The sequence below is a fragment of the Candidatus Thiodictyon syntrophicum genome (genome assembly GCF_002813775.1).
GTDB lineage: Bacteria > Pseudomonadota > Gammaproteobacteria > Chromatiales > Chromatiaceae > Thiodictyon > Thiodictyon syntrophicum.
On record NZ_CP020370.1, the window covers coordinates 3,722,182 to 3,778,740 of the forward strand.

General features: G+C 67.2%; 55 protein-coding genes, 1 tRNA gene and 1 other RNA gene (2 of these 57 cut by a window edge). 18 read left to right on the forward strand and 39 right to left on the reverse strand.

All coding sequences use genetic code 11. The annotated features are described in order from the left end of the window. From THSYN_RS37325 to THSYN_RS37330, 4 genes are all read left to right on the forward strand, one after another. Positions 1–530 carry the 3' portion of an eCIS core domain-containing protein gene (locus THSYN_RS37325; RefSeq protein WP_418219942.1) on the forward strand. Its footprint begins 451 nt before the window's first position, so the window shows 530 of its 981 coding nt (coding positions 452–981); its start codon lies beyond the left edge, outside the window; its stop codon occupies positions 528–530. A 458-nt stretch (positions 531–988) separates the two neighbouring features. Continuing rightward, positions 989–1,981, forward strand: coding sequence for a hypothetical protein (locus THSYN_RS15540; protein ID WP_100919944.1), 993 nt, complete (start codon positions 989–991; stop codon positions 1,979–1,981). A gap of 229 nt (positions 1,982–2,210) precedes the next feature. Next, positions 2,211–5,765, forward strand: coding sequence for an SUMF1/EgtB/PvdO family nonheme iron enzyme (locus THSYN_RS15545; protein WP_100919945.1), 3,555 nt, complete (start codon positions 2,211–2,213; stop codon positions 5,763–5,765). 128 nt (positions 5,766–5,893) lie between these two features. Next, positions 5,894–6,382, forward strand: coding sequence for a helix-turn-helix domain-containing protein (locus THSYN_RS37330; RefSeq protein ID WP_100919946.1), 489 nt, complete (start codon positions 5,894–5,896; stop codon positions 6,380–6,382). Between the two features lie 509 nt (positions 6,383–6,891). Here THSYN_RS37330 and THSYN_RS34940 read toward each other — a convergent pair. Further along, positions 6,892–7,434, reverse strand: a complete 543-nt coding sequence (locus THSYN_RS34940; RefSeq protein WP_236848577.1) for an SUMF1/EgtB/PvdO family nonheme iron enzyme — start codon at positions 7,432–7,434, stop codon at positions 6,892–6,894. Positions 7,435–7,467: 33 nt separating this feature from the next. On the opposite strand from THSYN_RS34940, the gene THSYN_RS15560 reads away from it, so the two are divergent. Beyond that, positions 7,468–7,923: a hypothetical protein gene (locus tag THSYN_RS15560; protein WP_216644822.1), complete on the forward strand. Its 456-nt coding sequence runs from the start codon at positions 7,468–7,470 to the stop codon at positions 7,921–7,923. Between the two features lie 572 nt (positions 7,924–8,495). On the opposite strand, the gene THSYN_RS15565 is transcribed toward THSYN_RS15560, so the two are convergent. The 4 genes from THSYN_RS15565 to THSYN_RS15580 all read right to left on the reverse strand — a co-directional run bounded on the left by THSYN_RS15565 (position 8,496) and on the right by THSYN_RS15580 (position 11,802). Further along, positions 8,496–9,035 (reverse strand): hypothetical protein, encoded by a 540-nt coding sequence (locus THSYN_RS15565; protein ID WP_216644540.1) that lies wholly within the window; start codon positions 9,033–9,035, stop codon positions 8,496–8,498. Continuing rightward, positions 9,020–9,541, reverse strand: coding sequence for a chlororespiratory reduction 6 domain-containing protein (locus THSYN_RS15570; protein ID WP_100919947.1), 522 nt, complete (start codon positions 9,539–9,541; stop codon positions 9,020–9,022). Before THSYN_RS15570 ends, THSYN_RS15565 begins: the two co-directional genes overlap by 16 nt. Before the next feature lie 225 nt (positions 9,542–9,766). Further along, positions 9,767–11,149 carry a sigma 54-interacting transcriptional regulator gene (locus THSYN_RS15575; RefSeq protein ID WP_216644541.1) on the reverse strand — a complete coding sequence of 461 codons (1,383 nt, stop codon included), beginning with the start codon at positions 11,147–11,149 and terminating at the stop codon, positions 9,767–9,769. 446 nt (positions 11,150–11,595) lie between these two features. After that, the gene (locus THSYN_RS15580; RefSeq protein ID WP_100919948.1) at positions 11,596–11,802 is read right to left on the reverse strand and encodes a hypothetical protein; all 207 of its coding nucleotides are present in this window, start codon (positions 11,800–11,802) and stop codon (positions 11,596–11,598) included. A gap of 131 nt (positions 11,803–11,933) precedes the next feature. On the opposite strand from THSYN_RS15580, the gene THSYN_RS33960 reads away from it, so the two are divergent. After that, the gene (locus THSYN_RS33960; protein ID WP_157817713.1) at positions 11,934–12,110 is read left to right on the forward strand and encodes a CCDC90 family protein; all 177 of its coding nucleotides are present in this window, start codon (positions 11,934–11,936) and stop codon (positions 12,108–12,110) included. Further along, positions 12,086–12,223, forward strand: coding sequence for a hypothetical protein (locus THSYN_RS15585; RefSeq protein ID WP_216644542.1), 138 nt, complete (start codon positions 12,086–12,088; stop codon positions 12,221–12,223). Before THSYN_RS33960 ends, THSYN_RS15585 begins: the two co-directional genes overlap by 25 nt. Here the strand turns inward: THSYN_RS15585 and THSYN_RS15590 are convergent. The 3 genes from THSYN_RS15590 to THSYN_RS15600 all read right to left on the reverse strand — a co-directional run bounded on the left by THSYN_RS15590 (position 12,215) and on the right by THSYN_RS15600 (position 12,959). Continuing rightward, positions 12,215–12,538 (reverse strand): CCDC90 family protein, encoded by a 324-nt coding sequence (locus THSYN_RS15590; protein WP_100919949.1) that lies wholly within the window; start codon positions 12,536–12,538, stop codon positions 12,215–12,217. The two genes, THSYN_RS15585 and THSYN_RS15590, sit on opposite strands and share 9 nt — an antisense overlap. A 124-nt stretch (positions 12,539–12,662) precedes the next feature. Further along, positions 12,663–12,737 (reverse strand) — tRNA-Val (locus THSYN_RS15595). A gap of 66 nt (positions 12,738–12,803) precedes the next feature. Beyond that, positions 12,804–12,959, reverse strand: a complete 156-nt coding sequence (locus THSYN_RS15600; protein ID WP_157817714.1) for a hypothetical protein — start codon at positions 12,957–12,959, stop codon at positions 12,804–12,806. Between the two features lie 116 nt (positions 12,960–13,075). Between THSYN_RS15600 and THSYN_RS15605 the strand changes: the two genes are divergently transcribed. Genes THSYN_RS15605 through THSYN_RS15625 form a run of 5 tightly spaced genes read left to right on the forward strand, consistent with a single transcriptional unit; the run spans position 13,076 to position 16,539 of the window. Beyond that, positions 13,076–13,669 carry a hypothetical protein gene (locus THSYN_RS15605; protein ID WP_157817715.1) on the forward strand — a complete coding sequence of 198 codons (594 nt, stop codon included), beginning with the start codon at positions 13,076–13,078 and terminating at the stop codon, positions 13,667–13,669. Then, positions 13,666–13,857: a hypothetical protein gene (locus tag THSYN_RS15610; protein ID WP_100919952.1), complete on the forward strand. Its 192-nt coding sequence runs from the start codon at positions 13,666–13,668 to the stop codon at positions 13,855–13,857. Before THSYN_RS15605 ends, THSYN_RS15610 begins: the two co-directional genes overlap by 4 nt. Positions 13,858–13,917: 60 nt before the next feature. Beyond that, positions 13,918–15,204: an ISKra4 family transposase gene (locus tag THSYN_RS15615; RefSeq protein ID WP_100917720.1), complete on the forward strand. Its 1,287-nt coding sequence runs from the start codon at positions 13,918–13,920 to the stop codon at positions 15,202–15,204. A 37-nt stretch (positions 15,205–15,241) separates the two neighbouring features. Next, on the forward strand, positions 15,242–16,117 hold the full coding sequence (locus THSYN_RS15620) for a metallopeptidase domain-containing protein (protein WP_100919953.1): 876 nt from the start codon (positions 15,242–15,244) through the stop codon (positions 16,115–16,117). A 41-nt stretch (positions 16,118–16,158) separates the two neighbouring features. Further along, the gene (locus THSYN_RS15625) at positions 16,159–16,539 is read left to right on the forward strand and encodes a hypothetical protein (RefSeq protein WP_157817716.1); all 381 of its coding nucleotides are present in this window, start codon (positions 16,159–16,161) and stop codon (positions 16,537–16,539) included. 242 nt (positions 16,540–16,781) lie between these two features. On the opposite strand, the gene THSYN_RS15630 is transcribed toward THSYN_RS15625, so the two are convergent. The 8 genes from THSYN_RS15630 to THSYN_RS15665 all read right to left on the reverse strand — a co-directional run bounded on the left by THSYN_RS15630 (position 16,782) and on the right by THSYN_RS15665 (position 25,982). After that, positions 16,782–17,114, reverse strand: coding sequence for an SET domain-containing protein (locus THSYN_RS15630; protein WP_100919955.1), 333 nt, complete (start codon positions 17,112–17,114; stop codon positions 16,782–16,784). 5 nt (positions 17,115–17,119) lie between these two features. Then, on the reverse strand, positions 17,120–18,091 hold the full coding sequence (locus THSYN_RS15635; protein ID WP_100919956.1) for an SPFH domain-containing protein: 972 nt from the start codon (positions 18,089–18,091) through the stop codon (positions 17,120–17,122). Positions 18,092–18,103: 12 nt separating this feature from the next. Continuing rightward, complete coding sequence (locus tag THSYN_RS15640; RefSeq protein ID WP_100919957.1) at positions 18,104–19,135, reverse strand: SPFH domain-containing protein; 1,032 nt, start codon at positions 19,133–19,135, stop codon at positions 18,104–18,106. 387 nt (positions 19,136–19,522) lie between these two features. Beyond that, the gene (locus tag THSYN_RS15645) at positions 19,523–21,211 is read right to left on the reverse strand and encodes an alpha-keto acid decarboxylase family protein (protein ID WP_100919958.1); all 1,689 of its coding nucleotides are present in this window, start codon (positions 21,209–21,211) and stop codon (positions 19,523–19,525) included. A 63-nt stretch (positions 21,212–21,274) separates the two neighbouring features. Continuing rightward, positions 21,275–23,020 carry an amidohydrolase gene (locus tag THSYN_RS15650; RefSeq protein WP_100919959.1) on the reverse strand — a complete coding sequence of 582 codons (1,746 nt, stop codon included), beginning with the start codon at positions 23,018–23,020 and terminating at the stop codon, positions 21,275–21,277. A 116-nt stretch (positions 23,021–23,136) separates the two neighbouring features. Then, complete coding sequence (locus tag THSYN_RS15655; protein ID WP_100919960.1) at positions 23,137–23,988, reverse strand: linear amide C-N hydrolase; 852 nt, start codon at positions 23,986–23,988, stop codon at positions 23,137–23,139. A 144-nt stretch (positions 23,989–24,132) separates the two neighbouring features. Then, entirely contained in the window at positions 24,133–25,482 is a 1,350-nt protein-coding gene (locus tag THSYN_RS15660) for an IS701 family transposase (RefSeq protein WP_157817463.1), read from the reverse strand. Between the two features lie 170 nt (positions 25,483–25,652). Further along, positions 25,653–25,982, reverse strand: a complete 330-nt coding sequence (locus tag THSYN_RS15665) for a linear amide C-N hydrolase (RefSeq protein ID WP_100919961.1) — start codon at positions 25,980–25,982, stop codon at positions 25,653–25,655. A gap of 400 nt (positions 25,983–26,382) precedes the next feature. Here THSYN_RS15665 and THSYN_RS15675 point away from each other — a divergent pair, with 400 nt between their 5' ends. Beyond that, positions 26,383–27,729, forward strand: a complete 1,347-nt coding sequence (locus THSYN_RS15675; RefSeq protein WP_100922257.1) for an IS1380 family transposase — start codon at positions 26,383–26,385, stop codon at positions 27,727–27,729. A gap of 220 nt (positions 27,730–27,949) precedes the next feature. Here the strand turns inward: THSYN_RS15675 and THSYN_RS15680 are convergent, their stop codons facing one another. From THSYN_RS15680 to THSYN_RS15705, 6 genes are all read right to left on the reverse strand, one after another. Further along, positions 27,950–28,960 (reverse strand): linear amide C-N hydrolase, encoded by a 1,011-nt coding sequence (locus THSYN_RS15680; protein ID WP_100919963.1) that lies wholly within the window; start codon positions 28,958–28,960, stop codon positions 27,950–27,952. 138 nt (positions 28,961–29,098) lie between these two features. Further along, positions 29,099–31,819: a hypothetical protein gene (locus THSYN_RS15685; RefSeq protein ID WP_100919964.1), complete on the reverse strand. Its 2,721-nt coding sequence runs from the start codon at positions 31,817–31,819 to the stop codon at positions 29,099–29,101. Position 31,820: 1 nt separating this feature from the next. Beyond that, positions 31,821–32,939 carry a hypothetical protein gene (locus THSYN_RS15690; protein ID WP_100919965.1) on the reverse strand — a complete coding sequence of 373 codons (1,119 nt, stop codon included), beginning with the start codon at positions 32,937–32,939 and terminating at the stop codon, positions 31,821–31,823. Positions 32,940–33,197: 258 nt separating this feature from the next. Continuing rightward, a complete protein-coding gene (locus THSYN_RS15695) occupies positions 33,198–33,806 on the reverse strand; it encodes a PEP-CTERM sorting domain-containing protein (protein ID WP_100919966.1) in 609 nt (202 codons plus the stop codon). A 158-nt stretch (positions 33,807–33,964) separates the two neighbouring features. Continuing rightward, on the reverse strand, positions 33,965–34,750 hold the full coding sequence (locus THSYN_RS15700) for a response regulator transcription factor (protein ID WP_100919967.1): 786 nt from the start codon (positions 34,748–34,750) through the stop codon (positions 33,965–33,967). A gap of 8 nt (positions 34,751–34,758) precedes the next feature. Beyond that, positions 34,759–36,678 (reverse strand): ATP-binding protein, encoded by a 1,920-nt coding sequence (locus THSYN_RS15705; RefSeq protein ID WP_157817717.1) that lies wholly within the window; start codon positions 36,676–36,678, stop codon positions 34,759–34,761. A gap of 334 nt (positions 36,679–37,012) precedes the next feature. On the opposite strand from THSYN_RS15705, the gene THSYN_RS33965 reads away from it, so the two are divergent. After that, positions 37,013–37,315 carry a hypothetical protein gene (locus THSYN_RS33965; protein ID WP_157817718.1) on the forward strand — a complete coding sequence of 101 codons (303 nt, stop codon included), beginning with the start codon at positions 37,013–37,015 and terminating at the stop codon, positions 37,313–37,315. A 612-nt stretch (positions 37,316–37,927) separates the two neighbouring features. After that, entirely contained in the window at positions 37,928–39,451 is a 1,524-nt protein-coding gene (locus THSYN_RS15715; protein WP_157817719.1) for a vWA domain-containing protein, read from the forward strand. On the opposite strand, the gene THSYN_RS37000 is transcribed toward THSYN_RS15715, so the two are convergent. The 9 genes from THSYN_RS37000 to ffs form a co-directional block, all read right to left on the reverse strand. Next, positions 39,448–39,591: a hypothetical protein gene (locus THSYN_RS37000; RefSeq protein ID WP_172965204.1), complete on the reverse strand. Its 144-nt coding sequence runs from the start codon at positions 39,589–39,591 to the stop codon at positions 39,448–39,450. The genes THSYN_RS15715 and THSYN_RS37000 overlap by 4 nt on opposite strands. Before the next feature lie 133 nt (positions 39,592–39,724). Further along, on the reverse strand, positions 39,725–39,994 hold the full coding sequence (gene minE / locus THSYN_RS15725; protein WP_100919972.1) for a cell division topological specificity factor MinE: 270 nt from the start codon (positions 39,992–39,994) through the stop codon (positions 39,725–39,727). A gap of 3 nt (positions 39,995–39,997) precedes the next feature. Further along, positions 39,998–40,807, reverse strand: a complete 810-nt coding sequence (gene minD / locus THSYN_RS15730; protein ID WP_100919973.1) for a septum site-determining protein MinD — start codon at positions 40,805–40,807, stop codon at positions 39,998–40,000. 63 nt (positions 40,808–40,870) lie between these two features. Then, positions 40,871–41,614, reverse strand: coding sequence for a septum site-determining protein MinC (gene minC, locus THSYN_RS15735; RefSeq protein ID WP_100919974.1), 744 nt, complete (start codon positions 41,612–41,614; stop codon positions 40,871–40,873). A gap of 372 nt (positions 41,615–41,986) precedes the next feature. Then, positions 41,987–42,331, reverse strand: a complete 345-nt coding sequence (locus THSYN_RS15740) for a histidine triad nucleotide-binding protein (protein ID WP_100919975.1) — start codon at positions 42,329–42,331, stop codon at positions 41,987–41,989. A gap of 57 nt (positions 42,332–42,388) precedes the next feature. Then, positions 42,389–42,985, reverse strand: a complete 597-nt coding sequence (gene recR / locus THSYN_RS15745) for a recombination mediator RecR (RefSeq protein ID WP_100919976.1) — start codon at positions 42,983–42,985, stop codon at positions 42,389–42,391. A 27-nt stretch (positions 42,986–43,012) separates the two neighbouring features. Then, positions 43,013–43,336: a YbaB/EbfC family nucleoid-associated protein gene (locus THSYN_RS15750; protein WP_100919977.1), complete on the reverse strand. Its 324-nt coding sequence runs from the start codon at positions 43,334–43,336 to the stop codon at positions 43,013–43,015. Positions 43,337–43,406: 70 nt separating this feature from the next. Continuing rightward, positions 43,407–45,107 (reverse strand): DNA polymerase III subunit gamma/tau, encoded by a 1,701-nt coding sequence (gene dnaX, locus THSYN_RS15755; RefSeq protein WP_100919978.1) that lies wholly within the window; start codon positions 45,105–45,107, stop codon positions 43,407–43,409. 193 nt (positions 45,108–45,300) lie between these two features. Beyond that, positions 45,301–45,397, reverse strand: an RNA gene (ffs, locus tag THSYN_RS15760) — signal recognition particle sRNA small type. 362 nt (positions 45,398–45,759) lie between these two features. On the opposite strand from ffs, the gene THSYN_RS15765 reads away from it, so the two are divergent. The 3 genes from THSYN_RS15765 (at position 45,760) to THSYN_RS15770 (ending at position 48,562) form a co-directional block, all read left to right on the forward strand. Next, complete coding sequence (locus tag THSYN_RS15765) at positions 45,760–47,931, forward strand: malate synthase G (RefSeq protein WP_100919979.1); 2,172 nt, start codon at positions 45,760–45,762, stop codon at positions 47,929–47,931. 144 nt (positions 47,932–48,075) lie between these two features. Next, positions 48,076–48,282: a hypothetical protein gene (locus THSYN_RS33970; protein ID WP_157817720.1), complete on the forward strand. Its 207-nt coding sequence runs from the start codon at positions 48,076–48,078 to the stop codon at positions 48,280–48,282. Next, positions 48,269–48,562, forward strand: coding sequence for a type II toxin-antitoxin system RelE/ParE family toxin (locus tag THSYN_RS15770; protein WP_100919980.1), 294 nt, complete (start codon positions 48,269–48,271; stop codon positions 48,560–48,562). Before THSYN_RS33970 ends, THSYN_RS15770 begins: the two co-directional genes overlap by 14 nt. Positions 48,563–48,773: 211 nt before the next feature. Here the strand turns inward: THSYN_RS15770 and hflC are convergent, their stop codons facing one another. The 8 genes from hflC to THSYN_RS15810 form a co-directional block, all read right to left on the reverse strand. Next, a complete protein-coding gene (gene hflC, locus THSYN_RS15775; RefSeq protein ID WP_100919981.1) occupies positions 48,774–49,661 on the reverse strand; it encodes a protease modulator HflC in 888 nt (295 codons plus the stop codon). After that, a complete protein-coding gene (hflK, locus tag THSYN_RS15780; RefSeq protein ID WP_100919982.1) occupies positions 49,661–50,827 on the reverse strand; it encodes an FtsH protease activity modulator HflK in 1,167 nt (388 codons plus the stop codon). The genes hflC and hflK overlap by 1 nt, the downstream gene beginning before the upstream one ends. Before the next feature lie 228 nt (positions 50,828–51,055). Next, a complete protein-coding gene (gene hflX, locus THSYN_RS15785; RefSeq protein WP_100919983.1) occupies positions 51,056–52,381 on the reverse strand; it encodes a ribosome rescue GTPase HflX in 1,326 nt (441 codons plus the stop codon). Between the two features lie 15 nt (positions 52,382–52,396). Beyond that, entirely contained in the window at positions 52,397–52,648 is a 252-nt protein-coding gene (gene hfq / locus THSYN_RS15790; protein ID WP_100919984.1) for an RNA chaperone Hfq, read from the reverse strand. A gap of 468 nt (positions 52,649–53,116) precedes the next feature. Further along, positions 53,117–54,079, reverse strand: a complete 963-nt coding sequence (miaA, locus tag THSYN_RS15795; protein ID WP_100919985.1) for a tRNA (adenosine(37)-N6)-dimethylallyltransferase MiaA — start codon at positions 54,077–54,079, stop codon at positions 53,117–53,119. A 263-nt stretch (positions 54,080–54,342) separates the two neighbouring features. Beyond that, a complete protein-coding gene (locus tag THSYN_RS15800) occupies positions 54,343–55,260 on the reverse strand; it encodes an ABC transporter ATP-binding protein (RefSeq protein ID WP_100919986.1) in 918 nt (305 codons plus the stop codon). Beyond that, positions 55,257–56,078, reverse strand: coding sequence for an ABC transporter permease subunit (locus tag THSYN_RS15805; RefSeq protein ID WP_172965295.1), 822 nt, complete (start codon positions 56,076–56,078; stop codon positions 55,257–55,259). The genes THSYN_RS15800 and THSYN_RS15805 overlap by 4 nt, the downstream gene beginning before the upstream one ends. A 415-nt stretch (positions 56,079–56,493) precedes the next feature. Further along, positions 56,494–56,559, reverse strand: partial view of a type II CAAX endopeptidase family protein gene (locus THSYN_RS15810; RefSeq protein ID WP_100919987.1) — the end only. Its footprint extends 756 nt past the window's final position; 66 of the gene's 822 nt are visible here — the last part of the coding sequence; the start codon falls outside the window, past its right edge — the gene reads right to left on this strand; the stop codon is at positions 56,494–56,496.

The window sequence follows — 56,559 nt, forward strand, 5'->3', positions numbered from 1 at the left end:
CACCAGCGACCCAGCCGGCGACGGTCCCGACCCCGGGGCCGACGGACTGTCGGTGCGCGCAGTGTGGAGGTCCTGGTCGGCGCCGCGGCACCGAGCACGGTGAACTGTGCGGCCACCAATGGGCTGGGCGCCCTGGTCAACCCGCCCACCCAGCCCTGCCCGACGATGGACCCGGCCACCGAGACCGCCTTCCAGGATGGGCTCACGGTCGCCAAGGACGCCATGGCCCGTATCGAGACGGCCGTCACCGGCACGCCGAACGCCACCGATGCCCCCGTCATCGACCGCTTTTTCGGCAACCATTCGGCCGCGACCCTGACCACCCTGCGCACCAACATCGGCAACCTCAAGGCCCATGTCGACGGCCTCGCGGCCGTGACCCAGTGCGGGGGCCAGTGCGACGTCGGCGGCTGTGCAGAAGGTCCCATCGCCTACAACTCGGGGGTTGGTCTGGCCGCCCCCATGACCCTGTGCGTCCCGGTCTTCCGCGGGCTGCACCTCAACGACCGCGCCCGCAACCTGATCCATGAGAGCGCCCACGGCACCTCCCCCCTGGGCGGTGCCGCCGGGACCGGGACCCGCGACCTGGCCTACCGCCATGAGCGCATGCTCTTTCACCTGTCGACCGCGGACCGCCTGCGTAACTCCGACAACTATGCCCTCTTCGCCCTGTTCCTGCGGGAGGTCCAGACCAGCGGCAATGCGGCGGCGGTGCCCGCCGGTATCTCCACGCCGGCCACCGATACCCTCACCGGCTTCTCCGCCACCGAGCGACCCGTCCTGGAGTTGGCCCTGGCCAAGCTGGAAAAGCGGCTCACCTGGGCCAACGACTGGGTCGGGCAGCTCTATGGCGAGGCCCAGGGGGTACGCAGCGGCACCACCACTTGGGCCGCCTCCTGGGCCGAGGACCTGATGAAGGTGGCCGCCAAGGGCTTCCCGCTGACCGCTCCGCCCGCGGCGCCGACCCTGACCGACCAGGCCAAAACCCATGAGTACCCTGGCACCGCTCGCCATGCACGCCGTCCTGGCGTCCGCGACCCCCTGGCTGGTCCCGGCCGGGGTCATTCCACTCCCCGCGGCCGTGGAGAGTGCCGCGTTCACGGTGGCGGACCCAGAGGATCTGCGCGTGTTCATCAATCGGCCGGGGACGGGGCGCACCCTCCAGTTGCGTATCGGGTCCGACCGGTTGCCGCGGGAGTTGCCGAGCCTGCCGCTGGTGGCCGCGGGGGCGACGACCTGCGGGCCCCTGGTGCTGGTGACCGGCGCCGACCCCGCCGGCGCCCCGTTGGCGGTGGCGCTGGATGCGCAGGGGGCCATCGCCTGGCAAACCCCCATCAGCGGTCCGCCGCCCAGCCGCTGGCCGTTGCCGGGCTGCCTGGACGGGCCCATGGCGCTCTGGCAGACGCGGCCCGGCACGCTGGAGGTCGCCGACCTGGGACCCGCGGGCCTGACCGGACAACGGTCCTTCCCGGTCGGCGGACCGCCCCTGGAGCTGGCCGTCGGGGGGGGCGCCGCCTGGGCGCTCTGGACCGCTTCCGGGGCCCCGCACGGGCTCGCCGTGCGGGGTGCCCAGGCGGCGCCCTTCGCCCTGCCGGTCGGCCGCGCCGATTCAGTGGCGATCGGGGCCTGGACCGGGGGGGCGGCGGTGGCCTGGGTCCTGGGGTCCACCGCCGCCCTGGCACCGCTGGACCCGGCGACCGGCCGGGTGGGGGCGGTCGAGGAGACCGACCTGGGCGATACGGCCGGGGGCACCCTCGCGCTGGTACCCGGTCCGCGACCCCTGCTGTGGGCCCAGCGGCGGCGGGGGGACGAGGGCGAGGCGGTATCCTGGACCTCCCGCCTGAGCGGCCCGGCGGGCAGGACCATCACCATCGACGGCCTGGTGTACGACATCACCTGGTGGGAGGACCTCCTGGCGGTGCTGGGGACCAGCGAGCTGTGGCTGCTCCGAGCGGCCGGGGGCGGCGGCAGCAGTCCCTAGTACCACATCATCGCCCTGTTCAAGGAGAACGAGCAGTTTCGCCAGACCCGTGGCCTGATCGAACGCGTCGCACAACACGAATCAAACCAAGTAAACGTCAAGCCTGACGGGGCTGTCACGCCGAGAGCGCAAAGGTGTGATCACGGTCAGGTCCATGCAATGCCGAAACTACCGGCATCTTTCGCCCTGGTGTACCCTGACCATCCCGCGTTTGCCGGGACCGCACCGGATGCCAAGCCCTGACACCGACCGCCCCATCCGCCTGTTGCACCTGTCGGATATCCACTTCCGTGCCGGTCAGGCGTGGGACTCAGACCCCGTCTTGCGCGCCTTGGTGCGGTTCATCGGCGAGGAAGTCCAAGGCGGGCTCAGTCCTGACTTGGTGGTCATCACCGGTGACCTAGCCTTCGCCGGCAAGGCCGATGAGTACCAACTCGCGCGTACCTGGCTGTTGGATCGGCTGTGGCCCGCCCTGTCGCCGGCCGCACCCCGAGCACTGCCGCGGGACGCGTTGCTGTTGGTACCCGGCAACCATGACGTGGACCGCGGCGAGGTCGATGATGTGGCCAGCATGGTTCAGGAGGGTCTACTGACCAAGGCTGATCAGAACCGAATCGCCGCCGTCCTCAGCCACCCTGGCCAGCGCGCGGCCCTGACCAAGCGCCACGTCCCCTTTCTGGCCTTCTATGGGGACTGGCTCGGCGAGGCACCGCCCCTACCCTGGTGGCAGCGTAGCATCTCGATTAACGGCCAGCGACTACACATCGCCGGGCTCGATTCCGCTTGGATAGCTTGCGGCGATCATGACCGCGGTAACCTCCTGCTCGGTAGCTACCAGCTCAGTCAGACGGTGCTTCACCCGGACGCCGACGGCGCCGACTGGCGCCTCGCCCTGCTGCACCACCCCTGGGACTACCTGGCGGAGTTCGACTGCGCCGAGGCGCGCCAGAGCATCCACCTGCACCGGGACCTGGTCCTGCGCGGCCACCTGCACGCGGGTGAGGCCGCCTTCATCCGGCCCCCGGACCCGGCCCGCGCCTGCCTGGAACTGGCCGCCGGCTGCGTCTACGACGGTAGCCGCCATCCCAACGCCTTCCAGTGGATCGAGTTGTGGCCCGACCCCAAGCGGGTGCGGGTGCAGTTGCGCGCCTGGGTCAAGGGCGCCTGGCAGATCGATCGGAACCAACCGGGCTGTGAAGATGGCGGGGCGGAGTTTCTCCTCGCCCCGCCCGATTCCGGGACCGCAGCGGGTGCAGCGCTGCCGCCCCCCGTCGATCCCCGCAAGTACCTGGCCGACCTCTGGACCGAGACCGCCCACCTCGCTATCCGCGGGCTGGTCACGGGCGGCGCCAAAGCCCACCGCTTTCCCATCGCCGACCTCTACATTGAACTCCAGGCAACCGGCGCGGCAACCGGGCCAGACCGCGAGCGCCAAGACCCACACCTTAGCGCCCGTGCCGACCACCCCCTGCGCGCCGCCCTGGTCAACCCGCGGCTCGTCATCGTCGGCGACCCCGGCTGCGGCAAGACCACCTTCCTGCGTTGGGTCGCCCACTGCCTGGCCGCCGACCGGCTCGGCCGCGACCCGGGCGCCGCCGCCCAGCGCCTGGGCCTGGCACCCGGTCCGACCGGGGTTCGCCTGCCGCTCTTGGTCCCCATCGTCGACTGGCTCGACTTCATGGAGCGGGCCAAGGCCCGGCACCAGGGACCGCCGCTGGCCGAGTGCGCCGACTGGCTCCCGGAGTACCTGGGTTCCCGCGCCGAACACGCCAACCAGGGTCTGACGGCGGACGCCTTCCGCCGCCTGCTGACCGACGGTGAGGCCCTGATCCTACTCGACGGACTCGACGAGGCCCCCGACCGACTCCAGCGCCAACAGGCGGCGACCCTGATCGAGCACCTGGCCCTGGCCTACCCGGACTGCCCCCTGGTCGTCACCAGCCGCCCCGCCGCCCTCCAAGACACCCCCGTCCTGACCGGCTTCGCCCAGACCACGATCGAGGCCTTGGACCCCGGCGCCATCGACGGCTTCCTCGGGCGCTGGAGCCGCGCCCTCTTCGCGGACCATCCAGAACGCGCCCAGGCCCATCACGCTGAGCTGACCGCGGCGCTCGCCTCCCGCCCCGAGATCCGCCGCCTCGCCCGCAACACCGTCATGCTGACCGCGCTCGCCGTGGTGCACTGGAACGACAAGCGCCTGCCCGAGCAGCGCGCCGAGCTCTATGAATCCATCATCCGGTGGCTGAGCGAGGCCCGCGAGCGGCGCCCCGGGCGGGAAAAGCCGCAGCGCTGCCGCCAACTCCTGGCGGACCTGGCGCTCGCCATGCAGACCGAGGCCCGGGGCCGCCAGGTCCAGGTCAGCCGCCACTGGGCGGCCGAGCGCCTCGCCCACCGCTTCGGTCTGGCCGACGACGCCGAGGCCCGCGAGCGCGCCGACGCCTTCCTGGCGGAGGAGGAGATCGACAGTGGCCTCATCGTGCGCCGCGGCCACCAGCTCAAATTCTGGCACCTGACCTTTCAGGAATACCTGGCCGCCCAGGCCCTGGGCGGGCGCGGGGATGCCGAGCGGACCACGCTGCTCCTGAGCCCCGGCGTTACCGAGGTCCCCGCGCTCTATCGGCCGGAGTGGCGGGAGACGGTCCTGCTGCTGGGCGGCGTGCTCTGGTTGCAGGGTCAGGACCGGGTCGACGACCTGGTCGCCGCCGTCCTCCAGTCCTTGGGCGAGACCCCCACCCGGGCCGAACAGGCGCGCGCTGCTGGGCTCCTGGGCGCCCTGGTGCGGGATCTGGCCCCCTTCAGCTACCGCCCGGCGGACCCACGCTACGGCCAGTGCCTGAATGCCGCAGTGGCCGTCTTCGACCCGGCACAGGCCGGCGCCATCCCGCTCGCCGATCGCATCGCCGCCGCCGACGCGCTCGCCCAGGCGGGCGACCCGCGACTGGGCTGGACCCAACCCGGGCGCTGGGTGGCACTGCCCGGCGGGCGCTTCGCGATGGGTGCGCAGAGGCAGGACCAGGCGGTGCCGGGCTACGACCCCGAGGCCGACGACCACGAGGCCCCGGTTCACAGCGTGACCCTCGCCGACTTCCGGATCAGCCGCTTCCCGGTCACCGTTGCCGAGTTTGCCGGGTTTCTGGACGACGAGGACAGCGCCGACCCCCGCTGGTGGCAGGCCGGCGGGGCGGACCAGCCCCCGGAGCCGAACGACTGGGAGTCCCAGCAGGCCTACCCCAGCCGGCCAGTCGTCAATCTTTCCTGGTATCAGGCCATGGCCTTCTGCGCCTGGCTGACCGGTAAGCTGGCCCGGCCCCAAGGCGCCGAGGGCACCCTCTGGTTGCCCCCGGGCCTCGCGGTGCGGCTGCCGACCGAGGCGGAGTGGGAATACGCCGCCCGCGGCGAGTCCGGTCGACGCTATCCCTGGGGCGACGCGCCGCCCGACGCACAGCGCGCCAATTACGGCGAAACCAAGGTCGGGCACGAGACCCCGGTCGGCATCTTCCCCGGCGATTGCACCCCGGACGGCGTGCTGGACCTGGCCGGCAATGTCCTGGAGTGGTGCCTTGATGTCTACCGTAAGGAGTTCTATGCCGAGTGTCAGGGCCAAGGCACGGCGGTCGACCCCTGCGCCACTGGCGACGGCGGGTCGTCGCGCGTGCTGCGCGGCGGTGCTTTCGACGTCAGGGCCGGGGTCCTGCGCTCCTCGTTCCGGAACTGGTTCGAGTCCTGGGGCCGGGTCCAGGGCGTCGGGTTCCGCTGCGTCCTGGCCGCGCCCCGCCAGCCTTGACCCATGAATCCATTGACCCTTTCTTCACACGGACCGCGCAGCGGTCCGTTCGCGATTGACAATGCAATGACACTTTGTCAGTGTAAGTGTCACTGTCAATCACACTGACACGGCCTGTCAGTCCTGCCATGCAACTCACCCTCGAACAAGCCGCGGAACGTCTGGGCAAGTCCGTCCGCCAGGTACGCTACCTGATCCAGAGCGGTGTCCTGCCCGCCGCCAAGACCGGCGGGCGCTGGCTGATCGCCGCCGCGGCCTTCTCGTTCCCACGCGCAAGCAGCACTGCCGTCAAGTCAAGCCTCACTTCCAGTCCGGCCTGGGGGCGCCGCACCCCAGTGCGGCCCGGCCTATCCGCAACACGCAACGCCGCGGTCGCTTGCGAGGTCGCGCCGCACTGGGGTGCGGCGCCCCCAGTGCCGGCTCCCGCCTCAGCGTGTGCGCTGTCGCGAGTGCATCTGCCTCGTGAACGGCTCCAGCGATGTCACGCAGGTGTCGGGCGCTTCGCGCCCCGCAGCCCGCGGGCGCAGTTGGATCCAAGGCTTCAGCCTTGGCCTGCCGATCCAAGGCTGAAGCCTTGGACTCCAACTGGCCGGTGCCTCGGCTGGCCGGAACCATGAACACGGCCGCTGCGACGATCGGAGGCCTTCGGTGAACGCCGGATGACCTTGTACCCGTGCAAAAAACCGGAGGTCGAGGCTTCAGCCGGATGCGGCGCCACGTCCCCCTGACGGCCATGAGGGGTTAGCCGTCGCCCCGGACATGGAAGCCCGCGGAGGGCGGAACTCCGCAGGAGGTTCCGCCGATGTCGCTTGGCGCGCAGCCTGTTGGCGTTTCGCGGCATCTGGGGCGCCTTGGGCGGCTGACCGTAGGGTCCGCTGTGCGGACCGCCGCCCGCAGCGCCGCAGCGCCACGGCGGATTCCGCGGCTCGGGTTGGTCGCGCGGGTCCCCGGTCCGCACAGCGGACCCTACGCCGGGTGCACAGCGGCGGGAGGCGTTGTCAGTGTCATTCACACTGACAGTGACAGTGACACTGACAGTGACACTGACAAAATGTCAGTCAGTGTCAAACGCAAACGGACCGCTCCGCGGTCCGTTGGAAGAAGAAAGGGTCGAAGGATCGAAGGGTCAAGGCTGGCGGGACGCGGCCAGGACGCAGCGGAACCCGACGCCCGGGTCCCGGTCCCCGGGCCCGACCCCGCCCCGGACCGAGGAGCGCAGGAACCCGGCCCCGCCGCCGAAAGCACCGCCGCGCAGGAACCGCGGCGACCCGACCGCCCCCTGGTCCTCAGAATGGACGTCGTCGCACCACTCCCAACAGTTGCCGGCCAGGTCCTCCAGCCCAAGCTGCGCCTGCGCCGGGTGCAGAACGGTCTGGTTGACCTGGTAGCGGCCAAGCAGCAGGTGCCCGCGGTCCGTGTCGCCGCAGGCCATCCAGGCGGAGTCGAGCCCGGCGACGTGCAGGCGTTGACCGCGGATCTCGATCGAGCGCTGCCACCAGGGGAGCTTCTGGGGCTTACCCAGCCAGTCGGCATAGAACTTGAGATAGGCGGCAAGGCGCTTGAGCAAGACCTTGCGTTGTGCCGGTGCGGCGAGGACCTTGGCCACCTGGTCCTGGTCGGCACCGCGTCCGATCTCGGCGGCGATGAAACGGGCCAGATCCCGTAACACCGGGTCCGCGTCCCACGCCGTGCCGGCACGGAAGTGGATATCCGAGAGTTTGATGCGGACCCTGATCCTGCAACGCATCTGTTCCAGCTCGGGACCCTGATCAACGTGGACCTGCCCTGGAACCCCTCCCGGCTGGAACAGCGCCTCGGCCGGATCAAGCGCTTCGGTCAGGCCCGGCGCAACGTCGACATGCTGAACCTCGTCTATGCCGAGACCCACGAGAAGGTCTACCGGGTCCTGTCCCGCCGGATGAAAGACAAGTTCGACATCTTCGGCGGACTCCCTGACACGATCGAAGATGACTGGATCGACAGCGTCGAGAAGCTCGAGGCCATGATGGACGAGTACATCCACCTGCGCCGCAAGGCCCGCGATGTCTTTGAACTGCGCTACCAGGCGACGATCGACCCGGACCGCGACCGCTGGGAGCTATGCTCAAGGGTCTTGGCACGACGCGATGTTGTCGAGCGGCTTTCGGTGCCGTGGTGATCCGCCTTCGGCTAACGGCGATGGCGCCCGCGCCACCCCGAAAGATGAAAGTTGCGGGCGCCATGGCCGTTCCCTCACCCGCCCTCTCCCAGAGGGAGAGGGGGAATTGGAGCGCGCTCCCGGCGCGACTTTCACGGTAAACCCGCCCACAAAAAAGGCGGCTCACGCCGCCTTGTTCAGTCCCACAGAGTCCATGGTCAGCCGCCGCCAAAGCCCCCCAGGGCGTAGGGCACGAGGGGCACCAGGCAGATGGCGACAGCCATCCAAAGGGCAGTGTTGGTCTTGGAGCGCAGGGTTGCATCACTCATGGCAGTAACCTCAAGTCAGATGTCTGGGCCGTATCTCTGGTTCGTGTAGCAAGCTGGACAAGGGATTAGTGGTCGCTCCGGGAGGATCAGGACCCCGAAGCCTTGTCGCCTGCCTACGGTTCAAACTATAGGTTGCGCCAGCGGAAAGCTGAAATCGTTATTTCCTACCGTAACGATCAGATATTGACGAGGCCGAACCGGATGCAGTAGCCCTTACAGATCTATCGCGGTGCCTGAGCGTGCTGCGGAACACCGGGCGCCGCCTCAGGTGCCCTGCCACCGCACCCAACGCCGCACCCTCAGCTTGACCGCCCGCCCGGTCCGCCACGCCCAGGACGCCCGCACCCGCGCGAACAACGCCTCCTTCCAGCCGTACCAGCGCCGGTAACCCGCGGCGAACCACGGCATCCGCATCAGCGCCGGCTGAGTCAGCGCGAACAGCCACGCCAGCACCGCGGTGCCGATCACCTTTGCCACCACGATCACCATCAGTCCGGCCAACGCCGCGCCCTGGGCGATCAGCCACAGCGCGAGCAGCTTGACCGGCACCAGCCCCAGGGTGGGCAGCAGCAACACGACCAGCGCGGCGGGCGGCGACAGCCGCGCGACCGCGGCCTCGATCCGGCGCATGATCGGGATGCGGCCCAACCAGATCAGCGCACGACGCAGCGGCTCCCAGCCCCATTCCTCGAACAGGATCAGCAGCGCCAGCAGCCCGACGGCCAGGTGACGGAGCCCGCGGCCGACGACGCGCAGCAGGTCGAGCGCGGCCTGAACGCCTGGGCTTCTCACTCGAACGAGCACTCGATCAACTGCGCGACCTCCTGCGAGACGCGCTGATGCATCGTCAGGGGTAGGTGGAGTCGCTCGTACATCTGGTTCATGTGGCGCGACAGGAGTTCAACCTGACGGACGATCTCGGCCGGGTCCTCGAACCGCCAGCCGATCATCCCGCCCTGGACCGCCTCGCGGTGGCCGCGGCACAGCAACCGCAGCACATGCCAGAAGGTGTCGCCGACCTTCTCCACGAAGTGAAACCAGTAGGGAAACTCGGCCGTCACGTCCAGGAAGTAGGCGCGGATCTCCGGGATCTCGGCGGTCTCGCGCGGGTCCTGGTCCCAGCCGTCGAAGAAGAAGGTCACCTTGCCCTCCCAGGCGACGGCCGCCTCTCGGGTGGCAGCCAGCGGCAGGAGCTTGTCTAGCAGGGGCCGGATGTCGTGCGTCACCACCGACTCGCGCATGATGGCGATGGCGAGGATCTCGTCCTTGGCCGGGGACAGGCGGGCGTGAGGGTACTTGGGCTTGGGCATGGCGTCGGTGGTCCACGGCTGTCGAGGTCTCGGATTATCCGCCAACCCATCCGCGGGTGCCTACCCGATGCTGAACCAGAATGAAAAATAAACTGACTATCGCGATCGGGCTTCTGGCGGCACTTGCGGCTTCAGCGGCGTTCGCCCTGAAAAAGCAGGTTCAGTACCAGTCTGGCCACCTTCTACCGGTATCTGCGCGCAGACGACCAGCGAGTGCGTGCCTGATCAGTCCGTTCGCGGTGGTGTCATAGCATATTTCTTCAGCAGCTTGCCCAGGGCCCGCCGCTCCTTGTCCGCCAGCCGTGCCGCCTGGGAGACGTTGCCCTTGGACTCTTGCATCAACCGGGTCAGGTAGGCGCGCTCGAAGGACTCTATGGCATGCGCCTTGGCGTCGGCAAAGTTCCCGGATCCCGGCCCGCCCGCCGCCTCGGGCAGCGCCGCGTCGGCCCCCGCGCTCGCCGCACCCGGCCTCAGGAACAGCCGGGGGCCGTCCGCCAGCAAGACCTCGCGATGGACCAGGTTCTCCAACTCCCGGACGTTTCCGGGCCACGGATAGTCGCGCAGCAGCGGCAGGCAGCGCGGCTCCAGGGATCGGCGGGGCAGCCCGTATTGGCGCGCGTAGAGGTCCGCGAAGTGCGCGGCGAGGACCTCGATGTCCGCCCCGCGGGTACGCAGCGGGGGGAGTGTGACCCGCAGGATATCCAGGCGAAAATACAGATCCGACCGGAATTCGCGCCGCTCGCCCAGTGCCCGCAGGTCCGCATTGCTGGCGGCGACCACCCGGGTATCGGCACGGCGCGCCTGGCGGGCCCCCAGCGGTCGGTATTCCCGATCCTGAAGAAAGCGCAGCAGCGCCGCCTGGGCCTTGGGCGAGAGTGCCTCCACCTCGTCCAGAAACAGGGTGCCGCCGGCGGCCTCGCCGATCGCCCCGAGCGCGCTGGACTTGGCGTCCGTATAGGCGCCCCGCTCGTGGCCGAACAGCTCGTTCTCGACCAGGTGATCGGGCAGTGCACCGCAGTTGACCGGGACGAAGGGACCGGCGGAACGGGCGCCCAGGTAGTGAACGGCGCGTGCCGCCAACTCCTTCCCGGTCCCGGTCTCGCCCACGATCAACACTGGGGCGTCGCAGCGCACCAGTCGGCGCAGGTCGGCCATCGCCGCAAGGAAGGCCGGGGCGCGACCGATCAGATTGAGTTCCTCCAGGGTGCGGGCCAGTTCCGGATCAGTCGCGAGCGGCGGGGCGGGCGCCGCCGGGGCACAGAGTCGGCCGAGCCGGAAACCCAACTCCGCGGGACCGCAGGGCCACTGGGCACAGTCCCCGCACTGGGCCAGCAGGTCCCGATCCCAACCCGAGTCCCCACCGACGACCAGGGCCAGGCTGGGCAGCGTCCGCGCGCAATCGATCGCGCTGAGCACCTGTTCGCGCCGGCTCCGCGGCCCGCCCAACAGAAAGACCACCGCCCGCGGCCAGCCGTCCATGACACCGGTGCAGACCTGGGCGGACGACAGGACCCGCGGCGTATAGCCGAGCCCGGTCAGGACTGAACCGAGCGCCGCATGGTGATCGGCAGCGTCGAAAGAAACCAGTGCTAAGGGCGCGACGTTCACGCGAGCCTCCCCGTGATCACAATTTGGACTGCCGCCCGGCCTGACCTCCGGGATCGGAGGGCCGGGCACCGCCGACGGTCAGGGGACCGCCGTGCCCTGGGGTACGTCCGCGCTCTCCAGCCTGGCGGGGCTGCGAGGCGCTGGTTTCGGGTCCGCGCCTTCTGCGGGCGGGTTCAAGGACGGCGATGGAGGCAGATCCTGCCTGGGGCACCTTGTTGTTGAGCGCCACGGTAGGGCAAAGATAGCAGAACCGGCGGCAACCGGTACCGGGTCAATTGGGAGGATGAGGGTAGGAAAACTCTGACGAACATGTGCGCGCGATCCGCGCCAAACAGGACCACCAGGGTGAGCGCCTGGACCGCATCGAGCTGCGCCCGCGCGTCATCGAGCAAACCGGCGTAGAAGCGGCCCCCTGGCCGCGACGGGTTGCCGCAAGGGCGCCTGGCCTACCGAAGGCGCTTGAGTCTGCGCAACTCGAGGATGCCCTCGGGCGTGATCTCGTAGCGCTCGTCACGCATCACCACATACAGGTTCCACACGAGGATACGCAGTGCCTCGCGCAGGGCGGCTGGCCAGGTGGCCGTCTCACTGACGGTGGTATCGCCGCCGTCGGTCAGCTTCTGCAGGATGACAGATTGATTGTGCTCCAACATTGAACACCTCGTTTCCTTCGTTTGTGGCTGGAACGGCTAGCTGTCGGCGGTTGCGACGCCATCGGCCCGGCGCTTGACCCGGTGCCACACCTGGGCTAGCGTTTCTCGGGAAACCACCAGGAGCGACGCCAATGACCGCCATCCCCTTCGATACCCTCAAGTATGCCGATCGCCTGGAAGCCGCGGGCGTGCCGCGCGCCCAAGCCAGGATTCAGGCCGAGGCCCTCTCGGAGGTGTTCGATCTGTCTGAACTGGTCACGCGCGACGACCCACGCGCGACTACATGGACCTGCGCCTGGAGGCGGTGAAGGCTGCCACCACCATCATTGTCGAGACGGCCAAGGCCGACACCATCAAGTGGGTGGCGGGGCTGCTGATCGCGCAGGCGGCCCTGATCGCGGCCCTGGTCAAGCTACTCTGAGAGCTGGAAGAACGACTTGATAATGATTGAGGCGACCCCCGCCAGCAACAGCCCGAGCATCCATTGCAGCAGGGTGAACTTGCCCGTCAGGTCGCTGCGCAGCAGGTCGATCTGCTCCTTGAGGCGCTGTTCGGTCTCCTGCAAGGCGTGCCGCAGGTCGGTGCCGTGGGCGGCGAGGTCGGTCCTGGTGACCGGGTCGGCCTCGACCTGGGCCGCCCGGAAGGCCTCGGCGATCGCCTCCGCCTGGTTCTCCGGCACACCGGACTCCTTGATGGTGCGGAGGAACTTGTGGGTGTCAAAGGCGATGGTGGTCATGGGGTGCTCCGCCTAGCTGCCCGGGAGACTGGACCCGGGCAGGCGCCGCGGTCAAGGCCAGTTTCACGCCCGCCGTAAACACAAAAAGAAGCCGCTCGTAAGCGGCTCTCAACAGTACGTTTTTTGGTGGGCGCGGGAGGGATCGAACCTCCTACCCTCCCCGTGTGAAGGGGATGCTCTACCGGTGAGCTACGCGCCCGTCGAGATGAGAGATAGTAGCCGCAGGGCCCTTGTCCGTCAAATCGGGGCGCACGGCGGGTGCGATCTACATAGCGACGGTAAGCCCGCCCCGGGGCGTCCGCAGCGGGCGCCGTGCGCCGTCGAGCTCCAGGATCACACGACACTGCGCCTCGGCCGACGGCCCGGCGCGGTGCAATTGCGTGATCACGATCACGATCGCGATCAGGATCAGGATTAGCATTGCGATTACGATCACGGCCGACTTGGCCGCACGCCGGGGGCGTCCGCCCCCCTGGCGCCTTGCCATGCGCGGGGCAGCGGGGGTGCGCAAGCTGCTTAACTGCAATCGGAGTCACAATGAAAACTGGACTGAGGCTGTTGCTGAGCCGTCGCGGCAGGTCGGCGGTGGTCCTGGGGTTCCTCGCCGTCATCGGTCTTGGGACCTGTGTCACGCCGGCGTCGGCGGCGCCCGCGAGTCGTCGGCCGGCCATCGCCGAACAGCCGGACGGCCGCCAGTTCGTCATCAGGGGCCAAGGTGACGAATGGAACAACTGGATCGAGACCGAGGCCGGTTACACCATCGCCCGGGATGCGCAGGGCGTCTGGCAGTACGTCACCGGCTTCGAGCGGTCGCTCGTTGCGGACGGCCTCGGTGCCGAGCCGTTCCCGGTCGAGCGGCCGGTGCTGAGCGGCGTCGCTGCGACCGCGCCCCCGCCGTCCGGAATCCTGCCGCACCTGCATGCGACAACCACGCGACCGGTCTCGCCAGCCGGCAGCCTGGGCGCCACCACGGCAGTACCCGGCGCACTCCCGGTTGCCGCCGATGCCGTCGCCACCCGCAAGCTGCTGTTCATTCTCGCCGAGTTCAGCGATCGGAAGGGGACCACCGCACAGACGGCCTGGGCCTCAGTAAGAGCAGATATCACCGTCTGGTGGCCAGGGCGGCGATGATCGAGGCCACTCCCTATATCGACTGGGCGCAGTACGACTATGACAACGACGGTTCGGTGACCGCCGACGAACTGGCGGTGTTGGTGGTCGTTGCCGGCTTTGAAGCCGCGGTAACCGGTGCGCCGGAGCCGTCGATCTATGCCAACGTGGGGGATATCCTGAGCGAGGATGGGGGGGTGCGGCCTTGACATGATGTGCCTTTGAGGAGTATTTCGTAACCTTCTGTGACTAGACGAGAAGGTGCAGTCGTGGCGAAGGTAGTCAGGATCTCGGGTGACGAGGTGACGGTCGAGGTAACGGTGCGGCTCAGCGGTAGCCTGCTGGACATGGAAGGAGCCATCCAGGAGGCCACCAACGCGGTGGGGCGCTGCGCCACCGAGGAGGCGCTGCAGCGTTTCGACACCGACGGCAGTGCGATCCGTGTCGGCGCGATCAAGCTGACCGCGCGCGGGCGCGATCCGAAGGAGTACCAGACGCCTTACGGGCCGGTCGAGGTCGAGCGTTATGTCTACCAAAGCTCGCGCGGCGGGCGGATCTACTGTCCGCTCGAGCACCAGGCGCGGATCGTGCGCGGGGCGACCCCCCGATTCGCCAGTCAACTCAGCCACAAGTATGCGCAGCTCAACGTGCGCGCGGTGCAGACTGACCTTGAGCAGAACCACGGTCGGACGATCGCTACCTCGTATATTCAAAATGTTGCGGAGTGGGTAGGCACCATCGCCACGGCCAAAGAGGAGGACTGGGAGTACGCGATGCCGGCGCTTGAGACGCCCATCGCGACCGTCGTGGTCAGCCTCGACGGCGCCATGATCCCCATGGCCGACAGTGCGGGCTGGCGCGAAGCCATGGTCGGAACCCTCTCGCTTTACGACGGCGAGGGCGAGCGCCAGCACACCATCTACCTCGCTGCGGCACCCGAGTACGGCAAGCAGGAGTTCCGGCAACGCATGGAGCGCGAGATCCAACGCGTCAAGCGGCACCTCCCCGAGGCACTGTACCTGGGCATCGCCGACGGGGCGGCAAGCAACTGGCGGTTCCTCGAGCAACACACCGACCGCCAGTTGATCGATTTTTTCCATGCAACGGAATACGTGGGCAAAATCGCCCAAGCGACCCATCCGCAGCGCCACGCCGAGGGCCCGCGCGCGCAGTGGCAGAGCGCGCACTGCACGACGCTCAAGCACGACCCCGCCGCCCTTGACCTGCTCATCGGCGAGGCCGCGCGCCTGTCGCAGCGGCACACCCTCTCGCAGACGCTGCGCGACGACGTTCTCAGCGCTTGGACCTACTTCACCAACCATCGCCATCAAATGGACTACCCGGGCTTCGTCGCCGCGGGACTGCCGATCGGATCGGGCGTCACCGAGGCCGCCTGCAAGACCTTGGTCAAGCAACGGCTATGTGCCTCCGGGATGCGCTGGAAGAACAAAGGGGCCAAGATTGTGCTCAGCCTACGCGCACTGACGCAGACCACCGGACGATGGGCACAGTTCTGGCAGAAGATCGACCAGTTTGGGGCTGAGTGCTACGGTTAGGCACATTATTCGGAGGCCGCACCCGGATGGGGGGGAGTTGCTGCTGAAGGGCAAGCGACTCGGCGTCGGGGCGGCACGGACCGGACTGGTGCTGGGGCCCATGCAGGCCACCGGTGGTTATGGAATGTTCGGCGAGCAAGGTCAGGAGAAAACTACACCCTACCAACTTCCTATCGGGACCCCGCTCCACGAGTTGGGGCATTCGGTGTTCGCCCTGCCCGATCTCTATGAAGTCAATGCGTCCACCACCTGTCCGGACGACTATCCCAATCGCGGTATCGGGGCCTGGAGCCTGATGGCCGCGGGGTCCGATGGTTACCGGGTGACGCCCGAAGAGTACCCCGGGACCACCCCGGTGCCATTGGATGCCTGGTCCAAACTGATGCTCGGCTGGGTCAATCCGATTGTATCGCGCGAGCGGGCCGAGCTGACGGCCGGGGGTGATGCGGGGGCGACGGCCGACAACACGGTCTACAAGGTCGTGGTGAACGACACTGGAACCGAATATTTCCTGATCGAGAACCGGCAGAACTCCGGCTTCGACCAGGGGCTACAGTGGCCGCTCGGCGCTGATTTCGCCGGTGGCATCCTCGTCTATCATATCGACGACAGCATCGATTGCGCCGAAAACAAATGCAATACGAGGGCCGTGGGCCGCCATCCGCGTGTCCATCTGGAGACGGGCGGCCGGGCCTGCATCTCGAAGGAGACCGGCTGGGCGCTGGGCAGTGATGCCTACCGTAAAGGTTCCAAGGGGTCTGCGGTTACCGTCTTTCTGAACGCCACCAGCACCCCGAGCAACAGTCGCCGCTGGCTTTTAAAGACCCAGGATAAGGGATTGTCGAGCGGTGTCACGATCAAGGATATCAGCGCCGCGGGACCGGTCATGCGGGTGCGGGTGATCAAACCGTGACCAAGCGGTGGTGAGTGTCGGGTGCAACCAGGGGGCGGAAGGTGCCGGGTGATGCCGGTCCGTCCCGCGGGGAGCCCGGTCGGCAGGTAACCCTTTACTCCTCCTCACATGATGTCGTCAATAACGACGAGGAGAGTTCGGGTGACAGTGCCTATATGGAGGTCTTCGGGCCCGGCGGCCTGTTGGCGACTATCGACAGCACGGAGATTGGGTTTCCCGGTTTTCAGACCTTATCCTACCGCCTCGCGACTCCCGGGATCAGTTCTATCAGGGTGTCGAGCGAGGAGACTGGGGACTACGGTCTCGATCGGTTGCAATACGAGGTCCCGCTGCCGACGACCCTGACCCTGCTCGTGCCTGGCCTGGTGGGCCTCGGTCTGCGGGGGCGCCGGGCGGCGCGAGGCCGGGCCGCGCCTTGCTGAGCGACTTTCCTGCTCGCTGAAGCCTGCTGGGCCACATCAGTACCGCTCGCACCCCCGCGCGGCCGGGTGCGATCCGGACTGATGGGGTCACGCGAATGCCGCAGGATGGGCGAAGCCCGCGCGCGATGATTCGCACCTGTCGTGGCGTCGCTCGGGCGTGCCTATCCGGGCCGCGTCGGGGTCTCGGGGATGGGCACGCTGCGCTTTGCCCATCCTACAATCGACGATCAAGCCGACCCACATCAGTCAGGCGGCCCGCCGTAGTCGATGCTGAGTTCCTCCCCGACCGCGATCGGGCGGCGGGCGTAGAGGTCGAAGCCGTCGAATTCGGCATTGGGGTCCGCGCTATGGTTGAGCCAGCGCAGCAGATTGTCCCCGCGGCGGGCGCAGAGCACCCCGCCCGCGGCATCGTAGACCCACAGGACATGGGGCCCGTCGGCCGTGACCGCCGGCCCCTCGAAGGTGCCGATGCGCTCCCCGGTCGCGAAGGGGACCCGCGCGAAGCAGCCGCTGCCGTGGATCGGCGAGCGGTCCTTGCGGACCCGCGCCGCGAGCGGCAAGGGTCGCACCGGCACCGCGCTCAGCCGGCGTAGGGTCCGAGCCGCGACAGGTCGGCCGCCGCCTTCAGGGCGGCCGCCGCGGGGTGGGCGGGCGTCGATCCCTGGCCGCCGCCGCCGAGCTGCAGCAGCACCGGGCAATCGCGCGGCAGCACGTCCACCTCCGCCCCGGAGGCGATCAGTTGCTCGTTCTCCAGGATGTCGAGCACGGCGTTCAGGACCTCCGGGTCCTGCCGGGCGATGGCGTTGAGGGCCTCGCCCACCACCGCGGGACGGGCGGCGGCCGCCTCGGCCATCCGCTGCGAGACCTTGAAGGCGGTCTGGCTGCGGATCAGGCCGACCCGGTTCTCGCCGTCCTGCTTCATCGCGCTGGTGACCTGGACCAGACGCTTGACGACCTTCTCGGTGATGTTGTCCACCATCTGCCGGTCCGTGAAGGCGACCTTGCGGATGTAGACCGACCCGAGCTGGTAGCCCCACTTCTCCGACAGGGGCGAGACGGTGGCCCGCACCTCGCGGCTCAACTGGTGGCGGTCCTCCAGCATCTTGTCCATCTCCAGGTTGCTGAGGGTCGAGATGGTGGAACTGGCGACATTGGCCTGGAGCGAACCGTCCGGGTTGGCGTTGCGGAACAGAAAGGCCTCGGGGTTACTCACCCGCATCTCGTACCAGATGCCCACCCCCATGGGCGTGCCCTCCTCCGAGTTGACCATCTGGTCGCGCAGATAGTATTGACGCAGCGCCGTGTCCACCAGATAGCGCTTGCCGAAGAAGGGCGTCAAGAGCGCCGGGAACCCGAAGTGCAGGAGCGGAAAGCGCAGCCCGGCCTCGTCCAGGACCCCCAGGACCCGGCCGAACAGGGTGTAGACCTGGGCCTCACGCTCCTTGACGATGGTGTAGAGCCCGAGTCGGCTGGTGGCCGCGAGCACCAGCGGGATGAAGATCAGGCCCATGATGAGGGCGATGACGGGGGCGATGGCTTCGTCGATGGGCATGGCGGGTCTCCTTCAGGTCCGGTTGGGCGTCGGGTTGCCGGTGGTCTGCACGATGCGCCGGGCGCGCCTGAGCAGCGGGATGCGCATGTTGCGCACATAGGCGGCGAGCGCCGCGCTGCCCCCCTCCCCCTTGATGCCGACCAGGGTCTGCGCCAGTTCCTTGAGCGGCGCCACCTCCGCCTGCGCGGTATTGGTGGCGATGTCGACCGCCCGCTTGCTCATGGTGATCTGCTGTTCGGCATCGGCGCGTGCCGTGCTGATGTCCGCGGCGACCTGGTTGCGGGTGCTGTTGATGGCGGACAGGGCCCGGTCCACCTCCAGCGGCGGGTCGATCTGGGTGATCAGGGCCGCCTCCAACTCGATCCCGTAGCGGCTGCCGGTGGTCAGGCACTGCTGCTCCATGAACGCGTTCAACAGCGGCAGGTTCTTGCGCAGGTCATTGATGGAGACCCCCTCCGAGAGGTCCGGTCCGGCGCCGTCGCCCAGGGCCTCGGAGGCCGGCGCGGCCGCCGTCTGGGCGTCGGCCGGAGCCAGCGTAAGCAGCCCCTGGCCCTTGGGGTCCGAAAAGTTGGCGATGCGCTCGCGCAGCACCGAGATGAAATAGCCCATGACGTGCTGGAGCGGGTCCGCGACCCCGAAGACGAAGGGGTAGAGGTTGTCCTCCGCCACCCGAAAGCGGACCTGGCCGTTGACCCCGGTGGTCAGATTGTCCTTGGTCACGGCCTCGATCGTGTCCTGGCGCTTGGTCGGGTCCCAGGTCAGGTCGAGCGCCTGGGTGGCCACATCGACCTTGTGGACATCCTGCCAGGGCCACTTGAAGTAGGGTCCGCCGGGGCCGATGACGTGCAGGCGCGGGAAGCGGTAGCGCGCCCGCTCCTCCTCGGTCATGCGCGGGTCCTCCACCCGCTGGTCGCCGAAGCGCTGGGCGCGCCCGAAGGAGGTCAGCACCGCCCGTTCATTGGGCTTGACGGTGTAAAAGGCGCGGATCACGACCCGATAGATCGAATAGAGGGCAAGGCCGGACAGGAAGGCGGTGAGCAACATGGGGCACTCCGATCGCGTTGGTGCAGCGCCCGGGCGGGACTCGAGGCCCCGCGCCCGGGCTGCCGGGGGTGGCACGCTAACCATAGCACCAAGACGGCCATCCGGGGGGGTTCCGGTCGATTTTGGGAACGCGGCTGGCCGAAATCCGGCCGGCGCCCGAACACCCCTGGGCCACCGCAGGGCGACGCTTTAGCGGGCCGTCATCCCGCTGAAGCCGCGCCCCCGGTCGTCCGCGGCGCCGACCGCCGCGTGCCTGACCTTGCGGTAACAGGGCAGCCGCCTGGCCCCAACAGCATCCTCGGGCGGTGGTGCCAGCGCCGTGTGGCGGCGGCTTGCAGCCGCGCTGCGGCACCGCGCTAACCTGCGACGGCAGGAAGGTCTCATGGCCTAGGCCACCGCCGACACACTGCCCGGTGTCGCGGTCTTGTAGACCCGATCCTGGAGCGCGGGCGGCAAGGGTTCGCTCTCCAGCCGCGGAATCATGACCTCGATATAGGCGGCATCGGCGTGCGACTGGGCGTCGGCGATGGCCCGCTCGAGTTCGGCGACCGTGGCGGCCTTGACCGTCAACCAGTGATCGCAGCCCATGGCCGACGGGACCTGATGATAATTCCAGGCCGCCAGGTCGTCATAGGTATGACCACGCGCATTGAGCACGTCCTCAGCCCCGTAGATGCCGTTATTCAGGACGAAGATGATGGGCGCGATGCCGTAGCGGCCCATGACGCCGAGCTCGTTGGCCGTCAATTGATGGGCGCCGTCACCCGTCACGAGGATGGTCCGGCCGCCGTGCCTGGCCATGCACACCCCCATGGCGGCGGGGGTGGCCCAGCCGATGGAGCCCCACAGGGTTTGCGATTCGTATCCGACCCCATCCGGCAATAGCATCCCCGCGGCGTGCATCATGCAGGTGCCGGTTTCGATGACCAGACAATCCCCGCCGCGCAGCATCCGCTGCAGGCGTGGATAGAAGGATGCGGAGGACAGCATCTCGTCGCCGCTCCCAAGCAGCGGCAGGGGTGCGAGCGCGGTTGCCGGCGACGGGGGACTGAATTGGGGTGTCACCGGCGTCAGACCGGTCAGCATATCGCGCAACATGACATTGGCGAAAATGGTTTCACCCATCCTGACGAAACGATCGCCCAGCGTCAGCAGCCGCCGCGGGTCGATCCCCTGGGACCACAGGGAGGTGTTGAAATCTTCGAACAAGACGCCGCCGATATCCAGAATCAGATCGGCCTCTTCGACGATTTGCTGCACCCCGACGGGACTCGATCCCTGACCGCTGTAGCAACCGCGATAATTGGGGTGGGCCTCGCTGACCACCGCTTTGTCCATCGGTGTGACGGCAAACGCCATCCCGGACCTGTCCAGGAACGCCAGCAACGGCTCCACCAGGCCGTAACGCGCCACCAGCTGGCTCGACAGGGCCACCGGATGCTGCGCCGCTCGCAGCTGTTCGAGGACAAACGCGAGGGCAGCCGCGAGTTCTTGTTCGCTGCTCGCACTTCTCTTGATGCTGGATAAATGAACTCCGGTGACCGGGGACCCGACGATCGGCATCTTGGCCAGATCCATGGGCACCGTGATATAGGCGGGGGCGCTCAACCGGAAGGCCTCGCGAATGACCCGTTCCAGTTCGTCGACCACATTGTCCGGGGTCAGCTCAGCGCTTACGCAGGCCGCCGCGGCCGACAAGGCCTGAAAATTGCCGAAGACACCGTCACCCAGGGTGTGGTGAGTGGATAGACGCTGCCGTTGAATGCGGGTGCTGGGCCCCCCGACGAGGTGGAAAACCGGCAGGCGCTGCGCCTTCGCTCCCATCACCCCATTGAGGGCGCTCAATTCTCCCACGCCATAGGTGGTCGACAGGATGGCGGCGCCCTTGATCCGCGCATAGCCGTCCGCGGCATAGGCGGCGTTCAGCTCGTTGGCACAGAGGATCCACGCCAGACGCTCGCTCGCGTCGATGGCGTCATCGCAGGGGAAGGCGTAATCACCGGGGACCCCAAAGACGCGGTCGATACCCAGGTCGGCGAGACGGGCGAGGACATAGTCGGCAACGGTAGGCGGCATGTTCTTGGTCCTTTTGATTCAGAGAGTAGCATTTCACGTTCCTAAGTACCGGCAACGCGGGGCTCAGGCAACGTAGGTCGGCTTGCCGCCCATCCAGGTCTGCGCCACGGCGATGTGGATGATCTCCATCGGCGCGACCTGGGTGGGGTCCTGATCCAGGATCACGAAATCGGCGCACTTGCCCGGTTCGATCGAGCCCACGATGTCGTCCATATGACATTGCCAGGCCGCGTCCAGGGTCACGGCCCGGATCGCCTCCAGCGGGGTAATCGCCTCGGCCGGGTTCAATTGCTTGTCGGTGCCGCGCAGATTGCGCGTGACGGCGTTGTGGATGTAGCGGATGGGCTCCAGCGGCTCGCAGTTGTAATCGCTGTGCAGGGAAATGCGCAAGCCCTTGGCCAGGGCCGAGCGGCAGGGATCGATCAGGTTGGCGCGCCCCTCGCCGAAGATCGTGTCACAAAACACGCTGCCATAAAAATAGACATGGCCGATCAGGAAGCTGGGCGACACCCCGAGTTTCTTCATGCGCTCGAGTTGCTCCTGGTGGCAGGCCGAGGAGTGCTCCACGCGGTGACGCAGGTGGTGCTTGGGATGCTTCTCTGCGGCTAATTCGAAGGCAGTGAGCGCCATGTCGATCGCGGCATCCCCGTTGACATGAACGCCGACCTGCCACCCGGCGTCTTGCGCCCTCCGGACGACCGCGTTCAGTGCCTCCTGGCTGTAATTGGGCGTACCCTTACCCCAGGCCGCGATCAGATAGGGTTCGCGCTGATAGCCCGAACCACCCTGGTTGCTGCCGTCGACCCAGGCCTTGACGCCGTTGATGCGCAGCAATTCGCCGGTGTTGCCGGGCTTCAGGCCCAATTCCTGCCAAGTGTCCATTGCCGTGGACGCGAGGTAGGCGGCGACGCGGACCGGCGGCTGGTTTGCAACCGCAGCCTGCAAGACCGCCAGATCCCCCTTGGGGTCAATCATGCCGATGCCGCAATCGTGCACCGCGGTGCAGCCCTTTGATGCCGCCATGGCAAACAGCTTGCCGACGTTGGTCACATATTGCTCGTCGCTGATATGCGGCGCCTTAAGGGCGAACGGGACGATGGCCGGCGGTTCCTGGATCTCGCCCGTCAGATTGTCGGCGGCGTCGCGGACATAGCGTCCATGAGGCGGGTCCGCGGTGTCCTTGGTGACCCCGGCCGCGGCGAAGGCCGCGGAGTTCGCATGGGCCACATGCGCATTGGCCTCCAAAATAAACAAGGGAATGGTCGGCGACAGCGCGTCCAGTGCCTGGATCGACAAATCCAATCGACCAGGGGTGATGGTGGGATCCAAGAGCTGACCCAGCACCCAATCGCCCGGCTGCGCCGCGACGACCGCCATGATGAGCTTTGCCTTCACCTCGTCCATCGACTGGTTGACGAAGGGGCCGAGATCCAGCCAACTGTCGAAAAAGGCCGCGGTGAAATGCATGTGCGGCTCGACAAAGCCCGGGAGCATCGTCTTGCCCGCCAGATCGACGACCTTGGTGTCCGGTCCTCGGTGCCGCTCCAGGTCCTTGAGCGTACCGAGCGCCAGGATCCGGCCGCTGTGCACGGCCACCGCCTCGACCCGCGGGTGCTGGTCATCCATCGTGATGATGGTGCCGTTGGTGAACAGGGTGTCGGCGGGCCCGCTGGCTTGCTCGGCCCCCCTGACTGAATCCGGCAGCAGGGCAATGGCGGCAAGGGCGCCGCCCAGTTTAAGGAACTCACGGCGCGATGCCGCGCCGCGTTCCAGGAACGGCACCAGGCCGGGTTGGCAAGCGATACACATGAAGCGATCCTCCTGAATGGAAGTCGATGGTTGGCGGGACCGGCCCTGGTCGGCAGCACCGCGTCCCCGGAAGCAGTCGGGCGCAATTGCGGATATTCCCCATCCCGCCCGGATGCCTATTGCGTCGCCGTCGGCGTCACGTCCTTGACCTCCATCACCGTCGGCATCGCAACGTGCTGGATCGCCTTGCCGTCGAAGTCGACGCGCTTTAGTTCCACCTTGCGGAGGTCGAGATTACCGTAGGTTCGGAAATAGCTGATCCGGTTCTTGAGATCATGGACCGTCGCCCACTGGGTCTGCTCATAAGCCAGCGTCGGCGCACCGCCGGTCTTTGACGGCACCTTCTCGGCTACCGCGCCAATGGGGATGTCGACCGCGTTCAGGATATGAAACGCAAGATTGACCCCCTCGCTGGCCGTCGCCACGGGGACCGCCGAGTAGGCGAGCGCGACGGCTTTCAGGAACCGGCTGGGCGGGGTGTAATCGCCGGGCAGCCCGAGCAGGCCCGTGCCTTGACCGAGCGGCGGGACTTCCACTGTCCCAAGTTTGAGCCCATCGACGTTGATATTCGTCAGGTTGATATGCGCGCGCAGATTCGTCAGGTGCCAGTCGAACGGTGGGGCATTGGTCATGACGCCGATCGGATTGTCATGGACGCTCAGCTTGCCGCCGACGTACTCGACCACGATCGCGCCCCCCTGCGCATCGGCGATGGCCCAGTGCAGGGCCTGCGGGCCGAGCGGCGGCAGGGTGAGATCGTAGACCACGATGCGGGAGAGCGCCGCGCGCACCTCCTCCACCGTAGCGAACTGGCTGAGCGCCCAGTTCGAGAAGTCCAGGTTCGAAACCGCGTGCTTCCCGTCGGCCGGAAACGGCTGGTACCCCGCGAATCCGGGGAAGTAGAGCGTGCCCACCGACAGCCCCGCCTCACTCATCCCATCGGTCGAGAGGTCCTCGACTTTGGCCATTTTAGGCGCATCCGCTCATCGTGCCAGCCGCGACCGGCAATCGCGGGGCCAGGGTCCGCACGGCGGACCCTGGGGGACCACGGAGCCAACCCGTCAGGCCCGCTCCGCGGCGGCGCGGCGGCGCGGCACGCCGCGCGACGCGGCTCAGGCGGTCGCGGCCAGTTGCGCGAGCACGCGCTCCCAGGCGGGGCGGGAAATTACCACCTGATCCTGATCCGCAAGCGAGTTGACGTAATTCCCCTCGGCCCAGATGGTGCGGCGCACCAGCGCCAGGCAATCGGAAAAGGTGGCCTGCGGCTTGAAGTACCAAGCGGTCGAGCGCGGCAAGGACGCCCAGTGCTCACGCAGCCGATGCACCATCAAGCAGACGATGGAAAACAGCGCCAGCAATGCCGGCGTGGTGCGGGCGATGGCCTTGGCGGCCCATTGGCGCTGGGTCTCGACGCCCAGGTGGCGACGGACCTCGGCGAAGGTGACTTCGATCGACCAGCGCAAGACGAACCATTCGATGACGCGTACCGACGGCACGGTCAGGTCAGTGGTGAAGAACGCCTCGGCGGCCAGCGGGTCGGCCGGATCGACGACCAATACCCAGCGGATCGGCAGGGGCGGCCACCCCGGGGTATGCCAGAGACAGACCCCGCTGAGCAGACGCAGCGTCTTGGTCTCGCCGCGATACCACTGAACCGTGGTCTCGGTGCCGTGCGTACGCGCCTCCTCCAGGCGTGTGGCCAACTTGGCCAGGGGTGGGCCTTTCTTCGGCTTGGGGCCACGCCGTCCCGGCGGCACCGGTGCGGGCGGCCCGAACAAGCGTGCATCCAGGCGCAGGCGCGAAATCAGGGCCGCCTGCGCGCTGAGGCACTCCCAGCCCAGGCGCACACAGGAGTAGCTGCCGTCCCCAACGAGGACCCAGCGGCGGCGCGTGAGCCCGCGCGCCACCAGCCGGACCATGACGAGGGTCCAGTCGATCACGGTCCGATGGGCCTTGCCAGCCGCGACGTTGGCCCGTTGCGAGGGCGCCAGCAACGTCAGGAACGGCAATGCCCAGGGCCGCCGACTCCACGGCAAGGGGACGATCAACGCCATGCAGATCCATTGCAGGCCCAGACAGGTCACCACGCGACTTTTGCTCGAGCGCACGGCATCGCGGTACATCCCCTTGGCAGCAATGCGCGCGCCCTTGCGCCGCTCCAGGGTCTCGTCCACGACGATCAGCAACGGCCAGCCGGGCGGCAGCAGCGCGATCAGCAGCCCCAGCAGGATCTGCGACCCCTGCACCCCCGACCAGCGCCCGCGACTCAGCACCCGGTGGTAACGCTCGAACCGGGGCGCGTGCCCCAGCCCCATGACCCGCAGGGCCGCGGCCACCGTGCGCGGGCCTTGGGCCAGCAACGTGCCGGTCAACAAGACCTGCACATGGCGCCAGGTCGGCGCGGTGAACAGCGGCGCAAAGGGCAGCAAAGTCGGTACAATCGAGGCGGGCAGGTGGGGCATCAGGAGGTACGTCCGGTGTCTTGGTCGACCTCGGAACATACACTGTTGGTGCCCCGCCTGCCTTCCCCCTGCGTGTCCCCGCGTGCCACGGCCACGGGCGGATGCTGGCTGGCCGCGACGATCGGCCGCCGCAGCCCCCGCTCAGCACACGCTTCGCCACCACCGCGGCGTCACGCGCGGGGCCGTCGCCCAACTGCAAAAATGGCCAAAGTCGAGAGGTCCTTACCCAGTGCATTGATGCCGGCGAAGCCGTGCTTCACGGTCCAGTCCATGCCGGGCTTGAGATCCGGGCGCGTCGAGGTAAGTCGGTAGCCGCGCGGGACCAGCATCACCTGGCTGTCGAGCGACATCCCGAATTCCATCGAGCGGCCGATGAGCCAGGCCCCATCCTGCGACTGGATGCGGAAGGTCGTGCAGGCCGGCGCGGGCGCGCAAACCAAGCCGAGGGCACCGGCAGCGAACACGGCAAGCGCGGCGCGGCCGATCAACTGAAAGGTCATAAGGGTTTCTCCGGATTAAAGGGTAAACGTTTGGCGGTCGCCCGGCATCGCTTGCGCAACACCCGGGATCAGACCGGCGACCAATCGTAAGGGATGCAGCAGGGTCCGGGTTCAGAACCAGCCGGAGCCGTCCGCTGCCGTCCCGTCGAGCTTCTGCATAGGGATGGACTTGACTTCCTTCACCCGCGCCAGCCGCTGCAGATCGAACGTGGTGTAATTCATCGCACCCTGTGGGCGGATAGAGAAACGGCCGCGGTTGAGGTCGCTCAATGAGGTCCATTTGGTAGACTCGCTCCTCGGCCAGTGATCTAAATGAGCCGCGGAATCGTTGATCTGTTGGAATTTCAGCGAGATAGAGTTAAAATGGCGCATTCTTGAGACTCACTCCGCAGGTGACATGGTGCGACGGCTCATCATTGCGAAATCCGAGGCTGATTTTACTTCCCACGCGGGATTGGGACTGATCGGGATGGCGATTAGTCAGCACACCGACCTAGCGAAAGATGCGACCGCAGCGGCGCCGGCCCGGAGCGATGCCATACCGCATGTGAAGATCCTGACTAGCTACATCGGGCTGCTGTGTTTGGGCAAGAGCGACTTTGAAGCGATCACGGCGTTCCGGCAGGACCCGTATTTCGCTGAGGCGTTGGGTGTCGACCAGGTTCCCTCGGCCGTCACGTTGCGCCAGCGCCTTGATGCCCACGCGGCGGTGTTCATGGCGCCGATACTCGATGCATCCATCGCGTTTCTGCAGCGTATCGCGGCACCGATTACGCCGCTGGCCAATGGGCTGGTCGCGCTGGATGCGGATGTCACCCCGCTGAACAACGCCAAGACCAAGAAAGAGGGTGTCTCGCGCACCTACAAGGGTGACGACGGGTTCGCCCCAATGGCGGCCTATCTTGGCCAAGAGGGGTACTGTTTGGAGTGGGAGTTGCGGGCGGGTAGCCAGCACTGCCAGAAGGACACCCCCGCGTTGCTGGAGCGGGTGCTGACGCGGGCCCGCCGACTGACCGCGCTGCCGTTGCTGCTGCGCCTGGACAGCGGCAATGACGCGCTCGACAACATCGCCACGGTCATTGCGCACAATGAGGCGCACCCGGACGCCGCCCCGGTGCACTACCTGATCAAGTGGAACCCGCGCCAAGAAAGTCCAACGCAGTGGCTGACTTACGCCGAGGAGTACGGCGACTGGAGCACGCCGCGCCCGGGTAAGCGCGTGGCCCTGTTCGAGGTGCGCGACACCCGCTTTTTGGACGGGTACGAGTACCCTCTGCGCCGCGTCATGCGCGTTATCGAGCGCACCATCGACAAGCATGGTCAGCACCTCCTGATTCCCGACATTGAAATCGAAGGCTGGTGGAGCAGCCTGGAATTCGATGAAGAAACCATCATTGCGCTCTATGCCGACCATGCCACCTCCGAACAATTCCACAGCGAATTTAAGACCGACCTGGACATTGAGCGACTCCCCTCAGGAAAGTTTGTGACCAACGCACTGGTATTGGCCTGTGCCGCATTCGCCTACAACGTCCTGCGCTGGATCGGCCAGACCGGTCTCTTTGGGCCGGATGCCCCGCCCCGCCACCCGGCGAAGCGGCGACGCCTGCGCACCGTGATGCAGGAACTGATGTACGTTGCCGCCCGCCTGATCGTCACCGGCCGCCGCCTCAAACTGGCCTTCGGCTATGGTTGCCGGATCGTCCCTGTCTTCCGTCGCTTGTACGCCCAATTGGCCGGTCCCTGATCCCTGCGACGAATGCAGTGCGGTCCGCTCGCCGCCGTGCTATGCGCACGGTGGACCCACCCTATTGGCTGGCGTATGCGGTCGGCCCCTGACATGCGTCTCCCCAGCTCAAAATTGCCGCACCGGCGACCTTGTCGCGACCGCTAGCGCAGTTCTGCGCCACAAATCTCGACTCCAACCCCTTTGATAGCCGTGTGCCTGAGTACGGCACCGTATTAGTTCACGGATTCAGGTCGCTGGTAAAGACCGGCGCATCCTTGCCGGTGGTGCGCATCGCCCCGGCAACCCCCTCGTTAGCCAGGGGCGAAGTGGACGCATCAATGGTAATCGCGACGGGCCGGTCGAAGTTATTCATCACATGCGCCAAGGTACGGACGGCGGCATCCGGGTCCGCCACCCTTTCCGCAAATTGCGAATAATAGGCGGCGCGCACGAAGCGGGCCACCGAGGTATTGGCCGCGGGCAATCCGGCCGTGGCGATCCCGCTGTCGGCCGGGATTGCCTTGAAGTGGCCGAATGTTCCCTGCGAGTTGTCCACATTGGTGAGGAAGCTGTAGTTGCCCAGGTTGGTCAGGTGCCAGGGGAAGCGCGGGCCGTTGGTCATGACGTTGACGGGATTGTCATAGATGGTCTGCTTTGCGTCCGCGTATTCAATCACGATCCCCGCCCCGGTCCGGTCATGCAGGACATAGTGAAGGGGGGTCCGGGCATTACCCAGCGTCGACAGCGGCGTGAGGATCACCGGCTGCGATTCCAGGGCCGTCTTCACCTCGGCGACGGTGGCAAATTGGCCCAAGGCCCAAGCGCCGAGGTCGACGGCGGCAAGCGCCTTGCGCAGGCCCTCCGCGTCGCCCTCCGGGCCGACGGCCGGGAAGGCCAGTGCGCTGAAGGTCAGTCCCTCCGCATTCAAACCGTCTACGACCTTGAGATCGGTCCGGGAGGCCAAAGGCATGGTCACCGCCATCATCCGGTACTTGGTCCGGTAGGCAAGCCCCGGCGTGCCGTCGGCGAGTTTGGAGGTGTATTCCCGTCCCGCCGGAAAGTAGGTGACCTGCCAGGGGAGGTCGAGCGCAAACTCCATGGTGCGGCCCAAGTAGACGCCGCCGTTGGTGTCGGTGATCGTCAGCGTCGTGCAGGCGTCTGCCGCCGTGCCCCAGAGCAGGGCGCCCGCCAAGGCGGCGGCCAATAGGATAGGCAGCGGGGCTGCCGACGATCTCATCTTCTCGAACATACCAGTCTCCAATAAGAACGCGTCCACCGCCTTGGCGGTGAGTGGGAGGCCAAGAATCCCGGCAGCGCCACTATGCGCTGCCTGGTCCGGCAATTCAAGCTCCGGCCTTCGCCTCGTTACCCTTCCATTATCGCCGACCTAATCGCACTGGGCATTGGGATAGGCCGCGCGGGCACCGACCAGGACGCCGCCGAGCAGGCTGGAGCCGTTGGTGGGGTCGGGGGCCGCGGGCCCGCCGAGGTAGGACGGTATGCACACGCAGCCCAGGTCGAAGGTCGCGCCGCTGCCGTCGGCAGCCGGTTGGGTCATGAGCGCGGCCACCACCCCGCCAGTCGCCTGCGGGTCGCCGACGCACAGTCCATAGGGCAGGGTCGGCTGGCCCTGGCAGGAGAGAAAACCCTGCGCCTGGGTCGCGTTGTCGCCGATGGGATAGACCGACAGCAGGACCGCGGTGCCGGTCGGGCACGCGGTGGTATTCAGCGTCTGGGTCCCATTCTGAAATGAATAGAAGGTAGCGGCGTGCAGGTAGCCGTTGACCGTCAAGAGCCCGGTGGACGCGTCATAGCCGACTTGCGCGGCGTCCTGAACATTCGGCGCGCCGATCTGGTAGGTGTTGCCCCCGGGCATCGGCACGACGACGGTCAATGGGGGCGGGGTGGACGCTGCCGTGTAGCTGCCATCGCTGCCGACGGGAAAGCTCGGCTGGCAGGACAGGCTGCCGGCGCTGGTCCCGGGGTTGACCGAAAGCTCAACCGAGGCGTCCGCTACACATTCGGTCAAGTCGATCGTTTGGGTCCCGTTGGAGAACGGATAAACACCGCTCAAAATGGAGCCACCCTCCCCATCAATAAAGCAAGAGGAAAAGAGGTCATATTGCGTAGCGGTCAGGACCCCGGTGGTACTGTCATAACTGACGCCGGCGATCGAGCAGGAGTTTCCGTTCTCCGGCGACGGGATGAAGTTACAGTATATGTACGGCAAGTTGGTGGGCGGCGAGGTCGGCCCTTGCCCGGTTGGGTCGCCGGTTGCCGTAGTGCCATAACTCACCAGCGACAGCAGGCCCGAGTTGTTATTGAAGGTGACATTGACGCTATTAGTGATCGAGGTCGTCTGCCCGGTGTTGTTCACCAGTTGCACCGGCGGCGAGAATGCGGCGCTGGCCGGATTGGCCACTTGCAGCCAGCCATTGGTGGCGGTGATGTCCGCCCCGGTCAGGATCGCGTCCCAGATGCTCAATTGCGTCGTGCTGACCGAGTTGGGATAGGTACTCAACACGTTGATATAGCCCTGGGTGCCGCTCTGACTCCCACAGTTGCCGGCGCTCAGCAGGTTGCTGGTCAGCGTGATGCCGCTGCACAACCCGTCGCTGCTGATGGCATAGTTCGACCACAGCGGTGATACGCTGGGTGTCCGCCCCATGGTATTGTCGATCTGGGCCTGCACGAAGCTGTTGGCGAGCAACATGCCGAGCAGATTGGATGACGAGTAGGTGGCGTTGATGACCGGCGGGGCGGTCGCCGCCACCGGCGGCGGCTGGCTCACCGTGCTGGTGAAATCGGCGTCGATGGCAGAGGTGGCCATCGGCATCAAGGCACCGTCGGCGTCGGTGGCGGCGCCCGTGGCGGCGGCGACGCCGACCTGGAGCGCGACCGAGGCCTCGGGCCCGGCAACGAAGGCGATCCCGGCGACCAGTGCGTCGGTAGTGACCTGGAGCAGACTGGAAAAGATCTTGCCCCAGATCGAGGTCTTGGTGATGGGCGTATCGGCGGCGGTGTCGAGCGTCTGGATGGTCGTCGCGGCCTGCCCCGGGGAGGCCAGCAGCCATTGCAGATAGTCGTTGCTGGGCGAGGCATTCGTGAACACGGCCTGGTCGCTTTGGCCGCCGGCCACCAGATAATCCGCCATGTCGTTCAGACCGTTCGTGTCCAAGCTGCTGTTCTGCAGGGCCTGGCCGGGGGCGATGATCAGATACCAGAGCGTTTTCGCGGCATAACTGCTGACGAGGAACGGGTCACCGACGGCGAGCGTGAAATGGCCGCCCCACAGGGGGGCGGCGGTCTTGCCGATGGAGTCCGCGACCGGGTTCTCGACATAGGCCGCCAGATTGAGCGGATACATCGCGGCATTGACCGCATTGGCGGCGAAAGCATTGGGATTGTTCACGCCGCTCCACAGGCCGCCGACGGTGCCGTTCGCCTGGTTGAAGTTCATCGTGCCGGGGGTGAAGCCCATCCCGTTGGGATTGGTGGTGCTTGCTGCATAACCGGGCGATGGGGGATTGAGGCTCGCATTGTAGAAAGAGCCGTTCCACGAATTGCTGTAGGGGTAGGTACTGCTGTTGCCCGACTCCAGCAGATTGGACGCCGAGGCGACGTTGGCGATCACGATGGCACTGCCATCAGGGAGGCTGGTGCCCGTGGCGCCGGTGCAGGTCAGGGTCCAACTGTCGGCGATGGCGGGCGGATTCTCGCTGGAGCCGAATGAACTGCTGAACTCCACGGTCGTCGCCGCTTCCCCGGTATCGAGGGCGGATACCGCCGGCGAGGCACTGGTTACCGGGTCCTCCTGGTCCCAGAAGATATAGTAATCCAAAGTATCACTGTGGCTGCCCCCAAGCGCCGAGTTGAAAAAGCCCACCCAGCCCGCGCCCGCATTCCAGCCGTCGGTCTGTCCCAGATAGCCGTTCAGGGCCGCCGGGTTGGCCGCGCTGCCATAGGGCACGAACGAACAGTTGGTGTAGGGGCTGAGGTTGAAGAAGGTATAGGACAGGGCGCCGGTGTTGGCGTTGTAGACATAGTCGCCGGCCGCGCCCGCCGCATAGCCCGCGAGCCCCAGTGCGAAGAGCAGATTTCTGGTCATGTCAATTCCCCTTCAGGTTGAACTGGACGGCGCCGACGATGAACGGGCTGTTGATCGTGACGGCGGCCACCGCGGTCTTGGCGGCGAGGTTGTGCAGGCCGTAATAGGACCCGGCATTGACCCGGAAGCGGGTCAGTCGGCTGGCGGCGTCGAACACACAATTGGTCATCAGGTTGTGCCGCGGCAGGCCGCCGACGGCGAGCGAGACGCCGCAGGAGGCGCTCGCGTTCATCGTCACCGGGATGATGAAGTGAAAGTGCGGGGCACCGGAGAGCACCAGCGCGTCGGGGGCGCTCGCACTGGGGTTCTGGATGCCCTGATAGGCGCGGAACCTGGACAGGAAGCCGACCTGACTCACGTCCTGGCGCAGCGGGCCGATATTGGTGAGCGAGACCGCCCCGCTCGCGCGCCGATAGCTGTTGACGGCGGCCAGGGTCTGCTCGGTGACGGTGCCGGGGCGCAGGGTCACGCCCTGTCCGGCCATCAGGTTAAAGGTCACGACCCGGCTCACGAAGCGGCTGGGTTCACAGCGCGGGGCGGCGTTCTCACGGGTGGGGACCAGGGTGACCTGGTAATTGTCCGGCAGATAGGCCATGACGCCGGTGTTGCCGATCTCGGCGTTGCAGCCGGCGGCCCCGACGGTGTTGCGGGCCTGGAAGTGTTGCAGTTTGTTGTAGCTGCCGGCCGTGTCCTGGAACTTGATGGCGGCGGTCTTGAGGGTGGTGATCTGGCCGGCGGTGACGGTGAAGGGGCGCTCGTGGCGGCTGTCGAGCCCGGTATTGCGGTAGAGCAGGTAGTTGCCGGGCGGCAGTTCCAGGCGGGTGTTGAGGGTCACGGGGTATGGGGTCCCGAGCGCGATGTTGCCGGGGACGACCTGGGCGGCGATGAAGTTGCCGGTCGCCAGGGGCCTGGTGCTCGCGAGCAGGCACAGGCCAGCCGGGACTGCCGGGCCGCCGCAGTCGGCCGGGAGGCTGGCGTAGAAGGGATCGGCGGTCACGGTCCTGGTGTCGGCGGCGCCGACGGCCGGGGCGGCCAGGGCGGCGGCGAGTCCGACGCAGCAGACGAGCCGGGCCGGCAGATGACGGGACTGGTGCGTAGTGATGGGGTTGTGCATGGTCATGGGGTTGCTCCGGGTAATGGATGCCGTGGGTGGTCGGGCCTTGATGTCTATTCCTCGCGGCCGCGTTGCCGTCTTGCTCGTGATACCGCTCCGGAGACTGGTCCGGTATTCGGTGCCAAGCCAATCCGCGATCGATTTCCAGGCTGGGTAGAGCGCGGCGCAGCGCGGTATTCAACGCTTGACCTGAGCGAAGAGGATGGGTTTCGCTGCGCTCTACCCATCCTACGGGGCTAAGAACGCGGGTCCCGCACGGGTGATTCAGCGGCGGCGTCGATGGCTGCCGGCCCAGCCGATCAGGCCGGCTGCCAGGAGCAGTGCCGTGGTCGGCTCTGGGATGTCGCCGTCGTGCACCGCCCAGGCGAGGAACTGGACATCCTTGGCGTAGGGGAGTTGGCTGCCGTCGAAGTAGTCGAAGGTCCAGGCATAGTCCTGGTCCTCGGCCAGCACCGCGTTGGTCCAATAGCCGGCGTCGGCGATGTTGGTGAACAGGGTGAAGTTGGCGTTGTGCGACTCGGTAATCGGTGTCCCCGCCATCCCGCCCAGGCCGAGGGCGAGGTCGCCGTAGAACAGGTGACCCAACTCGGCGCCGGTGCAGTCGGAGCCGTCGGGGGAGGGGCAGCCAGGGTCCGGTGTGGGCAGGCGCCACCCGTCGTGTCCGGCGTAGACCAGGCTGGCCGCCCAGGCATTGGCGCCGGCCCAGTCCATCGCGCCGCCGGTATAATTTGAATCCATTAGCCAGGTGAGGTCCTGGGCGCTGTCGTAGACCAGGCCGCCGGGGCGACTGATGAGGGCCGCGTCGGCGGGCAGCACGCACAGCGCCCCGGCCAGGATCGACAGCAGTTGCAGGCGGGTAGCGGGTGCTTTCATGGGGATGGTCTCGTGGTGGGGATGCGTTGCGGGCGCTCAGTCGTCAGTCAGGCGTCCGCGCTGGCCGATCGACCCCCGGCTGAGGCGGCGCACCGACGGGGGTCGTCGCCGTCCCGAATAACGGTAGGAGTGGCCTGGTCCGTTGTCCACAAACGGATTCAAACCAATTCTGACGAATTCTTACCTGGCTCAGGGCCGACCCGCGGCGGCTGCGCAGCGGCCGGGCGTTGGACCCAGACATAGCCGGTGCCGTAGACGCTGGTGAAAGGCGCGGGCTGGTCGGCGACGGCGGCGATCTTGTGACGCAGACGTGAGATCGCGGTGTCCAGGCGGGCCCGGGTGTACAGATTCTCCGGGCGGCCGAGGGTGCGGATGATGGCATCGCGAGCGACCGTCGCCGGGGCCTCGTCATGCAGTAAGGTCAGGAACCGCAACTCGATATCGCTCAGGGGGATACGCAGTGTGCCGTCGAGCTTCAGGCAACGCTCGTGCGTCAAGACCTGCCAGCGCTCGGCCGTCCGCTCGGCCTGGGGGGCGGCGAGCCGCGCCTCCATGAGTCGGCGCCGCCGCAGGACCGCCGCCAGCAGGGCCTCGAGTTCCAGCGGCTCGAACGGCTTGGGCAGATAGTGGTCGAAGCCGGCCTTCAGTCCCTCGACGCGGGCGCTGAGCTCGCACCGGCCGGTGGTACAGATGGTCGGCAGACACGGGTCTTGCAGATGCAGGGCATCCAGCACCCCATAGCCATCGCCATCGGTCAGGGTGAGGTCGATGATCACGCCCTGGAACGACTGGCGGGCAAGCTGCTCCAACGCCGCCGCCTGGCCGCCGACCAGGGTGACCTGATAGCCGAAGCTGCGCAGGAAGCGCGCTAACTGGCGGCCGCCGATGGGGTCGTCCTCCACCACCAGGATGTGATCGGCAGGGGTCATCGGCTCGTCGTTCATGGCTGGTCTCAAGGCGCGGTCGGAGGCAGCGTGGGGCGGCGCTCCACGCTGATATGGAAGCCGGCCCCGGCGGGGGATTGGGGACGGTAGACGATGGTCCCGCCGAGCGATTCGACGGCATTGCGGCAGGCCCAGAGGCCGAGGCCCCAGCCGGTGATGTGACGGGAGCGGGCGCCGCGCCAGAACTGCTCGAAGACCGCCGCCTCCTCGCCCGCCGCGAGCCCGGGGCCCTGATCCGTGCAGTCGATGCGAAAGCATCCGGGGGTGCTGATCAGCGCCAGCCGGACGCGGCCCGGCCCGCCGTACTTGAAGGCGTTGTCCAGGAGGTTGCCTAAGATCAGCACCAGGCGCGGGGCATCGATGAGGTGGCACCCGGGGTCGGGTGCGGCGGCGATGGCCAGGTCCAGACGGGCAAGGTCCAGGTGTCCGCCCAGGGCGCCCTGCACCTGTTCGACCTTGGCGTGCAGGTCGTAGTGGAAGTCTGCCGCGTGGCCCGTCGCGAAGGCGGCGCGTTGGGCCTGGAGACTCTGGACGATGTCGACGAGGTGGTTGGAGAGGTGGGTCAGGTCGTCGGCCGCCTCGGTGTTGGAGAGCAGACCGCGGCGCAGATTGCCGGCGAGCAGGCGCAGGGAGGACGCGGGGTTGCGGACCTCGTGGGACACCACCTGCAGCAGGCCGCTGAACTTGTCGGCGACGGCCGCCAGTCTGACGCGCTCGTGTTCCGCCTGCTGCATGCGGCGGGTCTGCTCCGGGACCTCACGCAGGATGCGCCCGCCCACGATCAGGACCGCGACCAGCATGAGCGACTGGAGCAGCAGGTTGAATTGCCAGAACCAGGCCACCGCGAGGCTCGCCAACTGCGGCAGCCAGGGGCGGGCCACGATCGGGATCGCACTCAGGCAGGTCGTGATCAGATAGGCCAGGGCGATGCGTCCCAGGGTGGAGGTGCGGCGCCACTGCCAGGGTCCATAGACCAGCAGAAAGGCAATAAACCCAAGCTGGACGGCGCGGTTGATCGGCGCGAGCCAGGGATGAATGTCGAGCAGACCGGTCGGTGCGAGCAGCAGCAGCAGCCAGGCCGCTCCGCGCCAGAAGCGGCGGATGCGGCGGTGCGCCGGAGGCGGGCGCACGATCAGATCGAAGGCGAAGATGCTCGCGGCGGTCAGGATGTAGTTGAGCACGCTGGCCGCCCGGCCGAGGACCCCGGGGTCGACAAAGGGCAGGAAATAGGGCAGTTGCCCGGTGACGGCGAGCCCCATCAGATTGAAGGGCACGCTGAGCAGGACGAAGGCGAGGAAGCGGACCTCCCGGCTGGCGGCCCAGGCCGCCAGCATGATCAGGCTGAACAGGGTCGCCAGGGCCAGCAGCATCCCGCCGGTGAGGAAGGCGCGCGCCTGCTCGGTCGCGAAGGCGGTGGCGTCCAGCAGCCGGGGGACCAGGCTGAGGTTGCCGGTGGTGGTCACGCGCAGCAGCAGGGCATGGTCGGTGATGAGGCGGGGATCGAGGCGAAACGCCTGCATGGTGGTCCCCAGGTCGCGCTCGGACAGGGGCAGAGTGTCGCCGGTGCGTTGACGCGGTGCCGCCAGGATGCCGTCCGCGGCCAGATAGACCAGTTCGACCAGGTCCAGATTGGCCGCGGTGAGCTTCAGGATCGGGCCCTGCCCGGCCATGGGTGCCGGGCGGTCCGGTTCGGGACGGCCGGGCGGCGGGGCGGCGAAATAGCGCGGTTGGGGTTGGAAGCCCAGGTGGATGTCGTTCTGGGCCGGCGGCAGGCCGCCGCCGCGCCAGCGGCGGGCGGCCTCCTCCCAGGAGTGGACCGGTGCCGGCAGCGTCTGCAAGGCCAGGGGCAGGACGGCCGGGGTGTCTGCCCCCGACCGGGCCGGGACCAGCAGCAGAGCGCCGATGATGAGGTACAAGAACGCGGGCAAGGGCGCGATGATCCGGCGGATGCGTGGCACTAGGGGATGCTTGTCGCGTCGTTGTCGTTGTCGTTGTCGTAATCGAGGTTATCGTAGCACCCCCTGATTCTCTCGCACCCCAAGTTGCATCGCCTCTTCGATTACGATCACGACAACGACAACGACAACGATGGTGTTGTGTTTAACGTGTTCTTGACTCGTTGCCTAGCCCCACCCCGCACTATCTTCGCCGCCGGGGCCGCTCCCGCCCGCCGGCGGGTCCATCGACCGACCGGGGCCGCTCGGGTTACCCTAGGCCCAGGCCCGGAGCACTCGCAAGACCACACCTACGGCAGTCAACCCCATGCAGCGCCGCCCCCCGTCCATCCCCTGCCCTCCCAGACTGCCGCTATGCCTGTTCCTGGTCTGGGCGCTGGCGGGGACCCTTGAGGTCCGGGCGGCTGACCCGGAAGTGCCCGCGCGCGACCTGCCGAGCCCCGCGCCGCGCACGGTCATCGCCGCCCTCGGCCGCGTGGAGCCGCTCTCGGAGGAGATCCGCATCGCCGCGGCCATGACCGGGCGGCTGGCGGAGGTGCTGCTGGACGAGGGGCAGCCGGTCACTCGATCCCGTAGCGGCTGCCGGTGGTCAGGCACTGCTGTTCCATGAAGGCGTTCAACAGCGGCAGGTTCTTGCGCAGGTATTGGGCTTGACGGTGTAGAAGGCGCGGATCACGACCCGATAGATCGAATACAGGACAAGGCCAGACAGGAAGGCGGTGAGCAACATGGGGCACTCCGATCGCGTTAGGGCAGCGCCCGGGCGGGACTCAAGGCCCGCGCCCGGGCACTTGGGGGTGGCGCACTGACCATAGCACCAAGACGGCCATCCGGGGGCCGCCGGTCGACAGGGGTCGACAGGGGTCGACAAATCCTGGTGCGGGTGGGCGACGTTTGGTCCGCACAGCGGACCCTACGGGCTGGCTCGGTGCCCGTCGGGTCCGCTGCACGGACCGAACACCGCGCCGCCATCCCTGGCCGGCGCCGACCCTGGCGCCCCGCCACGCCCATATCATATCCGACAAACGGCAACCCGGATGTCGGTGCAGGTTCTCGTTCCCGCGGGCAGCGCCCCCCGGGAAAGGCGGCGCCCGCGGGCGCCGCCGCTCAGGAGCGGACCATCCTCGCAGGACGTTGCGCTGCCGTTCGGAGGCCGCCACCGGTGCATGGCGGTCAAAGGATGCTTGGTTCGCACACCCGGGGCGCGCTGGGGCCGGATACAATGGCCGATCCCCCAGCCGTGGAGACCCGGTTCATGTCCTTGTGTCCCTCGATCCGGCGGCGGCCTGCACTCGCCGCCGTCATCGCCCTCGCCCTCGCCCTCGCCCTGTCGCTACTGGCCCCGGTCCTGATGCCCGTTGCGTCCTGGGCTGCGGCCGGCGATGCAGGCCGCCTGCTCTTCATCCTCGACGCCTCCGCGAGCATGGCCACGAAGGCCCAGGGCAAGCCCCGGATGGAGATCGCCAGGACGGTGCTCAGCGACCTCATCGCGGACCTCCCGGCCGGGATCGAGGTCGGACTGCTGGCCTATGGGCACCGGAAAAAAGACGATTGCCGCGACGTGGAGCAACTGGTAGCCCTGGGTCCGCTCGACCGCAAAGCCTTGACTGAAAAGCTCTCGAACCTGACCCCAAGGGGCAAGGCGCCGCTTGCGGGGGCCCTGCGGGCGGCCGCCGAGGGGCTGCGCGAGCACGCCGGTGAAACCACGATCGTCCTGGTGAGCGACAGTGCCGAGCGCTGCGGCGGCGATCCCTGTGCCCTGGTCAAGGAACTGAAGGCCTCGGGCCTCCGGTTCACGCTGCAGGTCGTCGGTTTCGGTGTCGCGGCGAAGGAGCGCACCCGGCTCGAATGCATCGCGGCGGCCGGCGGTGGGGCCTACTTCCCCGCCAAGAACGCCGCGGACCTTGCGGGCGCCATCAGGAAGGCCGTCGCGCCCACCGCCGAGGCCGTCGGCCGACTCACCGTCAGGGCGCTGCGCGATGGCCAACCGCTCGGGGCCTGGTACGACCTCTACGCGGGGGAGACCCCGCGCGGCCCGGGGCAGCCGCCACTGGCGTCGCATCCGATCGCCGATCAGGGCGAGGTCATCAGGCTCGTGCCCGGGACCTATGACCTGGTGGTCAGGGAACGGGAGGAGACCGCGACCCCGACCCTGACCTTCACGGGACTGCGGGTCGCGGCCGGCGAGACCATCGAGCAGGTTGCCGACTTCTCCGGCGGTGACCTCATGGTCAAGGCCCTGCGCAACCGCCGGCCCTTCAATGCCTGGTACCAGGTCTTGCGGGCCGGCGAGGCGACCGCTGGGACGGACGAACCGGTAGCCAGCGGTCCGATCGGGATCGAGGGCGCGACCATCGAGCTCCTGCCCGGGACCTACGACCTGGTGATCCAGAACCAGGAGGACCTCGGCGAGGCGGTGCGCCGATTCACGGACATCCCGATCGAGGCCGGAAAGAGCGTGCAGAAGACCGGCGAATTTGCGGGCGGCACCCTCAGGGTCATCGCCCGCAAGGGCGGACTGCCGGTCAAGGCCCGGTTCGAGATCTCAAGCCCCGGTGCCGCGGGTGCAGAGCCGCAACGCATCGGCGCCGACTCGATCGCAGATGCGGGCGAACGCATCGGGCTCCCGCCCGGCACCTATGACCTTCGCATCCGCAATATGGAAGACCCCGGCGATGCGGTCATCGACTTCCCGGGGGTCGTCGTCGAGGCGGCCAGGACGGTCGAGCGGCGCGCAGATTTCTAGCCCGCCCGGCGGTGGTCGGAAACCGCTTGCGCCGAGGCCCCGGCGTTGACCCCCTCCAGGTCCAGCCAGACATTGACCCCGGGCGGGAAACCGACGCTGCCGACGTTATTGGCGGCGTTTTCACCATAGTTGGTTCCCAATGGCCCCGTCGGCGACCATCCGGGCTCATCGACATGCTGTCGGGATGGCTCGTTGCCCGTAGGGTCCGCTGTGCGGACCGAACGCCGCGCCGCCATCCCCCTGGCCCGCGCCGTCCCGGTCGCGCCGCCGCGCTCACATCATATTGCGGACCGTATCGGGCAAGATGATGTTGAGCTCCAGGACCTCGTGGGACTCCTCTTGCTCGTAGTTGACGGACACGGAGTTCATGTCGACGTCCACGTACTTGCGGATCACGTCCAGGATCTCGCGCTGGAGCTTGGGCAGATAGGAGGGGCGATGGCGCTCGGCCCGGTCATGGGCGACCAGGATCTGCAGCCGCTCCTTGGCCACGTTCGCCGTCCCCTTGGGCTGGGAGTTGCGGAAGTAGTCGAGTAGGCCCATGGCTTATCCTCCGAACAGGCGGTTGAAGAAGCCCTTTTTCTCCACCTGGATGAAACGGTGCGGCAGGTCTTCGCCCAGGAACCGGCACACCGCATCGGCGTAGGCCTGGCCGGCGTCACTCTCCCGGTCGAGGATCACCGGCACCCCGGAATTGGATGCGGTGAGCACCGCCTTGGACTCAGGGATCACCCCCAGCAGGTTGAGCGACAGGATGTCCTGCACGTCCTTCACACTCAGCATCTCCCCGGTCTCTACCCGCAGCGGGTCATAGCGGGTCAGGAGCAGGAATTCCCGGATCGGCTCGGCATTGGTCTCGGCGCGGCGCGACTTGCTGGCGAGGATGCCGAGCATACGGTCGGAGTCCCGCACCGAGGACACCTCCGGATTGGTCACGACCACCGCGTCGTCCGCGAAGTACATGGCCATGGTGGCGCCGTGCTCGATGCCCGCCGGGGAGTCGCAGACGATGAAGTCGTAGCCCTGGGACAGTTCCTCCAGCACCCGTCCGACGCCCTCTTTGGTCAGGGCCTCCTTGTCGCGGGTTTGGGAGGCGGGCAGCACGTAGAGGTTGTCGCAGCGCTTGTCGCGGATCAGGGCCTGGTTGAGGTTGGCCTCGTGGTTGATGACATTGACGAAGTCATACACCACGCGCCGCTCGCAGCCCATGATCAGGTCAAGGTTGCGCAGTCCCACGTCGAAGTCGATGACGACGGTCCGGTGGCCCCGCTGCGCGAGCCCCATGGACAGGGCGGCGGACGTGGTGGTCTTGCCGACACCACCCTTGCCCGACGTGATTACGATGATTCTCGCCAAGTTACGACCCTCCTCTTGGGTATGCCGGCATCGGCGGGACACGCTGGACCCGCCGCTAATGCATCAAATTTTCTCGATCCGCAGGATCTTCTGGTCCAGATAGACCTGCACCGGCACCCCCCGCAGGTCTGCCGGGATGTTCTCGGCGACCCGGTAGTGCCCGGCTACCGAGACCAGTTCGGCCTGCAGGTCTTGACAGAAGATGCGCGCCTCGACGTTACCCCGATGGCCCGCTTGGGCGCGTCCGCGCAGGACGCCGTAGACGTGGATGTTGCCGTCGGCCTTGAGCTCCGCACCGGAACTCACGGGCGCGATCACCGACAGGTCACCGCCCGCCGCGTAGATCGATTGTCCGGAGCGCACCGGCCGGGTCACCAGGGTAAAGGTCGGCGCCGCGCCGTGGCCCGCCTCGGGCGCCGCCGCGCCGGCCGACGCCGCGGCCGGTGCGGCCTTGGCGGAACGCGAATAGGCCTCCCCCAGGACGGCCAGGTCCATCGCCTCCGCCGCGGCGTGCTGCGACTTGCTCCCGCCGCGCACGCCGAAGGGGATCATCCCGTAGCCGCGCAGCAGGCCCACCAGCAGCGGGAACTCGACCTCCCCCGCCCACTCCGGGAAGGCCCCGAGGTCGATCACCACCGGGGTGTTGTGAAAAAAGTCCGGCGCCTGCTCCACCTTGGCCCCGATCTGCTCGGCTACGGCCTCCATGTCACCGTTCAACAGGCGGATGACGGGCAGGGTGAAACCGGCCGCCTTGAGCTCGAATGCGGGGGGCGCCTCGCCCGCCGGGGGTCTGGAATTCACTGCCATTGGTCTTGGCGCGGGGGTCGGCGACCCCCTGGCCCTCCTGTCTGGTTGGCTGCTGTCAGGTCCCGCGTCCGGCACTGCCGAACTCGCGACCGCGGGTCCGGTGCGACGCCGCGGCCCACCGGTGCGATTCGATGCCCGGCGCCGGCGTGGGTCATAGGTGTCCCCAGCGGCCGTTGCGGCAGTGGCGCCCCTGCCCGCTCGGCGCCCGGGCGCACCACCCAACCGGATCGACCGGATGCCAATGCTACCCGTTGCCACCCGGGCGGCATAGTCCCGCGGGCCTTGATCATGATTCCGCCCTACGACGCGGTGTGGCCGGAACCATGACCCCGGCCGTGCCGCGACCCGCGTCGGCGATGGGCGGCACCACGGTCAGCCCGGCGGCCACGTGAAGGGCCGTCCGCCCAGGACGTGCAGGTGCAGGTGAAACACGACCTGCCCTCCGCCCGCGTTGCAATTCAACACCGCGCGATAGCCGCTCTCGGCGATCCCGGCCGCCCGCGCCACCTTGGCCGCGGCCAGCAGCAGCCGACCGAGCAATTGCGCGTCCTCGGGCTGGGCGTCATCGAGCGTCGGGATGGGCTTGCGCGGGATCACCAGCAGGTGGACCGGCGCCTGGGGGCTCAAGTCACGGAAGGCGACCACGTCCTCGTCCTCGTAGACCAGGTCCGCCGGGATCTCGCCGCGGGCAATCTTGCCGAAAATGGTATCAGTCATGGGCTGGTCGTCAGTGGTCGGTCATTAGTGGATAGCATCGAAAAGCGTGCCTGCTGGTCACAGTGCGCGCCGGCCGGTGAAGGCCAGGGCCAGGGTGCCGCCGTCGACGTATTCCAGTTCGCCGCCCAAGGGGACGCCGTGGGCGATGCGGGTCACCTTGACGTTGCCCTGCGCGGCGCACTCGGCAATGTATTGCGCCGTGACGCTGCCCTCCACAGTCGGGCTGATGGCGAGGATCACCTCACTGACCAGACCCTCGCGCAGGCGCTCTTCCAGGAGCCCCAGCCCCAGGTCCTCGGGACCGATGCCGTCCAGGGGGGAGAGCCGCCCACCGAGGACGAAATACTGCCCGCGGTAGTCGGTGGCCTGCTCGATGGCCACGATCTCCGAGGGCTGCTCCACGACGCACAGCAGGCCGGGGTCGCGGTTGGGATTGGCGCAGAGTCCGCACAGCTCATGCTCACTCAGGGTCCGGCAGCGGCGACAGCGACCGATGCGGGTCATGGCCTCGGCCATCACCCGCGCCAACCGACTGCCGCCCTCGCGGTCCCGCTCCAGCAGGTGGAAGGCGATGCGCTGCGCGGACTTGGGGCCCACCCCCGGCAGACAGCGCAGGGCCTCGATCAACTGATTGAGCAGGGTGCGCTGGGCCATGGGTGACGCCGATCCGCAAACCGTCAGTTAAAAAGGGAGCTTGAAGCCGGGGGGCAAGGGCAGACCCGCGGTCAGCTCGGCCATGTTTTCCTTCGCCTTCTCGGCTACGCGCTGGCTCGCGCCATTGAAGGCGGCGGCCAGCAGGTCCTCCAGCATGTCCTTGTCGTCCCCCAGGAGGGTGGGGTCGATCTCTACCCGCTTGACCAGGTGCTGGCCGTTCATGGTGATCTTCACCATGCCACCGCCGGACTCACCCACGACCTCCTCCTGGGCGAGCCGCTCCTGGGCGTTCTTCATCTCCTCCTGCATCCGCTGCGCCTTCTTCAACAGATCGCCGATTCCGCCTTTCACAATACACTGCCTCCAGGTAGGCCACGGCGGCCGCACGGCCGCGTCGCCGGGTTGACGAGATAGGGCACGGTCAGTCCAGGGGCTCGATACTGCCCGGGACCCACTGGCCGTCGAATTGATCACGCAGGCGCCGGGCCACCGGGTCGGCCGCCAGGGTGTCCTGCGCGGCCTGAGCGCGGGCGTCCTGCTCCCGGGTGCGCCGTTGCGCCGGGGTCTCCTGCTGCGGGCGGGCGATGCGGATCTCCAGGCGCAGGGGGCCGCCCAGGGCACCCTCCAGGGCGGCGCGCAGGCGCTCCTCGGTCCCCGCGGAGCGCAACTGCTCCGCCCCCGGGTCCAGGCTCAGGGTCAAGCGACCCTCGCCAAGCGCGATGAAGCCGCAGTGGTGGGCGAGTTGGCTGGCGATTCCGCCGACCCCCAGCCGGTCCACCAACCGATGCCAGTCGGCCGTGTCGGTCAAGGGTGCCGGTGCAGGGGACCGATCCAACGGCGGGGGCGGCTCGGATCGGTCCGGCCCCCGCGTCTCGGCCGGGACCGGCCCTGCACCCGACTCGCTGCCCCCGCCGGCCGCAGCAGCGGCAGCGGCCAGGGCGGCAGCGGCCGGGTGCGCGCCCCTGGCTGGCGCCCCCGGCGTCTCGCCCGTGCGGGGCCCCCCGGCCGCTGCAGGCCTCCCCGCACCCACGAGGCCCTCCCCGGGCCGAAAGGCCAGGGCGCGCAGCAGGACCATCTCCAGCCCGGCGCGCGGGTCCGGGGCCAGGGCCAGATCCGCCTGGCCGGTGAGTGCGATCTGGTAATAGAGTTGGAGGTCCGCCGCGCCGATCCGCCCGGCCAGGGCCGTGAGGCGCGCGTGCTCCGGGTCGTCGGCCGCGAGCGTCTCGGGGACCTGCTGAAACAGGGCCAGGCGGTGCAGCAGGCCGATCAGCTCGCGCAGCAGTTCGCCGAAGTCGGGGGTGAAGGCGCCGGCCCGCTCGACCTCGGCCAGCAGCCGTGTGCCGTCGGCGTCGGCCAGGGCCTCCACCAGGTTGAAGGTCAGGTCCGCGCCCACGGTGCCGAGCATGGCCCGCACCTCGGACTCGACCACCTGGCCGGCGCCGTAGGCGATTGCCTGATCGAGCAGACTGAGCCCATCGCGCATACTCCCGTCCGCCGCCCGGGCGAGCAGGGCCAGGGCGGCGGGCTCAGCCGGCAGGCCCTCCGTCTCCAGCACGAAGCGCAGGCGTTCGCGGATCTCCTCGGGCAGCAGGCGCCGCAGGTTGAACTGGAGGCAGCGCGACAGGACTGTCACCGGCACCTTCTGCGGGTCAGTCGTGGCGAGCAGGAACTTCACATGCGGCGGCGGCTCCTCCAGGGTCTTCAGCAACGCATTAAAGCTGTTGTTGGAGAACATGTGCACCTCGTCGATGAGATACACCTTGAAGCGACCGCAGGCGGGGGCATAGGGGACGTTGTCCAACAGTTCCCGGGTCTGATCGACCTTGGTGCGGGAGGCCGCGTCCACCTCCAACAGGTCGACGAAACGCCCGGCATCGATCTCCCGGCAGGCGGAACAGACCCCGCAGGGGGTGGAACTCACGCCCTGCTCGCAGTTCAGGGCCTTGGACAGGATGCGCGCCAGCGTCGTCTTACCGACCCCGCGGGTACCGGTGAAGAGATAGGCGTGATGCAGTTGATCCCGGTCCAGTGCATTGCTGAGCGCGCGCACCACATGCTGCTGTCCCACCATGTCGGCGAACGACTTGGGGCGCCATTTGCGGGCGAGCACCTGATAGGTCATGCGCGGGGATGCCAGGCTAGGGGTGGGGCCGCGGTGCGGCGCGATGGTGGCGCGCAGTGTAACCGATGCGGGCCCGGCAGGTATCGCGCGGGCCGCGAGCCGACGCGATTGGAGGCCACGGGGACCTGAACTTACGAGATGGACGGGTAGGGCGTATGGATAGGCGCCGCCGCCCGTCAAAGGGGGTGGCGGCCTGCGCCAGCCACACCCCGGCGCCCGCTTCCACCGCTGCGGCTGCTCCCTTCCGGGCCTGACCGGGTTCACGGCTTTGCGTCGCGGGGGGACCGACGCCGACCACCATTGAGATCGGGCCAACGGCATCGACTTGTTGGGTCAGGGCCGCAACCCGACGTGCAGAGTAACAAAATGGACCCATCATGACAAACCCCGAGGCCCCGGTGCGATCAGAACTGATTGTGGTGACGGAGATCCCGGGTACGCTCGATCCGTGAGAACTGCCCGCCGTTGTCAAGACATTTCGGGCCGGATGAACGCGACGGGGTCCCGCGGGGCGCGGAACAATCGCCCCCGCGACTTGCAGCCGGCCCCCCGCGGCCTGACATTCTCCCGACTGCACCGGGGGCACAGCAGCGCCCCTGCCACTCACGACCATGACACCCCCTCAGCAACCCGGGGGCCGGAGCAAACACAGATGACCGAGCGCGTGGATGTCGGCGGACTCAAAATCGCCAAGCCCCTGTATGACCTGGTAAACAATGAGATCGCCCCGGGTACGGGGATCGACCCCGACGGCCTCTGGCGGTCCTTCGCCGCCATGCTGGCCGAACTGGCCCCGCGTAATCGAGCACTGCTCGCGCGCCGTGACGCCATCCAGTCTCAGATCGACGACTGGTATCGGGCGCGCCAGGGTCACGCCATCGACCCGGGCGCCTACCGCGCCTTCCTCGCCGACATCGGCTATCTGGTGCCGGAGGGCCCGGACTTCGCCGTGACCACCGCCAACCTGGATCCGGAGATCACCCGCATCGCCGGCCCCCAACTGGTGGTCCCGGTCAGCATCCCGCGCTATGCCCTGAACGCCGCCAATGCCCGCTGGGGCAGCCTCTACGACGCACTCTACGGCACCGATGTGATCCCCGACGAGGGCAGTCTGGCGCGCGGCAAGGGCTACAACCCGGCGCGCGGGGCCGAGGTCATCACCCGGGCGGCCGCCTTCCTGGATCAGGCCGCACCGCTCGCGCAGGGCTCCCACCAGGATGCGCGCGGCTATCGGGTGGAGCAGGGCCGGTTGGTCATCGACCTGGCGGACAACGGCCGTACCGCATTGAAGGATGAGGCCCGCTTCGCCGGTTACCGCGGCGACGCGGCCGCCCCCACCGCCATCCTGCTGGTCAATCACGGCCTGCACCTGGAACTGAAACTCGACCGCGCGCACCCGGTCGGCCAGGCGAGCCCGGCCGGGGTCGCCGATGTCCTGGTCGAGTCCGCCGTCACCACCATCCAGGACTGCGAGGACTCGGTCGCCGCCGTGGACGCCGCGGACAAGGTCGGTGTCTACCGCAACTGGCTGGGCCTGATGAAGGGCACCCTGACCGCCCGCTTTGACAAGGGCGGCCGGCAGTTGGAGCGCGCCCTGGAGCCCGACCGGACCTACACCACCCCGACCGGCGGCACCCTCACCCTGCCCGGGCGCTCGCTCATGCTGGTGCGCAACGTCGGCCACCTGATGACCAATGACGCCGTCCTGCTGCCGGACGGTTCCGAGGTCCCGGAGGGGGTGCTCGATTGTCTGATGACGTCCCTGTGCGCCGTCCATGATCTCAAGGGCACGGGAACGCTGCGCAACTCCCGCGCCGGGAGCATCTATATCGTCAAGCCCAAGATGCACGGACCCGAGGAGGTCCAGTTCACCGTCGACCTCTTCGCCCGGGTGGAGGACGCCTTGGGGCTGCCCCGCAATACGATCAAGATCGGCATCATGGACGAGGAGCGGCGCACCACCGTCAACCTCAAGGAGTGTATCCGGATCGCCCGCGAGCGCCTCATCTTCATCAACACCGGCTTCCTGGACCGCACCGGCGACGAGATCCACACCGCGATGGAGGCCGGCCCGGTCCTGCGCAAGGGCGACATGAAGAGCGCCCCCTGGCTCCTGGCCTACGAGGACTGGAACGTCGACACCGGGCTCGCCTGCGGTCTGCCCGGCCACGCCCAGATCGGCAAGGGCATGTGGACCATGCCCGACGAGATGCGCGCCATGGTCGAGACCAAGGCCGTCCACCCGCGCGCCGGCGCCAACTGCGCCTGGGTCCCCTCCCCCACCGCCGCCACCCTGCACGCCCTGCACTACCACCAGGTCGACGTCGCCGCCCGCCAGGCGGAGATCGCCGCCGGCGGCCGCCGCGCCAGCCTCGACACCATCCTGCAGATCCCGCTCGACCCGCACCGCGCCTGGATGCCGGACGAAATCCAGCAGGAGTGTGACCTCAACTGCCAGGCGATCCTGGGCTATGTGGTGCGCTGGATCGACCAGGGCGTGGGCTGCTCCAAGGTCCCGGATCTCAACAACGTCGGCCTGATGGAGGACCGCGCCACCCTGCGCATCGCCAGCCAGATCATGGCCAACTGGCTGCACCACGGCGTCGTCAGCCGCGAGCAGCTGATGGCGACGATGAAGCGGATGGCGGTCGTCGTGGACGGCCAGAATGCCGGTGACCCGCTCTACCGGCCGCTGGCCCCCGCCTTCGACGGCACCGCCTTCGAGGCCGCCTGCGAGCTGATCTTCAAGGGCCGCGAGGTCCCCAACGGCTACACCGAGCCCACCCTGCACGCCATGCGCAAGCGGCTCAAGGCCGCCGCCTGAGCGGACCGGGGGCGTCGACTGACGGGTCGGCGCGCCCCGGACCAGATCAGATGTCCGTGGTCCGCACAGCGGACCCTACGGCCCCGCGCCCGTAGGGTCCGCTGTGCGGACCAACGGCTCCCGTCCAGCAGCGTGGCCGTAGTTATGCTCAAGGCCAACAGGTCGAGCGGTCGTATGCGGGACGAAGACGAGAAATTGGCGGTGCTGCGGTCCGCGGTGGCGGTCGGTGACGAGCAACTGGAGCGCGGCGAGGGCGCGGCCTACACCCCGGAGCTATTGAATCAGATCACTCAAAAGGCACTCGCGAACGCGCGCAATGGCAAGACAGTGAGTGCTGATGTCACGTCTTGAGCGATTGCTGATCCTCTCCCCCAAGGCGGCGGACGACTTTGCCGACATCGTCCAGTACAGCCTGGAAACTTGGGGCGAAGCGCAGGCCGAGGCTTATCGCGACATCCTCGACAAGGCGCCGTTGGCCATCCAAGACAACCCGCAGATCGGTCGCGGCCGCCCGGAATTGTCCGCCCAGCATCTGATATTCCCCGGAGAGCCCGTCCTGACCGGCGGGATCGACCTCGTCGGCGAGTACCGTTTCTGTTCGTTGACGGTCAAGGTGCGGACCAACCCTTGAGGCCGATCCGGCAGCTGGGAATCAGGGCCGGAGCGCGATTCAGCGGATGGCGACGCCGCCGGGGTCTGGGTGCCGCAGCGGCGGCTCGGGGCTAATGGGCATGGCAGCTTGCCCGGTCGCGTCGCGGCCCAAGCCGCTCCCACGGGGGCCTGTACCCTGGATGGGCGTGGCGGATGCCGCCGCGTCAGGGGATGACGCGGCGGCCTGGCGGCTACTGCGGGGCCGTGCCGTCCTGGTTGCGGAAGAAGCGGAAGAACTCGGAGTCGGGCTGCAGGACCATCATGTCGCCGCCGGGGCCGAAGGCGCCGCGGTAGGCGTTGAGGCTGCGGTAGAAGGCGTAGAAGTCCGGGTTGGCGCTGAAGGCGGCGGCATAGATGTCGGTCGCCTTGGCGTCGCCCTCGCCGCGGGCCTCCTCGGACTCCTTGTAGGCCTCGGCCAGGATGACGGTGCGCTGGCGATCGGCATCGGCGCGGATGCGCTCCCCCGCCTCCTTGCCCTTGGCGCGCAGGTCGCTCGCGACCCGCTCACGCTCGGCGCGCATCCGCATGTAGACCGATTCGCTGACCTCCGGCGGCAGGTCGATCTTCTTGACCCGCACGTCGATCACCTCCACCCCCAGGGTATTGGCCTGGAGGTCGGCCTTCTTGGTCAACTCCGCCATCAGCTCAGTACGCTCCTCGGACACGACCTCCTGGATGGTCCGTCGGCCGAATTCCTCGCGCAGACTGCCGCCGATGCGCTCGCCCAAGAGCTTGGCGGTGCGGCTGGAACTGCCGCTGGTGGAGCGGAAGAACTGCGCGGGGTTGCTGATCCGCCACTTGACGTAGTAGTCGACGATAACCGCCTTCTGCTCCACCGTGAGATAGCGCTGGGGGGACGAGTCCAGGGTCTGGATGCGGCGATCGAAGAGCTTGATCTCGTTCAGCAACGGCACCTTGAAGTGCAGTCCGGGCGTATAGTCGCTGCCGGTGATCTCACCCAGGCGCAGCTTGATGGCGGTCTGCCATTCGTTGACGATGAAGGTCGATGACCAGATCAACAGCAGCAGACCGACCAGGACGGCCGGCAGGAAGTTCTTGTATTTGCTTATCATATCCATCAACGCGCCCTCCGGTCACGATCAACGGGGCGGGCGACCGCCGGGCGGGGCTCGGCTTCCGCCGGCACTGCGGGCGGCGGGGGCGCCGTCACGCCGGTCGTCTGACGGTGCCGCATCAGTTGATCGAGCGGCAGGTACAGATTGCTGGCGCCCTCCTTCACGTCGAGCACCACCTTGTTGGTCGCACTCAAGACCTCCTGCATGGTGTCGAGGTACAGCCGCTCGCGCGTCACCTCGGGCGCCTTGAGATAGGCGGCCAGCACCGAGGTGAAGCGCGACGCCTCACCCTCGGATTCCGCGACCACCTTGTCCCGATAGGCCTTGGCATCGGCGATGATACGGGCGGCCTCGCCGCGCGCCTGGGGCAGGACCTGGTTGGAGTAGGCTTCGGCCTGGTTCTCCGAGCGCTGCTTGTCCTCACGCGCCTTGATGGCGTCGTCGAAGGCCTCCTTGACCTGCTCCGGCGGTTTGGCTGGCTGCATGTTGACGGAGGTGACCTTCAGACCGGTCTTGTAGAGGTCCATGAGCTCCTGCACGCGCTCCCTGATGATCGTCTCGATGGCCTCGCGGCCATCGGTCAGGATGAAGTCCAGCTTGCTGCCGCCGATGGTCTTGCGCACCACGGTCTCGGTCGCGTCCTTGATGGAGCGCTCCGGGTTCTGGTCCTGGAACAGGAACTGGGCGGGGTCCTGCACCAGTGATTGGACCGTCAACTCCACGTCGACAATGTTCTCGTCCTTGGTCAGCATGGCCGCCTGGTGGCTGAACGTCGATACCTCGTCCACGTTGACCTTCTCGACCGTCTCGAAGGGATAGGGGATCAGCCAGTGCGGCCCCGGGTCCGTGGTGTCCAGATACTTGCCGAAACGCATCACCACGCCGCGCTCCGCCGGCGCCACGATGTAGAGACCGGTGGCGAGCCACACCAGGACCAAGACGCCGATGATGATGGCGACGGTACGCGCCGCCAGGGCCCCACCGGGCAGATTGAATCCCCCGCCGCCACCGGCGCCGCCGTTACCGCCGGGTTTGTTCCCGCCGAACAGTCCGCCGAGCTTTTCCTGGAGCTTGCGCACGACCTCGTCGAGGTCCGGCGGCCCTTGGTCGCCGCCGCTCTTGCCGCTCCAGGGGTCTTTGTTGCCGCCACCTGGCTCATTCCAGGCCATAGAAACTCCGTCTGTCGTAAGTCAGCATCAGTGATTGGGGAGGCCCCGAGCGACGCGCGCGCCGGACTGAGGCCGTTGGACAATACCGCGATCGGGATCGCCGAGCGCCAGTCAGCAAGATGCCGACGATAGCGGCCGAATCAAGCATCGGGCACCGGGCCGCACCGCGACACCGGACCGCCGATTGTAGGCAGCGGACCGCCGCGGCGCAAACCCGGCACGCGTGAGTCACTCCGGAGTCTCAGGTTCTTCGTCGCCCCCGCCCTCCTGGTCCAGCCCGAGTTGGTCTGCCAGACCCGGCGCCTGCGCCGCCAGGCGCCGCAAGTCGCCCGGGGCGATCAGGATCTCCAGGCGCGAACCCCCAAGATCGTCGGGCTCATCGGCCAGAACGGCGGCATGGGCAAAGATCCAGGCACGCAGACGGGCGTCCTGCGGGCCCAGGCGCAGGACGCGGGGCGCGCGGGCGCCGTCGATCAGTTCCGCCACGGCCGCCAACAGCAGGTCGATCCCGGCCCCGGTGGCGGCGGACAGCCAGACCCGCACCGGCGTCCCGGCCGCATCGCGCTCCAGCCGCGGGGGTTCGTCGTCCAGCAGATCGATCTTGTTCCAGACCTCCAGACGCGGTAGTTCCAGACTCCCGATCTCCGCCAGGACCGTCTCCACATCGGCGATCAGACGCGCCCGATGGGCAGCCGAGGCATCCACCACATGCAGCAGCAGGGCGGCGTTGCGGGTCTCCTCCAGCGTGGCGCGGAAGGCCGCCACCAACTCATGGGGCAGTTCGCTCACGAATCCCACGGTATCCGCCAGCAGCGCCCGCCCCCCGTCCGGCAGGGCGAGCCGCCGCAGCGTGGGGTCCAGGGTGGCGAAGAGTTGATCGGCCTCGTACACGCCCGCCTCGGTCAGGCGATTGAACAGGGTCGACTTGCCGGCGTTGGTGTAGCCGACGAGCGAGATCACCGCGAGTTCAGCCTTGTCGCGGGCGCGCCGCCCTTGGGCGCGTTGCGTCTGGATCTGGTCGAGCCGTTGATTGAGTAGCGCGATGCGCTTGGCGAGCAGCCGCCGGTCGGTCTCGAGCTGGGTCTCGCCGGGACCGCGCAGGCCGATGCCGCCCTTCTGCCGCTCCAGGTGGGTCCAGCCGCGCACCAGGCGGGTCGAGAGGTGGCGCAACTGGGCCAGTTCCACCTGGAGCTTGCCCTCGAAGGAGCGCGCCCGCTGGGCGAAGATATCCAGGATCAGACCGGTGCGGTCCACCACCCGGCACTCGAGCAGACGCTCCAGGTTGCGCTCCTGGGCCGGGGAGAGCGGGTGGGCGAAGACCGCGAGCTCGGCCCCGGTCGCAGCCACCAGGTCCTTCAACTCCACGGCCTTACCGCTGCCGATGAAGAGCCGCGCGTCGGGCACCTTGCGGCTGCCCCCCAGGGCGCCGACCACCAGGGCGCCGGCGGAGCTGGCCAGCAGCGCGAATTCCTCACGCTCGTCGGCTTCGGCCGTGCCGCCCAGGTCCAGGTGGACCAGGATGGCGCGCTCGCCGGAACTCGGCCGGTCGATCACGACAGACCTGGTGCCCTAGGCATTCCCGGTCTCGTCGAGTTCATCCCCGGTCGGCGGCAGCTTGACGTTGCGGGCCGGCACCACGGTGGAGATCGCGTGCTTGTAGATCATCTGGCTGACGTTGTTCTTGAGCAGCACGACGAACTGGTCGAAGGACTCGATCTGACCCTGGAGCTTGATCCCGTTGACCAGAAAGATCGAGACCGGGATGCGCTCCTTGCGCAGGGCGTTGAGGAAGGGGTCTTGCAGGCTTTGGCCCTTGGACATGGCTTTGGCTCCTTGTTGTAGTCGTTACCGAGAAGATTTGCCCGGCTTGAATGCCTGACCGGCCGCGACTGGCGCGGGCGTCGGCGTGCGTGGTCTGCAGCCGGGACATGCCGAGCCACGCAATCGATGAGTCTTAAGTGTATCGCCTTTACGGTCTCTCGGGGCGCCCGATCATCCTCACGATGCTTCGCCGCAAACCGACGAGTCGGAGGCCGCACACAGCATCGAAAACCGCGCCTGCTGGTGATAAATAGACAGGATTAAAAGGATTTTTCAGGATTTACAGGATTTCCGGAAGTGCCGATGACTGACGTCACGGTGTTCTTGATCCTGTTAATCCTGCAGAATCCTGTTAATCCTGTCCATATATTCTCTGGTTGCTTCCGGCCTCGCGGCGTGATTCGCGGGGTTGCCGGCTTCCAGGTCCGCTAGAAACGCGGCTCTAGCGCGCGAGCGTTCAAACGACCCTCAAGGCCGGTCGCGCCGGGCCGCGATCAACGCAAGTGCCCGCGCCAGCGGCTCTCCCTCGTCGGCCAGCCAATGACAATCGGCCTCGGCACGCAACCAGGTGAACTGGCGTTTTGCCAGTTGTCGGGTCGCGATGATGCCGCGGTGCAGCATTTCGTCGAAACTGTACTCCCCTAAGAGAAATTTCAAGACCTGCCGATAGCCCACGCAGCGCATGGACGGCAGTTCCGTCGTCAGGTCGCCGCGCGCCCAGAGGCCCTGCACCTCCGCGACCAGGCCCTGCTCCAGCATCGCACGGAAGCGCCGCTCGATGCGCCCGTGCAGGGTCTGGCGGTCCGTCGGCGACCGCACCAGCTTGAGCAACCGATAGGGCAAGTCGCCGCCCTCCGCGTTACCGCGCCCGATCAGGGTGCTCATGGGCTCGCCGGTGACCGCGTAGACTTCCAGGGCACGCTGGATGCGCTGGGGGTCGTTGGGGTGGACCAGGGCGGCCGTGGGCGGGTCAACCAGGGACAGCCGCCGGTGCAGCGCCGCCCACCCGAGCCGCTCGCCCTCCGCGAGCAGGGCCGCACGGATCGGCGCGTCCGCGTCCGGCAACCGCGCCAACCCCTGCTGGAGTCCGCGAAAATAGAGCATGGTGCCGCCCACCAGCAAGGGGATACCGCCTCCGGCGCTGATCTCGCCCATCGCCGCCAGGGCCTCGGTGCGGAAGCGTGCGGTGGAATAGGACTCGCACGGGTCCAGGATATCGATCAACCGGTGGGGCGCCGCCGCCAGTACCGCCGGCCCCGGCTTGGCGGTCCCGATGTCCAGGCCCCGGTAGATCATGGCCGAGTCCACGCTGACGATCGCGCACGGCAGGCGCCGTACCAACTCCACCGCCAGTTCGGTCTTGCCGGCGGCGGTGGGGCCCATCAGCAGGATAGCGAGCGGGCGGGGGTCCGGGGCTGGTGAAGAGTCCATGGGCTGGTCGGGTGAGGTGAGCGGGGAAGCGGCGGGCCGTCGCGGTTGCGGTCCGCTGACCGCGCTGCACGGACCCACAGGTTAGCGCAACCGGACCAACGCCGCGAACCGCTGCGCGACCCTGTTAACCCAAAGTAGTAGTGTCCCCTCCGTGCAATGTGGAGATGCCCCCTTTGGGCGACCTTGGGGGGCGCGATGCCGGAGAAGGCAATCGGGGTGACCACTTGGCATCCGCTTAGTAAAAATGATATGTCAGAATGCCCTTAGCCCCTAAAGAAAAGCTTTTCTTCCAAGGTCTTGCCGTGGCTTAACTGCCGATATTGCCAGTGCTGACTATTGATACACTGCATCAGTTGCAGATCCATATGCGGTTGCAGGTCAGGGTCATAGGCCACGATAAACTCATTCTTCTGCGGGTTGGTGATCTGCAGCACACCTTCTAAAGCCTGGAGTTGCGCTATCACTTCCCGCGCCGGGCCTGTTTCCATTTGCAGAGTAATATAGCGAATGGCGGCCTGTTCTTCGTTCAGGCCACTGGTCTGCGGCTGTAACATCCCGTTCTCCAGCAGCAAAATGTGCTTGCACAACCGGTCAAGTTCAGCCAAATTGTGGGAACTGATGATAAAGGTTGTCGCCGGCGACCGTTCGGCAATGATCGAACGCACCGTTCGGACATTGACAGGATCGAGCCCCGCGGTCGGTTCATCCAGTAAGATCAGCGCCGGTTTACCGATCAGCGCCTGGGCAATCGCCACCCGCTTGGCCATGCCATGGCTGAGCGCCGGCGGTTTTTCATGGGTCGCCTCTGTCAGTGATACCTCTTCCAACACCCGGCCTGCTTCCAGGGCTGCTTGTTGCGTTGTTAATCCCTGTAGCCGGGCATAAAAGACCAGTTGTTCGATGATGGTAAAGCCGGGGTCCAGTCTTGCAACCTGGGGCAGCGCTGAGACCTTGCCGATGAGTTGGGTTGCACCCGGCGGCTGACCAAACAACCTGACGGCGCCCGACGTGGGACGCAAGAAACCGGACAGGATACTGAGCAAGGTGGTCTTACCGGCCCCATTGGGACCGACCAGGCCGACCGGTTCACCCGCGTCCAGTTCAAAGCTGACATTGGAGAGGGCGACTTTGCCGGAATAGACGTGGGTCAGCTCTTGACAGAGAATAAGCGGTGATTTCATAGCGTTTGCCTTGCCATTATCCAGCGCCCCACAGCCAATAAAACAAGGCTTTGCAACAGGGGAACATACGCCAATTGCAGCGTGTGCCAGCCTGACAGTTCCGCCAGGTTGGATAATTGATAGCCGGGGACCAGCAATGTCAGAAAAGCAAGTGTCGGCAGATAGTAAGCAAGACCGCCGATAATGGCGGCCAGAAATGTCCAGATCAAAATCGCCCAGACAGTTGCCTGCCGCGCCGATTTAACCTTGGCGGATAACGCCGCCATCATGGCGGTGAAGGGAAGAACGGCCAAAATTACATTGACGGTGACGACGAGCAGGGCAGGCAATGCAGAAGAAAAGAGCGCGGCATCACGATACAGCACCAACGCCAGGGTGCTTAATGCGGCGGCACCGATCAACAGCACCTGAATCACCATAATGCCGGCAAAGCGGCCGAAGAATACACGGTCGCGGCTGCTACGCACGACGATAAACCGCAAGGTACCGCGATCACGATCAGAACAGGTTTGATCGGCGGCAAGCATAATGCTCAACAGCGGGAAGATAACCAGCGCAAAATGCCAAAACAGGCCGAATTCAGGAACGAGCCATTGCTGTAGCGAACCAAAACCAATGACGTCAAAAAAGCTGAAGCCTTGCATCAAGCCCTTTTCCTGCACCAACAGTTCGGCAGCAAGGCGCAGCGGATAAAGCAGAATCACACACCACACCACGGCAAAGGTCACTATCGACAGCAGACCACTGCGGGTTACAAAACTCCTCTTGAGTTCAAACTTGCCGATGAGCAAGAGGTGATTAAAAAAACCAGGATGCATTGGCGTTACCTTTTCCTGTGTTATACAGCGTCGCCGAGCAATCCGGCGATGAAATTCCAAAACCCAATCCTGCGCGGGCATTCGCCGGACATTGACGCGCCCGCGCAAGATCGGAATCGGGCCGCGCATCCCCCCGCGCCCCGCGAAGCTTTGACAGAATGACGCGGTTCGCGGCTGCCACGAAGGGTGTGTACCAAAAGATGCGCTGGCTCTGAAATGGACAGACGCGCCTGCTATCCCCGCAAGGCCCATAAGAGTTCGGCGCGCCGCGTTGCGGGATTGGCACCAGGAGGCCGCTATCCCTGGCCCATTGTGTCCCGGATGTTCGGCATAGGCAAGGTGATGAATGCCGGCGGCGCGGGTTGGGTCAAGTGGCTTGATTTCCGCAACGGACGGCGCTTTTTCCTGCCAAAGGTCAGTCCTTGGAGTCTGAAGGCCGGGCCGCCCAGGCACGACGGTTCGGCCAGGCCAACAGCCCGAT

Excerpts from the sequence above, each read along its gene's own strand:
- THSYN_RS15540 (WP_100919944.1), top strand. The coding sequence starts at position 989 with ATGAGTACCCTGGCACCGCTCGCCATGCACGCCGTCCTGGCGTCCGCG.
- THSYN_RS15545 (WP_100919945.1), top strand. The coding sequence starts at position 2,211 with ATGCCAAGCCCTGACACCGACCGCCCCATCCGCCTGTTGCACCTGTCG.
- THSYN_RS37330 (WP_100919946.1), top strand. The coding sequence starts at position 5,894 with ATGCAACTCACCCTCGAACAAGCCGCGGAACGTCTGGGCAAGTCCGTC.
- THSYN_RS15570 (WP_100919947.1), bottom strand. The coding sequence starts at position 9,541 with ATGCCCAAGCCCAAGTACCCTCACGCCCGCCTGTCCCCGGCCAAGGAC.
- THSYN_RS15580 (WP_100919948.1), bottom strand. The coding sequence starts at position 11,802 with ATGTTGGAGCACAATCAATCTGTCATCCTGCAGAAGCTGACCGACGGC.
- THSYN_RS33960 (WP_157817713.1), top strand. The coding sequence starts at position 11,934 with ATGACCGCCATCCCCTTCGATACCCTCAAGTATGCCGATCGCCTGGAA.
- THSYN_RS15585 (WP_216644542.1), top strand. The coding sequence starts at position 12,086 with ATGGACCTGCGCCTGGAGGCGGTGAAGGCTGCCACCACCATCATTGTC.
- THSYN_RS15590 (WP_100919949.1), bottom strand. The coding sequence starts at position 12,538 with ATGACCACCATCGCCTTTGACACCCACAAGTTCCTCCGCACCATCAAG.
- THSYN_RS15600 (WP_157817714.1), bottom strand. The coding sequence starts at position 12,959 with ATGCTAATCCTGATCCTGATCGCGATCGTGATCGTGATCACGCAATTG.
- THSYN_RS15605 (WP_157817715.1), top strand. The coding sequence starts at position 13,076 with ATGAAAACTGGACTGAGGCTGTTGCTGAGCCGTCGCGGCAGGTCGGCG.
- THSYN_RS15610 (WP_100919952.1), top strand. The coding sequence starts at position 13,666 with ATGATCGAGGCCACTCCCTATATCGACTGGGCGCAGTACGACTATGAC.
- THSYN_RS15635 (WP_100919956.1), bottom strand. The coding sequence starts at position 18,091 with ATGCCCATCGACGAAGCCATCGCCCCCGTCATCGCCCTCATCATGGGC.
- THSYN_RS15640 (WP_100919957.1), bottom strand. The coding sequence starts at position 19,135 with ATGTTGCTCACCGCCTTCCTGTCCGGCCTTGCCCTCTATTCGATCTAT.
- THSYN_RS15645 (WP_100919958.1), bottom strand. The coding sequence starts at position 21,211 with ATGCCGCCTACCGTTGCCGACTATGTCCTCGCCCGTCTCGCCGACCTG.
- THSYN_RS15650 (WP_100919959.1), bottom strand. The coding sequence starts at position 23,020 with ATGTGTATCGCTTGCCAACCCGGCCTGGTGCCGTTCCTGGAACGCGGC.
- THSYN_RS15655 (WP_100919960.1), bottom strand. The coding sequence starts at position 23,988 with ATGGCCAAAGTCGAGGACCTCTCGACCGATGGGATGAGTGAGGCGGGG.
- THSYN_RS15660 (WP_157817463.1), bottom strand. The coding sequence starts at position 25,482 with ATGCCCCACCTGCCCGCCTCGATTGTACCGACTTTGCTGCCCTTTGCG.
- THSYN_RS15665 (WP_100919961.1), bottom strand. The coding sequence starts at position 25,982 with ATGACCTTTCAGTTGATCGGCCGCGCCGCGCTTGCCGTGTTCGCTGCC.
- THSYN_RS15680 (WP_100919963.1), bottom strand. The coding sequence starts at position 28,960 with ATGTTCGAGAAGATGAGATCGTCGGCAGCCCCGCTGCCTATCCTATTG.
- THSYN_RS15685 (WP_100919964.1), bottom strand. The coding sequence starts at position 31,819 with ATGACCAGAAATCTGCTCTTCGCACTGGGGCTCGCGGGCTATGCGGCG.
- THSYN_RS15690 (WP_100919965.1), bottom strand. The coding sequence starts at position 32,939 with ATGACCATGCACAACCCCATCACTACGCACCAGTCCCGTCATCTGCCG.
- THSYN_RS15695 (WP_100919966.1), bottom strand. The coding sequence starts at position 33,806 with ATGAAAGCACCCGCTACCCGCCTGCAACTGCTGTCGATCCTGGCCGGG.
- THSYN_RS15700 (WP_100919967.1), bottom strand. The coding sequence starts at position 34,750 with ATGAACGACGAGCCGATGACCCCTGCCGATCACATCCTGGTGGTGGAG.
- THSYN_RS33965 (WP_157817718.1), top strand. The coding sequence starts at position 37,013 with ATGCAGCGCCGCCCCCCGTCCATCCCCTGCCCTCCCAGACTGCCGCTA.
- THSYN_RS15715 (WP_157817719.1), top strand. The coding sequence starts at position 37,928 with ATGGCCGATCCCCCAGCCGTGGAGACCCGGTTCATGTCCTTGTGTCCC.
- minE (WP_100919972.1), bottom strand. The coding sequence starts at position 39,994 with ATGGGCCTACTCGACTACTTCCGCAACTCCCAGCCCAAGGGGACGGCG.
- minC (WP_100919974.1), bottom strand. The coding sequence starts at position 41,614 with ATGGCAGTGAATTCCAGACCCCCGGCGGGCGAGGCGCCCCCCGCATTC.
- THSYN_RS15740 (WP_100919975.1), bottom strand. The coding sequence starts at position 42,331 with ATGACTGATACCATTTTCGGCAAGATTGCCCGCGGCGAGATCCCGGCG.
- recR (WP_100919976.1), bottom strand. The coding sequence starts at position 42,985 with ATGGCCCAGCGCACCCTGCTCAATCAGTTGATCGAGGCCCTGCGCTGT.
- dnaX (WP_100919978.1), bottom strand. The coding sequence starts at position 45,107 with ATGACCTATCAGGTGCTCGCCCGCAAATGGCGCCCCAAGTCGTTCGCC.
- THSYN_RS15765 (WP_100919979.1), top strand. The coding sequence starts at position 45,760 with ATGACCGAGCGCGTGGATGTCGGCGGACTCAAAATCGCCAAGCCCCTG.
- THSYN_RS33970 (WP_157817720.1), top strand. The coding sequence starts at position 48,076 with ATGCTCAAGGCCAACAGGTCGAGCGGTCGTATGCGGGACGAAGACGAG.
- THSYN_RS15770 (WP_100919980.1), top strand. The coding sequence starts at position 48,269 with ATGTCACGTCTTGAGCGATTGCTGATCCTCTCCCCCAAGGCGGCGGAC.
- hflC (WP_100919981.1), bottom strand. The coding sequence starts at position 49,661 with ATGGATATGATAAGCAAATACAAGAACTTCCTGCCGGCCGTCCTGGTC.
- hflK (WP_100919982.1), bottom strand. The coding sequence starts at position 50,827 with ATGGCCTGGAATGAGCCAGGTGGCGGCAACAAAGACCCCTGGAGCGGC.
- hfq (WP_100919984.1), bottom strand. The coding sequence starts at position 52,648 with ATGTCCAAGGGCCAAAGCCTGCAAGACCCCTTCCTCAACGCCCTGCGC.
- miaA (WP_100919985.1), bottom strand. The coding sequence starts at position 54,079 with ATGGACTCTTCACCAGCCCCGGACCCCCGCCCGCTCGCTATCCTGCTG.
- THSYN_RS15800 (WP_100919986.1), bottom strand. The coding sequence starts at position 55,260 with ATGAAATCACCGCTTATTCTCTGTCAAGAGCTGACCCACGTCTATTCC.
- THSYN_RS15805 (WP_172965295.1), bottom strand. The coding sequence starts at position 56,078 with ATGCATCCTGGTTTTTTTAATCACCTCTTGCTCATCGGCAAGTTTGAA.